The 55840-nt window shown below is 69.3% G+C and carries 51 protein-coding genes (2 of these 51 only partly in view); 35 read left to right on the forward strand and 16 right to left on the reverse strand.

Annotation, left to right across the window (positions count from 1 at the left end; translation table 11 throughout):
- Positions 1-616, forward strand: partial view of a DUF2169 family type VI secretion system accessory protein gene (locus BLU09_RS19755; RefSeq protein ID WP_090491103.1) — the 3' portion only. Its footprint begins 431 nt before the window's first position; 616 of the gene's 1047 nt are visible here — the last part of the coding sequence; the start codon falls outside the window, past its left edge; the stop codon is at positions 614-616.
- Between the two features lie 4 nt (positions 617-620).
- On the opposite strand, the gene BLU09_RS19760 is transcribed toward BLU09_RS19755, so the two are convergent.
- Entirely contained in the window at positions 621-1406 is a 786-nt protein-coding gene (locus tag BLU09_RS19760; RefSeq protein WP_090491104.1) for an Imm49 family immunity protein, read from the reverse strand.
- Between the two features lie 74 nt (positions 1407-1480).
- On the opposite strand from BLU09_RS19760, the gene BLU09_RS19765 reads away from it, so the two are divergent.
- The 5 genes from BLU09_RS19765 to BLU09_RS19785 are packed head-to-tail and all read left to right on the forward strand — an operon-like array spanning position 1481 to position 4580.
- Positions 1481-2353, forward strand: coding sequence for an MXAN_0050 family toxin nuclease (locus BLU09_RS19765; protein ID WP_186817690.1), 873 nt, complete (start codon positions 1481-1483; stop codon positions 2351-2353).
- A 25-nt stretch (positions 2354-2378) separates the two neighbouring features.
- The gene (locus BLU09_RS19770) at positions 2379-2963 is read left to right on the forward strand and encodes an MXAN_0049 family immunity protein (RefSeq protein ID WP_090491106.1); all 585 of its coding nucleotides are present in this window, start codon (positions 2379-2381) and stop codon (positions 2961-2963) included.
- A gap of 6 nt (positions 2964-2969) precedes the next feature.
- A complete protein-coding gene (locus BLU09_RS19775) occupies positions 2970-3326 on the forward strand; it encodes a hypothetical protein (RefSeq protein WP_090491107.1) in 357 nt (118 codons plus the stop codon).
- Between the two features lie 52 nt (positions 3327-3378).
- A complete protein-coding gene (locus BLU09_RS19780; RefSeq protein WP_244171870.1) occupies positions 3379-3963 on the forward strand; it encodes an imm11 family protein in 585 nt (194 codons plus the stop codon).
- A gap of 32 nt (positions 3964-3995) precedes the next feature.
- On the forward strand, positions 3996-4580 hold the full coding sequence (locus BLU09_RS19785; RefSeq protein ID WP_090491109.1) for an imm11 family protein: 585 nt from the start codon (positions 3996-3998) through the stop codon (positions 4578-4580).
- Here BLU09_RS19785 and BLU09_RS19790 read toward each other — a convergent pair.
- Positions 4537-5658, reverse strand: coding sequence for a hypothetical protein (locus tag BLU09_RS19790; RefSeq protein WP_186817691.1), 1122 nt, complete (start codon positions 5656-5658; stop codon positions 4537-4539). The genes BLU09_RS19785 and BLU09_RS19790 overlap by 44 nt on opposite strands.
- Positions 5659-5777: 119 nt before the next feature.
- Here BLU09_RS19790 and BLU09_RS19795 point away from each other — a divergent pair, with 119 nt between their 5' ends.
- From BLU09_RS19795 to BLU09_RS19805, 3 genes are read left to right on the forward strand one after another with little or no spacing between them, the layout of a single operon-like run.
- Positions 5778-6242 carry a DUF4150 domain-containing protein gene (locus BLU09_RS19795; protein ID WP_090491111.1) on the forward strand — a complete coding sequence of 155 codons (465 nt, stop codon included), beginning with the start codon at positions 5778-5780 and terminating at the stop codon, positions 6240-6242.
- Positions 6239-7582 (forward strand): TIGR02270 family protein, encoded by a 1344-nt coding sequence (locus BLU09_RS19800; RefSeq protein ID WP_090491112.1) that lies wholly within the window; start codon positions 6239-6241, stop codon positions 7580-7582. The genes BLU09_RS19795 and BLU09_RS19800 overlap by 4 nt, the downstream gene beginning before the upstream one ends.
- 40 nt (positions 7583-7622) lie before the next feature.
- Positions 7623-10301 carry a hypothetical protein gene (locus BLU09_RS19805; RefSeq protein ID WP_090491113.1) on the forward strand — a complete coding sequence of 893 codons (2679 nt, stop codon included), beginning with the start codon at positions 7623-7625 and terminating at the stop codon, positions 10299-10301.
- Between the two features lie 16 nt (positions 10302-10317).
- Here BLU09_RS19805 and BLU09_RS19810 read toward each other — a convergent pair whose 3' ends face one another.
- Positions 10318-12183 (reverse strand): glycoside hydrolase family 15 protein, encoded by a 1866-nt coding sequence (locus tag BLU09_RS19810; RefSeq protein ID WP_090491114.1) that lies wholly within the window; start codon positions 12181-12183, stop codon positions 10318-10320.
- A 23-nt stretch (positions 12184-12206) separates the two neighbouring features.
- Entirely contained in the window at positions 12207-13292 is a 1086-nt protein-coding gene (locus BLU09_RS19815) for a glucose 1-dehydrogenase (protein ID WP_090491115.1), read from the reverse strand.
- A 212-nt stretch (positions 13293-13504) separates the two neighbouring features.
- Here BLU09_RS19815 and BLU09_RS19820 point away from each other — a divergent pair, with 212 nt between their 5' ends.
- Positions 13505-14071, forward strand: coding sequence for a hypothetical protein (locus tag BLU09_RS19820; RefSeq protein ID WP_244171871.1), 567 nt, complete (start codon positions 13505-13507; stop codon positions 14069-14071).
- Between the two features lie 28 nt (positions 14072-14099).
- Here the strand turns inward: BLU09_RS19820 and BLU09_RS19825 are convergent, their stop codons facing one another.
- Positions 14100-14453 (reverse strand): hypothetical protein, encoded by a 354-nt coding sequence (locus tag BLU09_RS19825; protein WP_090491117.1) that lies wholly within the window; start codon positions 14451-14453, stop codon positions 14100-14102.
- Positions 14454-14651: 198 nt separating this feature from the next.
- Here BLU09_RS19825 and BLU09_RS19830 point away from each other — a divergent pair, with 198 nt between their 5' ends.
- The 4 genes from BLU09_RS19830 to BLU09_RS19845 all read left to right on the forward strand — a co-directional run bounded on the left by BLU09_RS19830 (position 14652) and on the right by BLU09_RS19845 (position 18241).
- The gene (locus BLU09_RS19830) at positions 14652-15551 is read left to right on the forward strand and encodes an ABC transporter ATP-binding protein (protein WP_090491118.1); all 900 of its coding nucleotides are present in this window, start codon (positions 14652-14654) and stop codon (positions 15549-15551) included.
- A gap of 9 nt (positions 15552-15560) precedes the next feature.
- Positions 15561-16322, forward strand: a complete 762-nt coding sequence (locus BLU09_RS19835; protein WP_090491119.1) for an ABC transporter permease — start codon at positions 15561-15563, stop codon at positions 16320-16322.
- A 79-nt stretch (positions 16323-16401) separates the two neighbouring features.
- On the forward strand, positions 16402-17412 hold the full coding sequence (locus BLU09_RS19840; protein ID WP_090491120.1) for an ABC transporter substrate-binding protein: 1011 nt from the start codon (positions 16402-16404) through the stop codon (positions 17410-17412).
- Positions 17413-17470: 58 nt separating this feature from the next.
- The gene (locus BLU09_RS19845) at positions 17471-18241 is read left to right on the forward strand and encodes an HAD family hydrolase (RefSeq protein WP_090491121.1); all 771 of its coding nucleotides are present in this window, start codon (positions 17471-17473) and stop codon (positions 18239-18241) included.
- A 6-nt stretch (positions 18242-18247) separates the two neighbouring features.
- On the opposite strand, the gene BLU09_RS19850 is transcribed toward BLU09_RS19845, so the two are convergent.
- Entirely contained in the window at positions 18248-18739 is a 492-nt protein-coding gene (locus tag BLU09_RS19850; protein WP_090491122.1) for a hypothetical protein, read from the reverse strand.
- 625 nt (positions 18740-19364) lie between these two features.
- On the opposite strand from BLU09_RS19850, the gene BLU09_RS19855 reads away from it, so the two are divergent.
- Complete coding sequence (locus BLU09_RS19855; protein ID WP_090491123.1) at positions 19365-20327, forward strand: NYN domain-containing protein; 963 nt, start codon at positions 19365-19367, stop codon at positions 20325-20327.
- A 16-nt stretch (positions 20328-20343) separates the two neighbouring features.
- On the opposite strand, the gene BLU09_RS19860 is transcribed toward BLU09_RS19855, so the two are convergent.
- Positions 20344-22383 carry a PilZ domain-containing protein gene (locus tag BLU09_RS19860; protein ID WP_186817692.1) on the reverse strand — a complete coding sequence of 680 codons (2040 nt, stop codon included), beginning with the start codon at positions 22381-22383 and terminating at the stop codon, positions 20344-20346.
- A 317-nt stretch (positions 22384-22700) separates the two neighbouring features.
- Between BLU09_RS19860 and BLU09_RS19865 the strand changes: the two genes are divergently transcribed.
- Together BLU09_RS19865 and BLU09_RS19870 are read left to right on the forward strand one after the other, a co-directional pair.
- Positions 22701-23195, forward strand: a complete 495-nt coding sequence (locus BLU09_RS19865) for a YkgJ family cysteine cluster protein (protein WP_090491125.1) — start codon at positions 22701-22703, stop codon at positions 23193-23195.
- Positions 23196-23304: 109 nt separating this feature from the next.
- Positions 23305-24033, forward strand: coding sequence for a hypothetical protein (locus BLU09_RS19870; protein ID WP_244171872.1), 729 nt, complete (start codon positions 23305-23307; stop codon positions 24031-24033).
- A 10-nt stretch (positions 24034-24043) separates the two neighbouring features.
- On the opposite strand, the gene BLU09_RS19875 is transcribed toward BLU09_RS19870, so the two are convergent.
- From BLU09_RS19875 to BLU09_RS19885, 3 genes are read right to left on the reverse strand one after another with little or no spacing between them, the layout of a single operon-like run.
- Positions 24044-24463 (reverse strand): hypothetical protein, encoded by a 420-nt coding sequence (locus BLU09_RS19875; protein ID WP_090491127.1) that lies wholly within the window; start codon positions 24461-24463, stop codon positions 24044-24046.
- Between the two features lie 9 nt (positions 24464-24472).
- The gene (locus BLU09_RS19880) at positions 24473-25099 is read right to left on the reverse strand and encodes a hypothetical protein (RefSeq protein WP_090491128.1); all 627 of its coding nucleotides are present in this window, start codon (positions 25097-25099) and stop codon (positions 24473-24475) included.
- Positions 25100-25127: 28 nt separating this feature from the next.
- Positions 25128-27023, reverse strand: coding sequence for a ribonuclease R family protein (locus tag BLU09_RS19885; protein ID WP_090491129.1), 1896 nt, complete (start codon positions 27021-27023; stop codon positions 25128-25130).
- Between the two features lie 319 nt (positions 27024-27342).
- On the opposite strand from BLU09_RS19885, the gene BLU09_RS19890 reads away from it, so the two are divergent.
- From BLU09_RS19890 to BLU09_RS19905, 4 genes are all read left to right on the forward strand, one after another.
- Entirely contained in the window at positions 27343-30234 is a 2892-nt protein-coding gene (locus BLU09_RS19890) for a serine/threonine-protein kinase (protein ID WP_244171873.1), read from the forward strand.
- A gap of 91 nt (positions 30235-30325) precedes the next feature.
- The gene (locus BLU09_RS19895) at positions 30326-31060 is read left to right on the forward strand and encodes a head GIN domain-containing protein (RefSeq protein ID WP_090491131.1); all 735 of its coding nucleotides are present in this window, start codon (positions 30326-30328) and stop codon (positions 31058-31060) included.
- Positions 31061-31214: 154 nt separating this feature from the next.
- Positions 31215-32678: a hypothetical protein gene (locus BLU09_RS19900; RefSeq protein ID WP_090491132.1), complete on the forward strand. Its 1464-nt coding sequence runs from the start codon at positions 31215-31217 to the stop codon at positions 32676-32678.
- Positions 32679-33103: 425 nt separating this feature from the next.
- Positions 33104-33829: a DUF429 domain-containing protein gene (locus BLU09_RS19905; protein ID WP_143043154.1), complete on the forward strand. Its 726-nt coding sequence runs from the start codon at positions 33104-33106 to the stop codon at positions 33827-33829.
- Positions 33830-33845: 16 nt separating this feature from the next.
- Here the strand turns inward: BLU09_RS19905 and BLU09_RS19910 are convergent, their stop codons facing one another.
- On the reverse strand, positions 33846-36047 hold the full coding sequence (locus BLU09_RS19910; RefSeq protein WP_090491133.1) for an EB domain-containing protein: 2202 nt from the start codon (positions 36045-36047) through the stop codon (positions 33846-33848).
- A gap of 205 nt (positions 36048-36252) precedes the next feature.
- Between BLU09_RS19910 and BLU09_RS19915 the strand changes: the two genes are divergently transcribed.
- From BLU09_RS19915 to BLU09_RS19935, 5 genes are all read left to right on the forward strand, one after another.
- Positions 36253-36549 carry a hypothetical protein gene (locus BLU09_RS19915; RefSeq protein ID WP_090491134.1) on the forward strand — a complete coding sequence of 99 codons (297 nt, stop codon included), beginning with the start codon at positions 36253-36255 and terminating at the stop codon, positions 36547-36549.
- Positions 36546-36875, forward strand: coding sequence for a hypothetical protein (locus BLU09_RS19920; protein WP_225888398.1), 330 nt, complete (start codon positions 36546-36548; stop codon positions 36873-36875). Before BLU09_RS19915 ends, BLU09_RS19920 begins: the two co-directional genes overlap by 4 nt.
- Before the next feature lie 333 nt (positions 36876-37208).
- Complete coding sequence (locus BLU09_RS19925; RefSeq protein ID WP_244171874.1) at positions 37209-38945, forward strand: serine/threonine protein kinase; 1737 nt, start codon at positions 37209-37211, stop codon at positions 38943-38945.
- A 79-nt stretch (positions 38946-39024) separates the two neighbouring features.
- Positions 39025-39993, forward strand: coding sequence for a glutathione synthase (gene gshB, locus BLU09_RS19930; RefSeq protein ID WP_090491137.1), 969 nt, complete (start codon positions 39025-39027; stop codon positions 39991-39993).
- Positions 39994-40210: 217 nt separating this feature from the next.
- A complete protein-coding gene (locus BLU09_RS19935; RefSeq protein WP_090491138.1) occupies positions 40211-42100 on the forward strand; it encodes an extracellular catalytic domain type 1 short-chain-length polyhydroxyalkanoate depolymerase in 1890 nt (629 codons plus the stop codon).
- On the opposite strand, the gene BLU09_RS19940 is transcribed toward BLU09_RS19935, so the two are convergent.
- Together BLU09_RS19940 and BLU09_RS19945 are read right to left on the reverse strand one after the other, a co-directional pair.
- Positions 42088-43338: a type II toxin-antitoxin system HipA family toxin gene (locus BLU09_RS19940; protein WP_244171875.1), complete on the reverse strand. Its 1251-nt coding sequence runs from the start codon at positions 43336-43338 to the stop codon at positions 42088-42090. The genes BLU09_RS19935 and BLU09_RS19940 overlap by 13 nt on opposite strands.
- A complete protein-coding gene (locus BLU09_RS19945; protein WP_090491139.1) occupies positions 43325-43666 on the reverse strand; it encodes a helix-turn-helix domain-containing protein in 342 nt (113 codons plus the stop codon). The genes BLU09_RS19940 and BLU09_RS19945 overlap by 14 nt, the downstream gene beginning before the upstream one ends.
- A 150-nt stretch (positions 43667-43816) precedes the next feature.
- Between BLU09_RS19945 and BLU09_RS19950 the strand changes: the two genes are divergently transcribed.
- On the forward strand, positions 43817-44596 hold the full coding sequence (locus BLU09_RS19950) for a tRNA1(Val) (adenine(37)-N6)-methyltransferase (protein ID WP_090491140.1): 780 nt from the start codon (positions 43817-43819) through the stop codon (positions 44594-44596).
- Positions 44597-44604: 8 nt separating this feature from the next.
- Here the strand turns inward: BLU09_RS19950 and BLU09_RS19955 are convergent, their stop codons facing one another.
- Positions 44605-45525 carry a hypothetical protein gene (locus BLU09_RS19955; protein WP_244171876.1) on the reverse strand — a complete coding sequence of 307 codons (921 nt, stop codon included), beginning with the start codon at positions 45523-45525 and terminating at the stop codon, positions 44605-44607.
- Between the two features lie 213 nt (positions 45526-45738).
- Here BLU09_RS19955 and BLU09_RS19960 point away from each other — a divergent pair, with 213 nt between their 5' ends.
- The 4 genes from BLU09_RS19960 (at position 45739) to BLU09_RS19975 (ending at position 50056) form a co-directional block, all read left to right on the forward strand.
- Positions 45739-46245 carry a DoxX family protein gene (locus BLU09_RS19960; protein WP_167371119.1) on the forward strand — a complete coding sequence of 169 codons (507 nt, stop codon included), beginning with the start codon at positions 45739-45741 and terminating at the stop codon, positions 46243-46245.
- 132 nt (positions 46246-46377) lie between these two features.
- Entirely contained in the window at positions 46378-47994 is a 1617-nt protein-coding gene (locus BLU09_RS19965; protein WP_090491143.1) for a CapA family protein, read from the forward strand.
- 218 nt (positions 47995-48212) lie between these two features.
- Entirely contained in the window at positions 48213-49448 is a 1236-nt protein-coding gene (locus tag BLU09_RS19970; RefSeq protein WP_090491144.1) for an MFS transporter, read from the forward strand.
- A gap of 299 nt (positions 49449-49747) precedes the next feature.
- On the forward strand, positions 49748-50056 hold the full coding sequence (locus tag BLU09_RS19975; RefSeq protein WP_090491145.1) for a hypothetical protein: 309 nt from the start codon (positions 49748-49750) through the stop codon (positions 50054-50056).
- Positions 50057-50161: 105 nt separating this feature from the next.
- Here the strand turns inward: BLU09_RS19975 and BLU09_RS19980 are convergent, their stop codons facing one another.
- The gene (locus BLU09_RS19980) at positions 50162-51679 is read right to left on the reverse strand and encodes a M16 family metallopeptidase (protein WP_090491146.1); all 1518 of its coding nucleotides are present in this window, start codon (positions 51677-51679) and stop codon (positions 50162-50164) included.
- Positions 51679-53091, reverse strand: coding sequence for a M16 family metallopeptidase (locus BLU09_RS19985; RefSeq protein WP_090491147.1), 1413 nt, complete (start codon positions 53089-53091; stop codon positions 51679-51681). Before BLU09_RS19985 ends, BLU09_RS19980 begins: the two co-directional genes overlap by 1 nt.
- 146 nt (positions 53092-53237) lie before the next feature.
- Here BLU09_RS19985 and BLU09_RS19990 point away from each other — a divergent pair, with 146 nt between their 5' ends.
- From BLU09_RS19990 to BLU09_RS20005, 4 genes are all read left to right on the forward strand, one after another.
- A complete protein-coding gene (locus BLU09_RS19990) occupies positions 53238-54101 on the forward strand; it encodes a hypothetical protein (RefSeq protein ID WP_090491148.1) in 864 nt (287 codons plus the stop codon).
- A gap of 142 nt (positions 54102-54243) precedes the next feature.
- A complete protein-coding gene (locus BLU09_RS19995; protein ID WP_186817693.1) occupies positions 54244-54726 on the forward strand; it encodes a DUF2267 domain-containing protein in 483 nt (160 codons plus the stop codon).
- A 23-nt stretch (positions 54727-54749) separates the two neighbouring features.
- On the forward strand, positions 54750-55184 hold the full coding sequence (locus tag BLU09_RS20000; protein WP_244171877.1) for a CBS domain-containing protein: 435 nt from the start codon (positions 54750-54752) through the stop codon (positions 55182-55184).
- Between the two features lie 54 nt (positions 55185-55238).
- On the forward strand, positions 55239-55840 hold the beginning of the coding sequence (locus BLU09_RS20005; RefSeq protein ID WP_090491150.1) for an MXAN_5453 family MXYO-CTERM-anchored protein. 1159 nt of this gene lie beyond the right edge of the window; the window shows 602 of its 1761 coding nt (coding positions 1-602); the start codon lies at positions 55239-55241; its stop codon lies off the right edge, out of view.

The following is a 55840-nucleotide window of genomic DNA, read 5'->3' on the forward strand; positions in this document are numbered from 1 at the left end:
GCGCGCCTTCGGCGGGAAGGACGGCAGCGCCTTCGAGCCGCGCAACCCGCTGGGCACGGGCTTTCGCGAGAAGGGCAGCCGCTTCGAGGAGAACCTGCGGCTGCCGAACCTGGAGTTTCCCGCCGAGCCGCTGAGGTCCTGGGGCCAGCGTCCTCCGCCCACGGGCTTCGGGTTCATCGAACCGCACTGGCAGCCCCGGGCCGGCTACGCGGGTACCTACGATGACGCGTGGAAGAAGTCGCGCAGCCCGTTGCTGCCAAAGGACTTCGACCGGCGCTTCCTCAACGGCGCGCCGTGGGATCAGCTCGTCCCGGGCTACCTGCGAGGGGGCGAGGCCGTGCTGCTGAAGCACATGGCGCCGGGCGCGCCGCTGACGTTCAGGTTGCCCGCGCTGCCGTCTCCGGAGGTCCTCGCGCCCAGGGCCCGGGGGCTGGATGACCTGGAAGAAGCGCTGCGGCTGGACACCGTGGTCCTGGACACGGACGCGATGAAGCTGTTCCTCGTGTGGCGCGGCACCTTCGCGTTGCAGCGCGAGCCCACGGAGCTGCGCTCCATCCAGGTGACGTGCGAGGGCGCGGAGACGCTGGAGCCGGGGCAACCCGTCGGAACGGACTGACGGGTTATCGCGCCCGCGCCGTGTCCACGGCCCAGTCACCCGAGTACGTCGTCGTCATCGGGACGCGGGCCAGGGGCGGGCAGTAGCGGAAGCCGGTGTCCTCGGGTGCGATGCCGGCGCGCTCGGCGAGGCGCAGGAGGGCCAGTCCTTCGAGCCAGACGAACCGGTGCGGCGCGAAGGACGTCACGGGTGTGGCCAGCGAGCGGGCGCGCTTCTCCGTGACGATGCCGTGGTCCAGGCAGGCGGCGGCGAAGGCCTCGGCGAAGGCGGCGGCGTCCCTGGACACCAGGGCCCGGGCCATGGCCACCCGGCTGGCGTAGGGCTCCTGGCCCACCTTCTCCAGCGGGACGAGGATGGACTCCAGCGGAGTGGACGGCGTGCGGGTGAGGTGCTGGAGGGCGGCGGCCCAGAGGAACTCATCCTCGTATTCGGCGCCCTGCTGCCACTGGGTGGCGGCGCTCGCGGCCACGGCCTCCGCGAGGGAGAAGTGGCCGGCGGCGAGCGCGCCGAGCAGCGGCGTGTTGCGCCGCGCGGGCGGTGGCGGAAGGCCCCGGTCCGCGAGGAGGCGCTGCACCCGGCGGCCGTTCTCCGCCATCCGGCAGAGGTTGAGGAAGAACCCCTGAGGATGACCATCCACCAGCAGCGTGGCCACGGCGATGAGGTGCAGGTCGAGCGTGATGGCGTCCAACCGCGCGAGAATGCTGGAGCGGTCCGCGCCCGGGTCGAACCGGCTCAGCCTTTCTCCCAGGGAGTCAGCGGCATCTGCACGGAGGGAGATGAGACGGGCCATGATGGGAGGTGCGGGTGAGCGTAGCCTGGAACGGGGCGTTCAGGCACCATACAACGTGAGAGGTGGGTACGCGCATGAGCAACCTGAGTGCGAGCGAGATGAACACGGAGCTGGCGCAGCGGCTCCTGTCCATCTTCGAGCGAAGCAGGGACCGGAAGTACACGGCGGCCAAGGCGGCGAAGAAGAAGAAGCCGAAGCCCGCGGCCAGCGCCGCGGATGACGCCGACCACGTGGACGACAGCGCCCCGCCCCGGGGAGTACTCGGCAAGGACAGCGACTACGCGCAGAACGGCTCTGACTACATCGCGTCCCTGGACGGGCGTGACGTGTACCGCGTCTTCGACCACTCCTACCTGGATGAAATCCGGGACCTAGTGAAGCAGACCGCTGAGTTCCCCGGGGGGCCACCGGAGAACTTCAACCCGAGGGCCAAGGACAAGGACAAGAAGCCCGCGCTCCAGAAGTACCCGTACGCGTGGGAGGCACACCACATCCTCCCGGGCTCGGCGTTCTACTACGAATTGGAGGACGGCCCGGTCTTCACATACCGGCAGCTCCGCCTCATCCTCCAGTCCGACTACAACCTGAATCACGGTCACAACATCATCATGCTGCCGGACCAGGCTTGGGCCGTGCCTGTCCACGCGCTGCTGCAACATCCAGGCGACCATCCCAACTACACGCAGCAGGTGATGCGGGACATGAAAACCATCGCCCAAAAGCTTCAGAAGGCGATCGACTCTCAAAAAGAACACAAGGCGTTGATCGAGGATGTTTTTGACCAGTTGCACAAGCTGGAGAACAAGTACTGGAAGCTCCTCGTTGCACTGAGCCGAGCAGTTGTGGCCTCGGTCACCGCAGGCAAGGAGTACAAGCACGCCCTTGTGCGCTATGCCCCGAAGGACAAGAAGGCCAAGAGCCGTTATGAGTGGGGCTCTCTCTATTAATTGAACCAGTCATTCGAGATTTTTCGTGAAATATTTTGTATTCAAGGTCATGGCTGAAGAGGCGGGCTACATCGAGAAGCTTCCGAATGGCAGCCCTACTGATTGGAAGTTCCACGAAGGCATCAGCCTTGCTAAAGACTTTCCAGCAGGCGGGGAAGTTTCGTTTTCAAAAAACTATCCCGACAATCGAAATCTCTATGATTTTCAACCCAATATCATGAGCAACCTGCTCGTCTCGGGACACGCACGCAAGATCATCGAGTCGCTCGGTGTCACCAATGCCGAATGGCTTCCGGTCACCATCAAGGATCATCAGGGCAAGGTCGTGGGTCCGGACTATGCATTCCTCAATCTCCTGGGTGCCGAAGACGCCATCGACATGGAACGCTCGGAGTACGAGATGGACTCCCTCGAGAAAGACCAGATCGGGAATATTGATGCGTTGGCTCTGAACACCAGCGCCATCCGTCCCGACGCAAAGATGTTCCGCTGCACGAAGGAACGCCGTCTCATTCTCATCCGTGAAGACGTCCACGCTGCTTTCGAGCAAGCGGGCCTGACCGGCTTCAAGGTCTACGAAGCTGAAGGCTGGGACGGACTGGAGCTCTGACCCATCATGTTCGAAGCCAATTGCATAGAAGAGCAGCCCTCCGACATCGTCGCTCGAGTTCTGACAGAACAGTCTCCGTGCTTCGTCACCGCACGCGAGGGCGTCCGGGGGGTGCTGGTACCCCTGGATGAGGTCTACACGGAGGTGATGGAGGCGCATCCGCGCGTCATCAATGCCCGGATGAAGGACCTGGTCCGCCCAGGCAAGGACATGGCCATGTACTGCGTCCAGGTCAGCCTGTCTGATGAAAAGGACGCCATCCGCTTCCTGGACGAGGAAGGAGAGCCGGTGCTCGCCCTGGTCGGTGCCATGCGCTTCCTGCGCTGGCTTGAGGAGGACGGAGAGGTCGACGAGGAATCATGAAGCACCGTCGCCAGCGGCGAGTCCGGCATCTCATTCAGGATGGGGTTCGTCCGTGAAGTACTTCGTCTTCAAGGTCATGGCGGAAGAAGCTGGATTCATTGATGCCTATCCTCGTGGAAGCCCAGCAGACTGGAAGTTCGAAAAAGGCATCAGCCTCGCCAAGGATTTTCCAAAGGGTGGCGAGGTTGCCTTTTCCGATAACTACCCGGACGACCGGAACCTCTATGACTTCCAGCCGAACTTGATGAGTGACCTGCTCGTCTCGGGACGTGCGCGTCAGTTCATCGAATCGCTCGGCATCACCAACGCCGAATGGCTTCCGGTCGTGGTCAAGGACCACGAAGGCGCAGTCGTCGGTCCCGACTACGCCTTCCTCAACCTCCTCGGTGCCGAAGACGCCATCGATATGGCCCGCTCGGTCTACGAGATGAATCACATCGCCAAGGACCAAATCGGGCTTATCGAACAACTGGCCCTCAGTCCCGACAGAATCAGCCCTCATGCCAAGATGTTCCGATGCAGGACGTATCGTCGGCTCATCCTCGTTCGCGAAGACACCCTCGCGACATTCCAACGCGCGGGGCTGACAGGTTTCAGAACCTACGACGCCGAGGGATGGGACGGCGTGGAACTCTGAGCGCCTTTCGGGCCCAAGGAGACCGATACACCATGAAATACTTCGTGTTCAAGGTCAGGGCAAAAGAGGCGGGTTTCATTGATGCCTATCCTCGTGGAAGCCCCACCGAATGGAAGTTCGCTGAAGGCATCAGTCTCATCCATCAGTTTCCTGTCGGGGGTGAGACTTCCTTCTCCCCAAGCTATCCAGACAACAGGAACCTCTATGACTTCCAACCGAACCTGATGAGCGACCTGCTTGTCTCAGGCCGCGCGCGCAAGCTCATCGAATCCCTGGAGGTCACCAACGCGGAATGGCTTCCCGTCGTGGTCAAGGACCATCAAGGCGCGGTCGTGGGTCCCGATTACGCCTTCCTCAATCTCCAGGGGGCCGAAGACGCCATCGACATGGAGCGGTCGGTCTACAGGATGAACGCCATCGCCAAGGACCAGATTGGCCGCGTGAAGAAGCTGGCCCTGAAGTACGACGCCATCTCCCCGCAAGCGAAGCTGTTCCGCTGCACCATGGAGCGCCGCCTCATCCTCATCCGAGAGGACGTGCACGCCGCCTTCGTCCAGGCGGGCCTCACCGGCTTCAAGGTCTACGCAGCCGAGGGTTGGAACGGCCTGGAGCTGTGAGGTGAATCACGGCGCGCTCCCCTGCTTCCGCGGAGGAGAGCACCAGCACCGACGACGTGGGCGCGTAACCTCGCGCCAGCCCCCGGAAGACCATCGCCGTGGCCACCGCTCCCGAGGCCACCCCCGTGTGTCCGAAGCTCTTGGCCGGCATCCACACCGCGCCTTGCTCGAAGCGGGCGTCTGTCTCCCTGAGCCGGACCTGGAGCATCCCCCACTCAAAGGCGCGCGCGTATTGCCCGTCGTGGTCCGACACCATCAACGGCGCAGACGCGTCCTGTCCCAAGGGCCCCAAGGCCACGAGGACCTGCCGCGCCAGTTCCTGCCCGTCCGGTGGCTGCTCCCCATCCAGCGGCGCCGCGTCGCGTCCCTGCGCCACCCGCACCACGGCCATGGAGGACTCCGCGGTTTCCTCGCGCGTGAGCAGCAAGGCCACCGCGGCCTCCCCCGCCATCAACCCCGTGGGCCGACCCGGGGTCTTCAGGCGCTGCTGCTGGTGCAGCAACGTCAACGTCTCCGGGGAGATGAAGCTGTCCACCGCGCAGAAGAGCGCACGCTCCACCTTGGACGCCCGCAGGTCCTCGCCCGCCGCGGCCAGCGCCTGGGCGAAGGCCACGTTCCCCGTGGGGAACGCGCGCACCAGCCCCTTCCACGCAGGCCATCCCAGCGCCTGCCACGTCCCCTTCACCAGCCGGTCCACCAGCCGCGCGATGCGCTCGCGTGCGTCGTCCGGATCTTCCTCGGAGGGGTCCTTCCCCGTCGTGAAACCCCGTGCCTCCGGGTCAGGCAGCACCAGGTAGAGCCCCACGCCGGGCCCCAGCGCCGCGACGTCCACCCACGTCCCCAGGTCCACCAGCGCTTCCGCCAACAGCGCCACCAGCCGCCCCACGCCCGAAAACCCCAGCGTGGCTTCTCCCGCCGCGTGCACGGTGACGGGGCTCGGCGCCTCGTCGCCCTTCAGGAAGACCTCGAAGTCCGGCGCCGCCGAGGGCCAGGACATCCCCGCACGGAACGCCGCCGAGGCAGGCACCAGCCCCCCCAGCGACGACGCCATTCCCATCGCCTGGACCCATCCCAACATGCGCGACACAGCCTCCTACAACGGAGGGACAGCCTTCCACGGCACGATACAACGGGCCACCACCCTGGCTCGTGCCATGAGACCAGGAGCGATACACTCCCGGGCGAGGAGCCATCCGCATGAGCGCGACCGTTGGCGTCAACAAGCTGTCCGTCGTCCACAAGGACACCGGAGGGACCACCATCGCCTTCCCGGACGTCTGCAAGACGCCCAGCCCCGCCGGTCCCGTGCCCATTCCCTACCCCAACGTCGCCATGTCCTCGGACACGGCGAAGGGCACGACGAAAGTCTCAGTGGATGGCAAGCCGGTGTGCGTCGAGGACTCGAACTTCAGCACCAGCACCGGCGACGAGGCGGGCACCGCGGGCGGTGGCGTCGTCTCCGGCAAGACGAAGGGCAAGGCCGAGTTCGTCAACTACTCCTTCGACGTGAAGTTCGAGGGCAAGAGCGTGGCGCGGACCTTCGACCTCATGCTCCACAACGACAAGAACACCCCGCCCGCGCCGCTGCTCCAGGGGCCGGTCATCGCGCTCGGCAAGAGCGACACGAAGGCCCGGTGCCTCGTCTGTGAAAAGGAGCTGTGAGGCCCTTGTCGCCACGCCGTCCAACGGTCCGCTGGGAGCTGCTGGAGCGCCACCTCGAGGAAGCCGAGTTCCTGTGGACGCAGTGGGAGCACGGCCTCTGGAGCCCGGAACTCACCCTGGCCTCGCTGGCCGAGGGCGATGAAGGACGTCTGCGGGCCCACCTGGATGCACTCGTGCTGGGAGGCAGCGCCGCCGCCACGCGCTTGCTGCTCCCCGCGCTGACCTCCGAGGACCCCGCGCGCGTGGCCAGCGCGGCCTGGGCCCTGCTCTCCGCCGAGGACGCCGACTGGCGCGAGCCTGTGTTCCAACAGCTGGAGCAGGGAGCCGAAGAGACGCACCCGGGCCTCCTCCGCGCGCTGGAGCTGCTCGACCGGCCGGACCTCCACGCCCTGCTCCTGAAGAAGCTGCCGACGTTGCAGCCAACGCTCCAGGCGGGAGCGCTCCGGGTCGCGCGCGTCCGTCACCTCGACACGAGCGCCGCGCTCGAGCAGCTCGACTGGGAGGCCGACCCGGCGCTGCATGCCGAGGCGCTTCGTGCCCTTCCCTTCGCTCCCAGGACGCAGACAGGGGATGCTCGGCTGTCACGCGCCCTGGGCCATGCCCATCCCACCGTGAGCACCGCCGCCCTGGAGACCGGGTTGCTGCTGGGCTCGCGTGAGGCCTGGGAGCACGCCCGAGGTTCCTCGTCGCGCGGCGCGCTCCTCGCGCTCGCCGTGGCGGGTGAGTCGAAGGACCTCGCGGGCCTCCTCGCGCGCCTGAAAGACGGCTCCGCACCGGCGGAGGTCATCTGGGCGGTGGGCTTCAGTGGCAGGCTCCTGGCGGCCGAGGCGTTGCTGCCGCTGCTGCGCGATGAGGCCCAGGGCCCGCTGGCCGCGGCCTCCTTCGCCGCCATCACCGGACTCCCCATGGTGCCTCCTTTCCTCATGGAGGCACCCGCTGACGAGGAGGAGGACGCGGAGGAGGAGGCCGAACCCGAGGCCGAGGACCTCCAGGCGTGGCTCCCCAGCCCCCGGGTGCTCCCCGGCGAGGTGGACGCCCAGGCCGTGGAGGCCTGGTGGGCGCGGCGGCGCGGCGGCTTCACGGAAGGCGCGCGTGTCCTGAGGGGCACACCCCTCACGGTGGAGGTGCTGGTCAGGGCCCTGGAGACCGAGCCCATGAGGCGGCGCCCGTCGCTCGCATGGGAGGCGGCCCTGCGCGGCGGGGGCACGCTCCAGATGGAGTCCCGGCAGTGGACGCGGGTGCAGCGCGAGCAGGCGCTTCCCCTGCGGGGGCAGCGCCCGGAATGGCTCGCCCGGGCAGGGAGCTGGCCGCAGGGCCGCCGAGGCGACACTCCCGCCTGATGGGGTAGAGGCATGCCGCCTCGGTGGATAGGGTGCATCCATGGCAACCTGGAGCCCCACTGCCTTCGTCCGCGGACTCGCGTCGCTGCGCGCCTTCGCCAACGCCGAGCCGGAGCTGTCCGCGAGCGCTCGTGCCGACTTTCCAACGACGTGGACCGACGAGCAGTTTCCCTGGATGAACGCCACCCTGATGGCGTGGACCCTCCATGGACGGGAAGACGCCGAGGGCCGCACCGCGGCGGACCGTCAGCTCCTCAGGGAAGGGCAACGCCTGTCGCGCGCCGAGCGCGGCTTGCTGTCGGCCCTGGCCGCGTCCTGGTGCTCGGTGTTCGAGGTGGAGGAGGTGCGGCTCGGCCAAGGACTGCGCTTGAGGGACCTCGTGCTCGACGAGGTGCTGGAGGTGAAGGAGCGCAGCCTCACCACGCAGGTGACTCGCTATGACTTGATTGCAAGCTGGGTGATGCCCACCGAGGACCACCTGGAGCTGGTGGGAGGCATCGTCTCGATTCCCCGCCCCCTGCGTGAGCACGTCGTCGTCGCCGCGCGTCACGCGTTCGCCACCCATCAGCAGCCTCCGGCCGACGACGTGCCCGGCCGCCGCAGGCAGGCACGGCGGCTGGCGCCCTTTCTCTTCACGCGCGTGCTGGAGCTGCTCACCACCGAGCGGCCACTCCTCAACTTCGAGGACGAGCCGCTGCGCCTCTGCACCGCGCGCTTCCGCATCCGCCACCCGGCGAAGGTCGAAGAGCGCCTGCGCCGGCACGACGGCTTCACCCGTGAGGGCAAGGGACTCTACAACTGGGAGGGTCCTCGGGCGGCGGTGTGGGGTTCCCTCACGGTGGAGGGCAAGGTGCTGGTCCTCACCACCTACTCCGCGCAGCGTCTGGAGAAGGGCAAGGCCCTGCTGGAGGAGTTGCTGGGCGCGGAGGCCGAGCACGAAGAGGACACGCTGGGGCCGGAGAAGTCCGTCCGAGGAGAGCCCGCGCGCGCCCTGCCAGACGACGCGCCCCCCCAGTTGGCGGACGCATTCGCGTTGACGCTCGCACAACGGGCCCGGGAGGAGCTGGCCCGGGGAATCCCCGCCTGGGGTGGAAGGAGCGCCAGCGACCTGGTGCGCTCCACCGAGGGCCGCGCCCAGGTGCTCGAATGGCTGAAGGACTGGGAGTCGCAGGTGTCTCACCTCTCCGACGCCGCGGACCTGCTCTGGGATGACCTCTACGCGGAGCTGGGTCTGTCGCGTGACGAACGCATCCCGCTGACCCAGGTGTACACCTCGAAGGAGGCGCCTTCCCTCGAGCCCATCCGCGCGGAGCTCACCACCACCGAGCTCCCCGAGGACCTCTCTCTTGAACCTCTTCCTCGCCGCCGGGCCTTCCAGGATGCCGCCCAGCGGAAGCCGCGGCGGAAGCCCCCGGCGCCCGAGCTGGAGCCAGGGGCCCTCTATGCCTTCAAGCTGGGCCCCATCGACGTCGGCGTGGACGGACGCACCTCCATCTACGTCGCGGTGACGTCCGAAGGTGAGGCGCTGCCACCCGTGTTCGAGCGCCGCGACGCGAAGGGCCTGGAAGGCCTGGCGAGGGACAACGCCGAACTCAAGCGTTACTGCGAAAGCCGGCTGGCGCGGGCTGGAGCCGCCCACGGCTTCGCGTCGCGGCCCATGCCGGACTCCGTCACCCGGTTCCGGGCGGCGCTGGCCCTCCAGATGCACTGGGCCTCGGTGGAGCCGGGCTTGATGGTGATGCCAGAGGTGACGGAGGCACTCCTCGACGCCACGGCGGCGCTCATCCGCGCGGAGCCCTGGGAGGAGTGGACGAACGAGGAGGTCTTCACCGTGCACCTGGAGGGTGCCGTGCGGGGCACCCGGGAGCTGTCCGTCATGGGGAGTGGAGGCAGCGAGTTCGGCTTCGCCCTCTTCGACCGGGCCGGCTCCGTGGAGCGGATGAGTATGTCCGGCCTGCCGGGCGGCAACGTCGACGTGCTCATCCCGGACTCGCTGGGCGTGACGCTGGAGGACGCGCCGGACTGGGTGGTGAAGACGGTCAAGGACGTCACCGGCCTGCCCTTCGTCCCCGACGTGATGCGCGTCCAGCGCAACACACCGCGCCTGGGCAACGCCGAGGAGCTGGTGCTGGCGGCGGCGGTGGCCCAGGCGCTCGCCCTGGCACGTCCCGAGGAGCGCGAGGTGGACGTGGAGCTGAAGGTTGGAGACCTCCAGGTTCGGGTACGGCTGGAAATCCCCCTGCCGCTGCTGACGGGGAGCTACGTGGGAAAGCTCGACCTGCTGTCGCTGGCCACCCGGCGGCCCAAGGCGAGCCACGCGCCCACGCGCTCGCTCCCCACGAAGAAGGTCTCCGAGACGCTGCTCGAGTTCGCCAAGCCCGTCCTGGACGACGTGGAGGACTCGGAGGACCCGCAGGCCGAGCTCTTCACCTGCCTGGCGCTGGCCCTGAGCGCGTGGAACGCCGTGGTGCAGGACACCTGGGAGCCGGAGAAGGGCTGGGTGGAGCGGGCGCGCGCCACGCTGACGCGGATGCCCCGAGACGTCCGGGAGATGATGCTCCACGACTTCGAGCTGCTGGTGGAGCGCAAGCGGCGCCACTTCGCGGACGACCCCCGGCTGCTCGACGCCCTGGACATCGTCCAGCGGCCGGATGACCTCGGCGTGCGCCTGGCCGGCGTGGTGACGCCAGGCGCCTGGTCCGAATTCGTGGGCGTGTAGGGCGCATGACGCGGCCTCAGTCGCGCCGGCCCAGCGTGCGGTCCAGGTTGTAGGCGGAGCTGATGAGCGCCAGGTGGGTGAGCGCCTGCGGGAAGTTGCCCAGGGCCTCGCCGGACATGCCCGTCTGCTCCGCGTACAGGCCCACGTGGTTGGCGTAGCCCAGCATCCGCTCGAAGATGAGCCGCGCCTCCTCCAGCAAGTCGGGCCGGGCCACGCTGGCGCGCGTCATCGCCTCCACCAGCCAGAAGCTGCAGAGGTTGAAGGTGCCCTCGCTGCCGGCAATCCCATCCAACGTGGCCTCCACGTCGTAGCGGAACACCAACCCGTCCGACGCGAGGCCGCCTTGGGATGGCGGCTTGCGCATGACGTCCAGCGTCTGGAGCATGCGCGGGTCCACCGGGGACAGGAAGAACACCAGCGGCATCAGCAGATTCGCCGCGTCCAGCGCGTGGCCGCCGTAGTACTGGACGAAGGCGCCCCGCTCCGGGTTCCAGCCCTTGTCCATGATGTCCTCGAAGATGGTATCCCGCACCTTGTGCCAGCGGGCCCGGTCCGCCGGGAAGCTGCGCTTGTCCGCCAGCCGGATGGCCCGGTCCACCGCCACCCAGCACATCAGCTTCGAGTACACGAACTGCCGCCGCCCGCCGCGCACCTCCCAGATGCCCTCGTCCGGCAGCTCCCAGTTGTCACACACCCAGTCCACCAGCCGCCGCAGGTGCCGCCAGAAGTCATAGGAGATGGGCGCCGCGTACTTGTTGGACAGGTACACCGAGTCCATCAGCTCGCCGTAGATGTCGAGCTGCAACTGGTCCGCCGCCGCGTTGCCGATGCGCACCGGGCGCGCGCCGCCATAGCCCGACAGGTGCAGGAGTTCCTGCTCCTCGGGCACGCGCTTGCCGTCGATGCCGAACATCAGGGGCAGCGGCCCGTCGTCGTACTCCGCGCAGCGCGCCTCCACCCAGCGCATGAAGGCCGCCGCCTCCTGCTTGAAGCCGATGCGGAGGAACGCGTACACGGTGAAGGCCGCGTCGCGCAGCCAGCAGAAGCGATAGTCCCAGTTGCGCGTTCCGCCCGGTGACTCCGGCAGGCTGCAAGTGGGCGCCGCGACGATGGCGCCCGTGGGCGCGAAGGTCATCAGCTTGAGCGCCAGCGCCGAGCGCTGCACCGTCTCCCGCCACCGGCCCGTGTACTGGCAGCCCGACAGCCAGTGGCGCCAGTACTCCACCGTCTCCCGGAAGAGGTCCTCGGAGGACTCATGGTTGTGCACCACCGCCTCGCAGGACGTGCGCGCGCCCGGGTGCAGGGAGAAGACGGCGGACTGGTTCTCATGCAGGGTGAAGGACGCGGTGACGCCCCGCTCCGTCTTCTTCAGCTTCACCGACGAGGACAGCGTGAGCTGGAGCGTGTCAGAGGAGAAGGTGGCTCCGCTGTGGATGAGCTTCGTCTCGTGCGTATCCCGCGCGTAGTTGAAGGCCGGGAAGCACTCCATGCGGAAGACCATCTGTCCACGCACCACCCGCACGCGCCGGAGGATTTCCCGCTCCTCCTTCATCCCCTTCCTGCCCGACATGGGCATGAAGTCGACCAGCTCGCCCACGCCATCCGGCGTGTAGAAGCGCGTCACCAGGACGTTGGTCTCCGGCCAGTAGAACTGCCGCTTCATCACCCCGTCGGGCTCCGGCGCGATGCCCCAGTGGCCTCCCCTCTCACGGTCCAACAGCGCGGCGAAGACACTGGGACTGTCGAAGTGCGGAAAACAAAACCAGTCGATGGTGCCCTCGCTGCCCACCAGCGCCACCGTCCGCAGGTCGCCGATGACGCCATGGTCCTCGATGGCCACCGGCTTTCCCGTCACCGAAGCGCCGCTGCTTCCCGTTGCCATGCGTCACTCCTTGTCGAAGGGGGTCAGATGAAACGGATGACGTCCTTGATGCCGCCGGACTTCTTGCCCGTGACGACGTCGCAGAAGTCCTCGGGCGAGTGACTGGCGCAGATGAGCCGCTCCAGCCCCCCAGGCCAGCGGGCCTGGAAGTGCCGCAAGTCCTCCAGCGCCATGTCGAAGTCGACATCCGCCGCGTTCACCGTGCCCACCAGCACCTGGTTGCCCAGCACCACGTCCTTGAGCACCGGTGCCACGTTGAAGGGCTCCTCCTTCGACGGCACGCCCGTGAGGATGCAGACGCCGTTGGGGCCCAGCGCCTTCAGCGTCTCCAGCGCCGCCTTCGCCACGCCCGCGGCCTCGTAGATGACGTCCGCGGCGCCGACCCTGCGGACCAGCTCCTCTGGCCGCACCTCCTTCGAGGAGATGTAGGGCACCCCCATCGCTTCCGCTGCCTCGGCCTTCACGTTGGGCTTGGGACTGCGCGAATACACCGTGGTGGCATAACCCCGGCGCGCCAGCGCCATGGCGCCCAGCAGCCCCACCGGCCCCGCGCCCAGCACCACCGCGCGGCCGGGGCCCGCCCTCCAGGGCAACCGGTCCTGGAAGCGCTCCAACTGGCGGAGGGCCTTCTCCGCGATGGTGAGCGGCTCGGTGAGCACCGCCACCTCGCGCAGCTCCGCGGAGACCCGGTGCAGGTAGGCCACGTCCTCCACGAAGGACTCGGCGCCGAAGCCGTGAGCGCCCTTGATTCCCCGCTCGGTGTAATCGCCGGTGATGCAGAAGTCCGGATGGCCCCCGCGGCACGGCGGGCAGGTGGCATGCGGGCACGGCCGGCGCACACGGGGCACCACCCAGTCCCCCCGGCTCAGGCCCCGGACGGCCTCGCCCACCTCCACCACCTCGCCCAGACACTCGTGGCCCAGGATGAGGTGGTCCGAGCCCGGCGGCGGGGAGCCGTAGACGAACTCGATGATTTCCTTGTCCGTGCCGCACACCCCGATTTCCCGCGTCCGCACCTTCACCTCCGTGGGGGACTGGATGCGGGGCTCGGGGGCGTCGGTGATGACACGCACCTCGCGCTTCTGGGGGAAGACGGCCACGGCCTTCATACGGGCTCCTTGCGATGCACGTCCCGGCACGCGGCCAGACGTGGACCAGGACACGGTGATGCCTGCCAGGTACGGCTGCTCGCTCAGACACGGACCCGTGGCGGCACGGGCCCGCTGGTGAACAGCGCCCGCTCCCACGTTGCCCAGGGGTCAACGCTGTGCATGCACGAAACCGCTGCCCACCCGGCCCGCCCGGGTCTATGAGGAGAGGTGTGAGCGAGCCCCAGTCTTCCTACGCTGCTGACGAGCCGCGCCGCAGCCGCACCACGGCCCTTGCCGCGGCGGCGTGCGTGCTGCTCGCCCTGCCCTTCCTCGTGCTGGGCCCCTACCTGCTCAGCGCCCAGGCCCGCGTGGAGCTGCGGTGCCAGCCCGGCGGCGTGTGCCTGCTGTTCCATTCCAGCTGGCTCACCCGCGACGAAGTGGCCAGCTTCGCGATGAAGGATGTGCAGGGCGTCAAGGTGGACCGGACCCGCGCCGCCCGCCGCAACCGCGTGCCCATCTTCCGGCCCACGCTGGTGACGGCGTACGGCGAGTACCCCCTCTTCTTCCAGTGGACCACCGAGGAAGCGGAAGCCACGCGCGTGGAGGCACAGTTGGAGCAGGCCTTCGCGAACCCCGACGGAAAGACGGTGGAGTTCGTCCGGGATGACCGCAACGCCTCCCTGCGCGTGGGCGGCGCCTTCAGCGGCGTGGGCGTACTGCTGCTCGTCTTCGCGACGTGGCTGGGGTTGCGAACGCGGACGCACCTGCGCACCGAACGGGCGCGCCGCGCCGCCTGAGCACCCCCCGGGACGAAGGGCCTTCGCCTCAGCCCCCTGCGAGCAGCGGGACGCCGACGAAGCGGGCCAGCGCGAAGCCCGTCGTGACGCAGAAGGCCGCGCCGAAGCGCTCCAGGTCGAACCGGAACTTCCAGTCCCACAGCTTCACCTTCTGGAAGCCGGCCACGACGGCGCCCACGACGAAGGGGGCCAGCAATCCCACGGGCCACGCCAGCCACTCGTCGTCGATGAGGGGCTCGGCGGAGAGGGCCAGGCTGCCCGCCCCCAGCAGCACGCCCAGGCCCAGCAGGAGCATCAGCCCGGCGGCGCCGAAGCGGCTCTTGTCCGAGTAGGTCGCCAGAACGCCCCGCATCAGCTTGATAATCCCGTCGTCCTCCAGCATGCCCCCATGTCTAAGACAGCCGGGCAGGCGATGAAAACACGCGTCTGAAGCGTCACCAGGTTCTACCGGGTGGGACGAAGGCCGTGGGCCACGAGCCCCTCTCCGCGCGCAAAGCAGGCGAGCAGGCCATGAAGCCCTCAACGGGCCTTTTGCCTGCTCCCCCTTCCCACTTGCACCTACGTGCCTAGCTTGTGGCCGATGCTGCGCGCTCTCCTTGGCCGTTGGAGAAGTTCCCTGCGCCTGCTCCAGCCGGCGCATGTCGGTGTGGAGCGCGCGAAAATCAGCGTCGCCCGGTTGGACCACGAGTACGCCAACAAGGTGGTCGCCTTGCAGAACGTGGACCTCAACGTCCGCTCGGGCGAATTCGTCTGCCTGCTGGGCCCGTCCGGCTGCGGCAAGTCCACGCTGCTCTACGCGCTGGCGGGGCACGTGGCGCCCACGGGGGGCTCGGTCTCCATCGACCGGCAGCCCATCCACGGGCCCGGGCCGGACCGGCTGCTGATGTTCCAGGAAGCCGCCCTGTTCCCGTGGCTCACCGTGCGCGGCAACATCACCTTCGCGCTGGCTGCCCGGGGCGTGCCCCGCGGCGAGCGCCGCGAGCGGGCGGACACCTATATCCGGCGCGTGCAACTGGGCGGCTTCGAGGACGCGCTGCCCCACCAGCTCTCCGGGGGCATGAAGATGCGGGCCTCGCTCGCCCGCGCGCTGGCGGTGGACCCGGCCGTGCTGCTGATGGACGAGCCCTTCGGCTCGCTGGACGCGCAGACGCGCATCCACATGCAGGAGCTGCTGCAGTCCATCTGGGTGCGCACGGGCAAGACGGTGGTGTTCGTCACCCACGACGTCCATGAAGCGCTGATGCTGGGCACCCGCGTGGTGCTGATGGCCCCCAGGCCGGGACGCGTGGTGCGGGATTTGGAAGTCCACCTGCCCATGCCGCGCCAGCCGGAGGACGCGGCGCTCAATGAAATGGTGCGGCACGTCGGCGGCCTGCTGCGTGAGGTGGAGGGCCGCGCCCACACACGCTCGCTCCAGCCAGCGCCCACCCGGGCCCCCGCCCAGCCCGTGCTCCGTCCACAGGTGATTCCCGGCCCGTAGAGGTGCGTCATGAAACACCATGCCCAGAAGCTGCTGGTGATTGCGTTGCTGATTGGCCTCTGGGAGCTGGTGGCCCGGATGGGCGTCTGGTCTCCCCACCTGCTGCCCCGGCCCCTGACGGTGGCCCAGAGCCTGGTGGCCATGGTCACCGACGGGCGACTGGTGGGCGCGGCGGGGCGCTCCCTGGGGCGGCTGCTGCGCGCCTACCTGATGTCGGTGGCCCTGGGCGTCCCCCTGGGTCTGCTGATTTCCCGCATCCCCTTCTTCCGCAACGCCGTGAAGCCGGTGGTGATGGGGCTCCAGGCGCTGCCGTCCATCTGCTGGCTGCCGCTGGCGCTGCTGTGGTTCGGGCTGACGGATGGCGCCATCCTCTTCGTCGTCGTCATGGGCAGCGTGCTGGGCATCGCCATCGCCACCGAGGACAGCGTCAACGGCGTGGACCCGCAGCTCACCCGCGTGGCCAGCACCCTGGGCGTGCGAGGCCTGCGCTTCCAGTTCGGCGTGCTGCTGCCCGCGGCCCTGCCCGGCATCGTCACCGGCCTGAAGCTGGGATGGAGCTTCGCCTGGCGCGCGCTGCTGGCCGGTGAGCTGCTCTTCGTCTCCGGCGGCCTGGGGCAGTTGCTCACGGTGGGCCGCGAGCTGATGGACGTGCCCCAGGTCATGGCCGTCATGGTGGCCATCGTCATCATCGGCACCGCGGTGGACCGTGTCCTCTTCCAGACGGTGGAGGTGCGGCTGCGGCGGCGGTGGGGGCTGACGGCGACGACGTGAGGCCCACAGCCGTGTGGCGCCTGACGCTTGGATTCGGCGGGCGTTGAAATCCCGCCGCCGCGTCACACCTTCAGCGGCCATGCGTGTCTTCCACTTCCTGTTGCCCGTGGTGGTCGCTGGACTGGCGGTGCTCGGCGCGGGCTGCAAGCGCGAGTCCGCCGCGCGCGGCCCGGACGCGCCGCTGCGCCTGGGCTTCTTCCCCAACATCACCCACGCCCAGGCCCTGGTGGGCAACGCGGAGGGCACGTTCGCCTCGCAGCCGGGGGTGGGCCGCCTGGAGGTGATGCAGTTCAACGCGGGGCCCGCCGCCATGGAGGCGCTGGTGGCCGGTTCACTGGACGTGTCCTACGTGGGCAGCGGTCCGGCCATCAACACGTTCCTCAAGGCGGGGCGCGAGCTGCGCGTCATCGCCGGCGCGGTGAACAACGGCGCGGTGCTGGTGGTGCGCACGGTGAAGACGCCCGCGGAGCTCAAGGGCAAGAAGCTGGCGTCGCCGCAGCTGGGCAACACGCAGGACATCGCCCTGCGCTACTGGCTCGAGCAGCAAGGGCTGACGACGCGCCTGGACGGCACCGGGGACGTGCAGATCTTCCCGCTGAGCAACCCGGACATCCTGGGCCAGTTCCTGCGCGGCGGCATTGAGGGCGCCTGGGTGCCGGAGCCCTGGGGCGCGCGCCTGGTGGCCGAGGGCAAGGGCCGCATCCTGGTGAATGAGAAGGACTTGTGGCCCGGAGGGCGCTTTCCCACCACGGTGCTGGTGACGACACGACAGGTGCTGGAGACGCAGCGCCCGCGCGTGGTCGCCCTGCTGCGCGCGCACGTGCGACTCACCGAGCGCTGGCAGGAGGACCCGGCCGGCTTCACCACCGCGGCCAACGCCGCCTTCGGCCAGCTCACGAGCAAGCCGTTGCCCGCCGGCATCCTCCAGCAGGCCTTCTCCCGGCTGGAGCCCAGCCTGGACCCGGTGCCACAGGCGCTCGCCACCGCGGCCGAGCACGCGAAGACGCTGGGCTTCATCACCGACGCCAACATCGACGGGCTGGTGGACCTGAGCCTCCTGGACGAGGCACGAGCGGGCGCCGCGAAGTGATGACGACGGAACACAGCCGGGGTGACGCGGGCCCGAGGCCGGGGGAGGATGCGCGCCCATGAAGATGGAGCGTGTGGAGGAGACGCTGGAGCGCATCCAGTTGGAGGCCGAGCGCGCCCCCGGCGGGGTGCTGGCCTTCGACGGCGATGGCACGCTGTGGAGCGGAGACGTCGGAGACGACCTGTTCCTGGCCCTGCTGGAGCACGGCGACATCCGCCCGGAAGCGCACGCCGCCCTGGAGCGGCTGGCCACCGCACATGGCTTCGAGAAGGGCCTGCCCGCGCGCGAGCTGGCGCACCAGCTCTTCGCCGCCTTCGAGGCGGGGCGGATTCCGGAGAAGGACATCTACGAGATGGTGGCGTGGCTCTTCGCCGGTTGGCGCGTGGACGCGGTGCGCGCCTTCGCGAAAGACGTGGTGGCCCGCCACGCGGTCAAGCAGCGCATCCACCCGGAGAGCCGCCGCGTCGTCGAGTGGGCCCGCGGACAGGGCATCCCCTGCTACGTGGTCAGCGCCTCGCCGCTCGCCGTCGTGGAGGCCGCCGTTCATGAAGTGGGGCTGGACCCCTTGAAGGTGCTGGCCTGCACGCCGCGCACGGAGGATGGGACGGTGCTGGCCGGCATCGTCGAGCCCATTCCCTACGCGGCCGGGAAGGTGCATTGCCTGCGCTCGCGCACGTCCCAGCCGCTCTACGCGGCCTTCGGGGACAACGTGTTCGACCTGGAGTTGCTGGCGGCCTCGCGCGTGCCGGTCGCCATCCGGCCCAAGCCACGGCTCCGGGCGAGGGCAGCGGAACTGCCCTCGCTCGTCCAACTCCACCCGGAGGACTGAAGCGCGTCAGTCCTTCGGCTGCACCTCACCGGCGAGCGCCAGCGCCACGTTCTCCGTGGTGTTCTCCACCTGGTAGACGGCCACCACGTGCTGGCCCTTCTCCGGCTGCTTGCGGATGCGCAGCGCGCTCAGGTCCAGGGGCACCACGGCGCCGGGCTCCGTCTCCAGGTAGAGCATCTGCCCGTTGAGCTTCAGCACCTTGCCAGACAGGCGCTTCATCTCGTCCTGGTCGGGCGTCACCTCGCGGATGGGCATGCCCACGCCGTTGGCCTGGGGGCCCACTTCCAGGAGGCGCTGGCTGCCGCTGTTGGAGCGGTCAATGGACATGGTCGCGCCGAAGTTGGTGAAGCTCCGGTCCAGGCCCTCCTGTCTGGGCACATTGCCAGCGCCGGAGCCGTCATTCGGGATGTTGACGGGTTCACGGGCCAGGACAGCCACCGGCACCATCAGCGCCGCCATGGCGGCGGCCCACCAGTTCCCAGCGTGCATTCGTTTCATGGGTCCTCCTCCTGGAGGGGCCGTGAGCCCCCCGTTGCCGACAAGCTAGGCCCTGACCCGAGGCCCCACCCCTGTGGACGGAACGTTCCGTCGCACCAAGGGCCGTGTGCCATGCGGCGCGCCGGGCCCACGAGCGGACCTGCTGGCCAGGTCCGAAACCGACGCGCGGGTTCCAGGCAGGCGGGCGGGCCGTGCCCTCAACCGCGGGCCCGCCCCTCCCACCTGCCTCCGTTCCCCCAACGGGCCGTGGACGTCGCGTCCCCAGAGGAGGCTTGCGTGCGGCCCCCCAGTGCACCCAGCAACACCAGACAGGTGATGCGCAGCACGTTTTTCGTATCAAGCATTGTGTGTCTTTGAAGCCTGAAGTGACGTTGACGGCGCGGCTTCCCCCGGGCCCATACGAGCGCCTGGTTTCAACCCAGCCAATTCACCATCATTGCGTCAGGCTTTATCCCCGAGTAACATTCAATGACACATCGGCATCCCTTGAGTGAGGACCGTCCAATATTCAGCCGGTCCTTACCGGGTGCATCCTCTCTCCTCGATCGATTCGGGCTAGGGTGCGCCGTCCTGCCCGGACCCCTTTCCCCCCCGCCTTCGTGGCGGCACCACGCAGAGGCCGCACGTGAACGGTCGCAACGCTGAGCACCGCATCGCCCTCTTCATCGACTTCGAGAACCTCGTCACCAACACGGGCATCAGCTCCGCGAGCTTCGACTTGCAGCCCTCGCTCGACCGCCTGCTGGAGAAGGGCAAGGTCGTCTTCCGCCGCGCCTACTGCGACTGGTCCCGCTTCGCCGAGGCCAAAATCCGGCTGCACGAGTTCGGCGTGGAGCTCATCGACGTGCCGCCCTCCACGCGCGCCGGCAAGAATGGCGCGGACATGCGCCTGGTCATCGACGCGCTGGAGCTGTGCTACGCGCGCGAGAGCATCGACACCTTCGTCATCGGCTCCGGGGACAGCGACTTCTGCCCGCTGGCCTACAAGCTGCGTGAGAACGGGCGCACCGTCATCGGGCTCGCGGTGAAGGAGTCCACGTCGCCGCTCTTCGTGAAGGCCTGCGATGAATTCATCTACCTGCGCCCGCGCCAGTCACGCTCCGACAAGGGCGACAAGGAGAAGGGCCGGCAGAGCGTGTCCGCCGAGGAGGCGGGACACGGCAAACGCGGCGGCCGCCAGGGGCGCGACGAGAAGGGCCGGGGAGACAAGGAGAAGACGCCGCAGGGTGGCGGCAAGTCCCAGCCGAAGACGGAGGTGCCGGACATCGCCCGCGAGGTGGTGCAGAGCATGCTGGCGCGCGCCACCGGGCCGGTGAACCCGTCCCTCATCAAGGAAGCCATCGTCCGCAAGGAGCCCGACTTCGACGAGCGCGAGCACGGCTTCTCCACCTTCGCTCGGCTGCTGGCCGCGCTGGAGCAGCAAGGCCTGCTGCGCCGCATCCAGCAGGGCCGCCAGTGGTACGTGGTGGCGGCGGACTTCGACGTCGGCGGGGGCGACAGCAAGGGCAAGAAGCGCGGCCCCGCGCACACCGTCGAGGAAGACGACGAGCTGGAGTCCTACCCGGACCCGGACGAAGACGAGGGCTGAGCCCCCGTCCCCGCGACTACGCCCCCGCCGGGGGCGTGGTGGCCTCGAAGAGGTGCTCGAGGAACTCGGGCAGCAGGCTGGCGGAGATGACCCACAGCTTGCCTTCGCCCAGGTCCGCGAGCGACGCGCGCTCCACGTACTCCACGCAGGCCGCTTCCACGTAGTGGATGAACACCTTGCGCTCGCGCGCGCGGTACCAGTCCGCCGCGTGGGCCAGCAGCGCCACCATGGCGTCCTGGGCCTCCTTCGTCGCGTCGTCCACCAGCGGCACCAGCCGCACGCCGTCCAGCACGTTGAAGAGGTTGAGGCCCGGCTGCGCCGTCTCAAGCACCGCCAGGACGACGGGCTTGCCCTCATGCCGCGCCACCACCAGCTCGCGCTCGCGGCCCATGCCCGCCTCGCCCCAGCGCTCCTTGGCGCGCTTGAGGTCGAAGCGCTCCGGCACCAGGTCCAGCGCCTCGCGGTAGGCCAGCGGACGCGTGCGCTCCACCTGCTGGAAGAAGGCCGCGCGCTCCGCTTCGGTGGGCGTGCCCACCTCGATGCCCGCGGGGATTTCCCAGGCCCCGTCCACCTCCGCCTCCATCAGCTGGAAGGGCACGAGGCACGTCTGGCCCGTGTGCTCGTACCAGGTGGCGAAGTCGAACTTGGTGAAGCGCACCCAGCGCACGCGCGCCTCGCAGAAGGCGAAGAACCACTTCACCTCCGGGTCCACCTGCGTGGGCTCGTAGCCGCGCAGGTAGATGTCGCGCAGCGCCTCGCGCGCCGACGTGCGGCTGCCCTTCACCGGCTGACGCGCCAGCTGGTGCGCCATCCAGCTGCCTTCGTACGGCTTCACCACCGACAGCGTGGCGCCCACGGACTGCCCCTCCGGGTGCACCACCCGGTAGCCCAGCCGCGTCCGGCCCTCCAGCCGCGCCAGCGTGGCGTCGAAGCTGGGGTGCGCGTCCTCGAAGTCCTCCGGCGACTTGCCCGGCAGCCGGAAGTAACCCGAGCCGTCGAAGAGCTTCCAGGTGGCATCCCCCCAGTCACCCTCCACCTGGGTGGCCGGGTGCATCTGCGCCTCCACCAGCGCGCGCCAGGCCTGCGCGCCCGCCGCATCCAGGGGACGCACGGACATGCCGCAGCGGCGGCCCGCCGCGGTGCTGGAGATGTTGCGCACCTCGGCGCGCAGCCGCACCGGCGCCATTCCTTCCGTCACGACCTCCAGCACTGGCTGGCGCAGGCCCGGGTACAGCAGGTCCTCGCCGGGCTCCGTCAGGAAGGCGATGCCCTCATAGGACAGGTCCAACACCTGACGCCGCACGTGCACCTGCGGCCACAGCGGATGGTCGAAGGACAGCGTGCAGGCACGGCTCGGCGGCGCGCGCCGCAGCCAGCGGTGGCGGTAACGAACGAGCTCCCGGGGCAGCGGCATCAGCACCAGGCCGGACTCCTCGCGCGCCTCGCTGACCTCCAGGTGCACCACGCTGCTGTAGCCAAAGGCCTCCAGGGTGAAGGGCTGCGCGGGCAGTCCGCCCTCGAAGCGCCAGCCCATGCGGCCTTCGCGCGGGTCGAAGTACGCGGCCGTCACCGGCACCTTGCGCCCGTCCGCGGTCCGCGCCATGCCGCGTGCCTGCCTGCCCACCAGCGCGTCGCAGATGCGCCGCACGCGGTCGGGGTGCTCGATGCGCTCCTTCCACACCGGCCGCGTCTCCGGCGGGAGCAGCAGGCCGTTGTCACGCAGGGCCTCCAGCACGGAGACGATGCGGCGGCCCGCGTCCAGGGGCGGCGCCAGGAAGCGCATGCTCACCTCCGGCGCGCCGCGCACGTCCATGACCTCCACGTCCAGCGCGGTGGCCCATCGCTCGCCATGGCCCAGCACCACGGAGGCGGTGTCGCCCGGCTTCGGCGCCGCCTGCGTACCGAGGTTCAGCGTCAGGTGCTCCAACGACAGCTGCACCAGCCGACACGGCGCCTGGAGGTTTCCGAATGACGCCACCGCCGTCAGTTCCGTCCCCATCCGGTAACCGAGCATCGACGCCCGGCCGCTCAACCCTTCCAGCGTGTCCGCCTGCATGACAGCTCCGTTGTCTGAAGGACGCCGATTGTACGGCTTCACAGGTGCGAGACTTGAGAATTCTCACTGGAAGCGTGAGCACGAACGAGCCGCGCGTAACCTGTTCTCCAGGACAGGACTGGATGTCTGATTTTTCAAGTGTCACACGGATGGTCATTTCCCTCTCAGACGGGATGTGCGCCCGCATCCCATCGGGTCCGTGTGCACCCAGGTTTTTCGGGGGTGAGTTGGTGTGGCATGGCCACCGGGGGGGTGAGCGCTCGTACGCCTGCTCGCTGAGGTGGCACTGGCTCCGTCAGCGGGTTAGGGGAAGGAGCATGCCGCGCAACACCCTCTGCCTTCGTTGCGGCATGTGCTGTGACGGAACGCTTTTCACGCACGTGTCGCTCCAGCCGGAGGAAGCCCTGGCGCTCCAGCGGCGGGGATTTCCCGTGGGCGCACGCACGGATGGAAGTCTCGCCTTGCTGCAACACTGCTCGGCCCTGGATGAGCGCACGTGCACCATCTACGAGGACCGCCCCGCGAGCTGCAGGCGTTATCACTGTCAGCTGTTCTCCGCGCTGGTTGAGAAGGAAGTCTCGCTGGACGAAGCGCTCGCGGTGGTGGACGAGGCCCATGCGCGAGTGGCCACCGTGGCGCGCACGCTGGCGCCTGCTTCGGAAGGGGCGCCGCGCTCGGTGCTGCAACGCGCCCGGCGCGCGAACCTGCGCGAGCACGGCGGCCCGCTGTCCGCGACGGACCTGGCCACCTACGAGCATGCGGAGGCCTATCTGGATACACACTTCCGGGGGCGCTTCGGACGTTGGGATTGAGCGCGGCGACGCGGTGAATCCCAGCCGCCTCGCACCCCCGTGTGGCTACGATGCGGGCGCGATAATCCGGGCCGTGCTTCCACGGCGCCGCGTGACACCGAGGACTTCGATGAAGACGAACGCGTCCGTGCTGGCGGTGATGACGTGCTCCCTGCTGACGGCGCCGCTGGCCATCGCGGATGACACGGCCCCTGTGAAGTCCGCCTCGGTGGATTTGAACGGTGATGGCACGCCGGAGGCCGTGTCCATCCAGTTCGACGAACCGAAGAACGAGTTCATCCTCAAGGCGGGCAGCGCCACCATCCGGGGCCCCGGTGATGACAATGAGCCCGCGGGCGTGTTCATCGTGGACCTGGACAGCCGGGACAAGCGCAAGGAGCTCGTGGTGCGCACCGGGCAGACGGACTACGACCAGCGCTCGTACATCTACGGCTTCGACGGCAAGGCGCTGAAGCTGCTGGGCACCGTGCCCGCGCTCACCGAGGCCAAGGGCAACGGCATCATCCTGTCCGACTCATGGCAGGGCTTCTGGAACCGGCGCGACAAGTACGTCGTGGACGCGAAGACGGGCAAGGTGTCCGAGGTGCCGCAGGACCTGTACGCCGTTGGCGTCGAGGCCACGGTGAAGCAGTCGTTCCCGCTGGCGCGCAGCCGCACGGACAAGAGCGTCGTCGCGACGCTGGCCCAGGGCTCGAAGATTCAGGTCCTCGCCGCCGCGCCCTCGGGCCGCAAGGGTGAGGGCTACCTCTACCTGGTGAAGTCCTCCACGGGGCTGCTCGGGTGGGCCACCGCGAAGGATTTGACGGGGAAGACGGACGGCCTGCCGCTCGCGGGTTGAGGGCCGGTGGCTAGCGCTGGACGGCGAGGATGCGCCAGCCCCGTATGTCGATGGCGTAGGTGGCTGCCTCGGTCGCGGTGGCTCCTTCGCTGCGACATGCGCCTTCCTTCACCAGGAATCTGACGAGCACGACTTCATCGTTCAGTGGAGCCGCCTCGACATCGTAGGAGTCGCGACGATGGAGGCACACGTCATCCGGCGTGGCGTCCCGAGGCGGCTTCACATCCCGAGGAAGCATGTCGTCCATCGCGAGTTCGATGGCAGCGGCCAGGTTCGCCGGCACCCGCACACGGCCTTCCGATGGGAGCCACAAGGGGTAAGGCAGCTTCGCCGCCTCCTCCTTGGAGGCGTGCTCCGGGCGAAAGGGCCGCTGGAAGAGAGCACAACCGGGGAGCATCACCAACGCCAGCAACAGGGCTCGACACTTCATGACCCGCTCCTAGTCGCCCACATCCGTGACGATGCCGAATGGCTTGTGCTCCGGCTTGATGATGCCAACGAGTTCCCAGGCCCTCCCCTTGCGAAGATAGACCTCACCGGGCTGAGGTTCATTCGCATGGGGAACCAGCTTCATCACATGACAGTCCGTATCGAACTGGATTCGGATGAGCCATCGCTGGTTCTTCGCCCATCTGTCTTCCGGTGTCAGTGGCGACGGTGCCCAGGGATGGCTGTGGTAGTCGGCGATGCCGACCGCACGTCCACGCTCATCCCGCACATAGCGCGGTGAAGTACATGACTTGCGCTTGTTGGGACCGATTCGCTGCATCTCACCGAGGGGCGAGGGGTAGCTCGCGTAGAAGACGCCGTCTCCGAGCGAGTAGAGGACGCCGCAGTATTCCTGGCCGTAGTCCTTCTCTCGCGCTCCATCCATCTCCATGATGATGGGACAGAGCTGGTCGATGACGTCATCCACGTTCCTGGAGGGTTGGATGGCGGGCCATGGGCCTCGAACCCATACCTGACCGCCATCAGGCCCGAAGTAGACGTCCCTCCCAGCGTACCGATAGCCCGCCCCGCCGCAAGCCGTCAGCAACAGGGCAACCTTGGCCCAACGAAGGCTCATCCGGGCGTCCCTCCCACACCTGCGCCGGTTACTCAGCCAGTGACAGCTCGATGCGGCCGAGCTGCTCGTCGGTGGAGGTCACCTTCACCGTCACCGGCATGCCCACGGTGAAGGTCCGCTCCTTGCCCACCAGGGACAGCTCGCGCGCGTCCGGCCGGAAGGGGCCTCCGGACAGGGCATCCGCGGGCACCACGCCTTCCACCAACATGCCGTCCAGCTGCGCCACCAGACCGAAGGGCCGCACCCGCGTCACACGCGCCTGGAACTGCTTGCCCACGTGCCCCGCCATCCACCGCGCCTCCAACTCGCGGTGCCGGTCGTTCTCCGCCCGCGTCGACGCGCGCGCCTTCGCGTTGATGTGCACCGCGAGCGCCTCCATCCCCGGGTCTTCATCCACGAAGTCCCGGCGCCCACGCAGGTACCCCTTCAACGTCCGGTGCACCGCCAGGTCCGCGTACCGGCGAATCGGTGACGTGAAGTGCAGGTACAGCGGCGCCGCCAGGCCGAAGTGCGGCCCCGGCTTCACCGTGTAGCGCGACGGGCCCAGTGAGCGCCGCAGCACCGAACGCAGCGCCGGCTCCGCCACCGCGCCCGCAATCTGCCGGTCGAACGCCGCCAGCGCGAGCGGCGTCAGCTCCCGGCCGAAGCCCGCCGCGAAGCCGGACGTCTCCGCGAACGCATTCAGGTCCGCCACCCGCAACGGGTCCGGCTGCTCGTGCACGCGGTACACCCCGGGCAGGCCGCGCGCCAGCAGCCACCCGGCGATGGACTCGTTCGCCGCCACCATGAAGCGCTCAATCATCGCGTGCGCCGACGTCGGCTTCTCACTCACCAGCCCGGACAGCTCGCCCGTCGCCTGGTCGAAGGTGAAGCGCGCCTCGTCCCGCGCGAACTCCATGCCGCCTCGCGCGGCCCGCGCCACCGCCAGCCGCGCCGCCGCCAGCCGGAACCATGGCATCACCTCGCGCACCGGCTCCATGGGCGCCGACACCTCACCCCGGTCCAGGAAGGCGGCCACCTCGTCGTAGTTCAACCGCGCCCACGAGCGGATGACGCTCTCGTACACGTCCGCCGCCGTCACCCGGCCCTGCGGGTCGATGCGCAGCTCCACCGTGAGGCACAGCCGCTCCTCGCCCGGCATCAGGCTCAGCCAGTGCGAAGACAGCGCTTCCGGCAACATCGGCAGCACGCGCCCCGCCAGGTACACGCTGGTGGCCCGCTCACGTGCCTCGGCGTCCAGCGCCGTGCCCTGCTTCACGTACTCACCCACGTCCGCGATGGACACCAGGAGCCGCAGCGCCCCGTCCGGCCCCGCCGGCAGCACCGAAATCGCGTCGTCGATGTCCCGCGTGGATGGCGCATCCACCGTCACCGTGGGCACGTCCCGCAGGTCCCGCCGCGCGCCCACCGCATGCGGCACCGCGCGCGCGCCCCGCGCTTCCTCGACGACTTCCGCGGAGAAGTCCCTTCGCAGCCCGTGCCGGGCGATGACGCGCTCCAGGGAGCGGTCCTCCCCTTCCTCCACCCGGTAGAGCAGCACCACCTTGCCTTCGTCGATGCGCGCCACCACCGCGTCACCGGCCTTCACCTGCGTCCCCGCCGGGTCGAGCACCCAGTCCGCGTTGGCCACCTCGCGGTCCACGTGGAGCAGGGTCACGCCCTTGCGCAGCACCACCTCGCCGTAGACCTGCGTGCGAGGCCGCTCCACCAACGACAGCTGGCTCGCCGACCAGCGCCCATCCGCGCCCGCCGTCACCGTGGCCGTGACGACGTCCCCAGCGAAGTACGGATTGAGGTCGGGCGGAGGGACGAAGGCCGACAGCACCTCGGGCGAGCCGGGCGTCTGAACGGTGAGGAAGCCGAAGCCTCGAGGGTGGACGTCGAGACGGCCGGTGACGGTGCGGGGCGAAACGGAAGTATCCATGGAACCTTGGGCGCGTGTTTAGCCCACTCCCATCCTGGGAAAGCAGGGCTCGCGCGGGAAAATGTCAGCCCCCGGGAGCACGGCCCATCGAGGGCCTGCGTCTCACCGGGAAAGCCATCGCCAGGAATTGGCGACCTGCCGCCGGGGACGCAGCCGGGCCCGCGCCCCTGACATCCTCCGTCCAGGCCGCCCACGATTCCCCACCTGAATCCGGCTTCAATTCCGCCCTACCCGGGAAGTCATCAGGTCCGGTAACGAACCCGTGAGGGACGGGGCTTTCGCGTCCATCCGGCTCGCGGTGTACATTCGGCGCCATTCAATGAGTGGGAACACGCTGCCGCTCGCGCCGGAAGCGCGCTCGCTGGGCAAGTACGAGGTGCTCTGCCGCCTGTCGACGGGCGGGATGGCGGAGATTTTCCTCGCGTCCCAGCGGGGCCTGGCGGGTTTCCACAAGCTGGTGGTGCTGAAGCAAATCCTCCCCGACATCCGCGGCGAGGAGGAATTCGTCCGGATGTTCCTGGACGAGGCCAAGGTGACGGCCGCGTTCAACCATCCGCACATCGCCCAGGTGTACGACCTGGACATCGCGGACGGAGAGCTCTTCCTCTCCATGGAGTTCGTCCCGGGCGCCACGCTGGTGGAGGTGGCTCGCGCGTGCCGGCAGGCCAACACGCCCATCCCCATGGGCTACAGCCTGATGGCGGTGCGCGATACCGCCGTGGCGCTGCACTACGCACACACCTTCACGGATCCGCTGGGCCGCCCCTCTCCCGTCATCCACCGGGACGTGGCGGAGAAGAACATCATGGTGACGTACGAGGGCGTCACCAAGCTGCTCGACTTCGGCATCGCCAAGAGCCTGGCCCGCGCCAGCCGCACCGCGGTGGGCATGGTGAAGGGCACCAGCGGGTACATGTCGCCCGAGCAGATCATGGGCGAGCCGCTGGATGCGCGCAGCGACCTGTTCAGCCTCGGCGTGGTGCTGCACGAGTGCCTCACCGGCATGCGGCTGTTCTACGCCAAGCAGGCCGAGGCGATGATGAACGCGGTGCTGCGCTGCGAGGTGACGCCGCCCTCGCGCACCAACAAGCACGTGCCGCCGGAGCTGGACGCCATCGTCATGCGCGCGCTGTCCAAGCGCCGCGAGGACCGGTACGCCTCCACGCTGGAGTTCGCCCGCGCCATCGAGCGCGCCGTGGGACCGCTCATCTGGCATCCCGAGCAGAGCAGCGAGCTGATGCTGCGCCTCTTCTCCGACCGGCGCGAGCAGACGCGGCAGCTCCTGATGAGCGGGCAGAACGACACGGGAGACACCACCGGCGTGGTGAACCTGGCCAAGGTGATGGCCATGGGGGTCGAGCCGTCCGAGCTGCCCACCGGCGGCGTCACCTTGCCGCCGTCGCCTCGGGCTTCGGGAGCGCCTCGGAGCGCCGCGCCGCCCCCCGCGCCCCGGCGTCCCACCACGGGCGCTCCCGCCGCGTCCCCTGAAGCCGGCACCGTTCGCAAGGCCGTGCTTCAGGCGCCTCCGGGCAAGCGGCTGGCCTCGCGCGCGTCTCCCGCTGACGCACACGCTCCGCCGCCGCCTCCCGCCGAGGCGGTGACGCTCCCTCCGTCCGGGGGGCAGCACGTGCGCACCCAGCCGGGGATGCCGGCTCACGCTCCGGAGCACACGGTCCGCACGCAGCTGCCGGGCACCGGCCGAGACGCGGGCGCCTCTGCGTCCGCGCCGGGTGAGGCCTCCTCACGTCAGGGCTCGCGGGCCTCGACGGCCGATGCCCAGGCCACTGCTCGGGAACAGACCCAGATTCGCGGGGTGCGTTCCCCGGAGCCACCCGCTCCGCCAGCGCCCGAGGAATCTCGCGCCCGACCGACTCGCACACCGGATACGGTCCCTGCCGCGGATGATGCGCCTCGGGCACGTTCATCTCGCTCAGCGGATCCATCGCCTGCTGGCGATGACGCGCCTCGGGCACGTTCATCTCGCACGGCTGAGCCGGCGCCCACCTCGGATGACGCTCCACGGGCACGTGCATCTCGCACGCCCGAGCCTTCCCCGCCCGTGGATGAGCCCCCGCGTGCCGATGCACGGTCCCGCTCGTCCCGGACGCAGGACGGCCTGCGCACGGTGGCCCCATCCGAGGCGCCTGCGCCTCGCGCCGCGACGGAAGAGGCATCCCGCACCCGCGCGCCCCGCACCCAGGACGGCCTGCGCGCCTCCGTGCCCACGCCGCCCCCCGCCGAGCGCGACCTGCAGACGGCGATGATTCGCATGCCGGTGCTGCCCCCCGAGCGTGGTGGGGACACGGTTCCGGTGACGCCCTCGCCGCGCCGCCCCATTCCTCCCCGCCGCAGGCAGGGTGGCGCTTCGCCCGAGCCCACCACCCAGCCCGTCCGCTTCCACGACATGCCCATGGAGGAGGACGACGAAGAATCCACGGTGCAAAGCCGGGGGAGCGACACGACAGGCCCCAGGCGCGCACGGGCCCCCCAGTTCCAACCACAACCTCGGCGAAGCCGGGCCTGGATGGCTGTCACGGCGGTGGTGGGCGTGCTGGCGCTGGGCGTCGCGGTGGTGATGCTGGGGCTGGACGGTGGCGTCGTGTCCTCCCGGCTGAAACCCCTGCTCGGCCAGGGTGCCCCTCCGCCCTCCCAGCAAACCGCCGGGACACCCCCTCCGGTGAACGCGGACAAGAACCCGGCGGCGGGGACAGCGACGCCCGTGGCCCCACCGGTGAACGATGGGCCGAAGGACACGGGTGATTCGGCCCTGGCCATCGCGGATGTGGCCCCCGTCACCCTGACGGATCAGGTCCCCGTTCCGGATGAGCGTGCCCCGGACTCGGACTCCGCCACCGAGGACGATGCCCCGCTCAAGGAGCCCCGGACCTTCAAGCGCGTCCGCAACGGGACGCAGCGGAGCAAGGCGGTCGCCACGGCACCCCGCAAGGCACCAGCCACGCCGCCCGCCTCGGAGAGCGTACCGGCGGCCGAGCCCGGCTTCCTCACCCTGGTCACCGAGCCCAAGGCCCAGGTGTTCCTCGGCGGCCAGGACCTGGGCAAGACGCCGCTCTTCAAGGTGAAGCTGCCCGCGGGCCAGCACACCCTGAAGCTGGTGGATGCCACCACCAAGGCGCACCAGGTCCCCGTGGACATCAAGCCCGGGGAGACGACCTCCGTCCGCGGCCCGTTGAGCCTGCTTTCGGACCCCTGAACGGCGGGGCAGGCAATCAATGCGGGGACCGTGCGTACCTTGAGCACGCCGGGGTCCATGTCGGGGCCCCCTTTTCCATTGGAGCGTGCCCATGTCCCCCGCCCGCGTCTCAATCGTCGCCGCCTTCCTCCTCTTCGGTGCCTGTGCCCATGCCCAGGATTCTCAAGCCGGTGCGTCCGCTTCCGCACAACAGCAGCGAGGCGATGTCCGAGAGGTGCCCGACTTCGATGAGGTATCGGTGAGCCACGGCATCCGGGCCGAGGTGAAGGTGGGCCCCAAGTCCGTGCGCCTGGAGGGACCGGCCGAACTCGTGTCCCGTATCGAAATGGATGTGCATGACGGGACGCTGCGCACCCGCGTGGACAAGAAGCTCTTCAGCGGATTCAAAGGCAGCAGCGTCCGCCTGTACGTCTCCAGCCCGCGCGTCGAAGGCATCCACGCCAGCGGCGGCAGCCACGTGGACGCGGACGCCACGCGCACGGACGAGTTCGACGTCGAGGCCAGCGGCGGCGCCATCGTCAACGTCCGCGGCGTGGATGCACGCCAGGTGGAAACCGAGGCCAGTGGTGGCTCGAAGGTGACGCTGGCGGGACGGGCAACGGACTTCGACGTCGAGGCCAGCGGGGGCTCCATCGTGCGGGCCCTGGACGTGAAGGGCGTCAAGACGCTGGACGCGGAAGCGAGCGGCGGCTCGCGCGTGGAGGTGGATGCGTCCGACCGCGTCAGCGGCGAGGCCTCCGGGGGCAGCGTCCTCCAGCTCGTGTCCCGCCCGAGCCAGAGCGACGTGCGCGCCAGCGGGGGCTCCAAGGTCGTCTACAAGGACTGACGCGCCCGCCGCCGTGGAAGGCGTGCCGCGTCAATGACAACCCACGGGTGGGATGAACGGGACAGCACCCGGAGTGACGGGTGGGCCGGCTTGCTCCACGAGGGCCGGGGCGGCTGGAATGCGCGTCCCCACCCCTCGCGGAGATTCCCGCCCGATGACGCCTCCCCTCCCTTCCTCCGATAACGCCCCGGCGCCTCGGCGTCGCGGCAAGCTCCTGTGGGGAGGCGCGGGCGTCGGCGTGGCGGTGTTGGCCGGAGGACTCTTCCTGTGGAGCCCACGGCCTCCATCACCCGGTTCCACCCCGCGGGACACGCACGACGCGCATGGCGAGTCCCACGCAGACCACACGCACGAGGCGCCCAAGGCAAAGTCCCAGGCCCCCATGGAGGTGCTGGTCCAGACGGACCGCGCCGCTCGGGCCGCCGCGACGGGGCAGCGGGCCCAGGCGCATGAGGCACTGGCGGCCGCGCTGAAGCTGGCGCCCCAACATGCCCCGGCGCTCCTCGTGAAGGCCTGCCTCGCGCTGGAGGAAGGCCAGGACACCGAGGCCAGCGACGCGCTCCGCCGGCTGGAGGCCGCCGCCCCGGGCGCTCCGGAAGCCAAGCTGCTGGCGCGGCTGGGCGAGCTGCGGCGCACGCCCGGCATGGACTGGCAACAGGCGTTCCGCCAGGCCTGGGTGGACCTGGGCCAGCCCGACCTTCAGCAGAGCGAGCTGCTTCCCGGAGCCACGCCGCTGCCGCCCGACCCGGCCATCGCCGCGGCGGCGAAGGCCGCCTGGGAGCGTGCCGCGTCGGACGACGTGAGGCTGATGCTGGCCCTGGGCAGCCCGCGACTGGACGCGGACAAGGCGCTCTTCCTGCTGCGGCAGGTGCCTCGGCTGGAGGACCCGTCCCTCTTCGTGGCGGTGATGGACGTGCTCCGGGGCGAGGCCTTGCCGCAGTCCTCCCACGACGAAGCGCGCACGGTGTTCCGCCAGAAGCTGGAGGCGCTGGCGGCCGCGAACCCACGCGCCATGCAGATTCAGTTGCTGCTGCTCCTGGGAGACACGGAGCCGGGCTCGGAGATGAGCGCGGCGGAGATCGACCGCCTGGAGCAGGTGGCCGCGCTGCCCGTGTGGCGCGAAGGCGTCTTCACCCGCACGTACGAGGAAGCCCGGAAGCTGCTGGAGGGCTCGGGAGTGCCGGATGTCAGCGCCACGGCGATGGCGGTGGCGGCCCACAGCGTGACGGACCGGGGCTCGTGGGTGCTGCGCACGCGCAACGTGGGCACGCGCGGCTCGCTGTCCCCCGAGGGCCGGAAGCGGCTGGGCCGCATCACCCGCGACATCGGCACGCGCATGGCCGAACAACCCACCATGGTGGAGCGCGTGGTGGGCCTGCAGCTCGTCCGCGGCGGCGCCCAGGACATGGGCGACGAGGCCGGGCGTGAACAGGCGCTGGCGCGAATCGACGCGCTGGAGGGCGCGGTGGCCCTCTTCCGCAAGGCGTCCATGGACCGCTGGCCCCTGCATGCGCTGACGGAGGAGTTGATACAGGCGAGCACGCGAGACGAGCCCGCCTACCTGCTGTCCTTCACGCGCGTGGAAGCGAATCAGGCGGCGGAGACACAACAACCGTAGCGGCGATTGGAACGAGGTCTCTCGGGCCCCGGGAGACTTCCACCCGGGGCCCGAGCGGGCCCCCCACGATGCCACGAAGCCGCCGCACGCCGGACCTCCAAGGTCGTCCGGGCAACCGCACTCCTTCCACGCGAGCGCCGGGAACAAGGGGGTTGCTTCCCGAGCGGCCTGCGCGTGGGCACCGTGGAATACCGTCCACGAACGCCAACGCTACGGTGGTCGAAGAATATCGGCTGCGCGGGGCCTGTCCACCCGCCGGGTTCTGACTCTCGCAAGCACCGTGACAGGCCGGATGTGGTGAGGACCCATAGCAGTTGCGCATTCACGACGAGTGTGAGCAGGCGCGGGGGAGACTGAATTCCTTTCAGGGCGCGTCATGAAGCAGCGCGATATGTGGAAAACCGCTACGCCGGCTTGAGCTCACCATGCGCTTCCTGGGCTGGGATTTGACGGACCCGTACGCACGCGTTGCCCGGCCCGTGGACGTGGCGGAGGTGGATGCCCGGGGGCAGGTGCGCTTCTCCGAGCTTCGGTGGCCCATCCCCTCCAAGGCGCTCGGCTTCACCCCCGAGCTGCTGCGCTCGTCATTTCCTTTGAACCCGGAGGATGTGCTCGTCATCGATGGACCCCAGGCGCTGGCCCGGCCAGGAGCCTCCGTGCGCGAAGCGGAGCGATGCCTGCGCGCGCCGGGACGCACGCCCGACGTGCTACCCGAGCCTGGACGTCCCTTCGCCGGCTTCGTCCGGGGCGGAGTGCTGCTGTTCGCGGCGCTGCATGCGCGGGGTGGGCATCCCCTGTTGGACGTGGACACGGACTCGCTGGAGGAGGCCCGCCTCTTCGAGGCCTTCCCCGGCGCGACGTGGCGCGCGCTGTCTGTGGAGAAGTTGGGGAAGAAGACGTCTCACGCGGGACGGACGCGAAGACAGGCGGTGCTGGAGGCGCGGGGCCTGCGCTTCCCACCGGGCCTGCTTCCCACCCATGACCAGTTGGACGCAGCGCTGTGCGCGTGGCTCGGGTGGCTCACGCGCAAGGCGCCCGCGCGCGTCACCGCCGTGGGCGCACCGCTCACCGTGGATGCCCAGGGCTGGCTGCGCGAGGGCCGCATCCTCGACGTGCGGTCTTCCGATACGCCCACAAGTTCTCCACAGTGAAGCGCCGCGCTGCTGCTCAGTGAACCGCGTTCTCATGGTGCCCGTGCCCCGGTCCTCCGAAAGTCCCGGGCCAGGGCGCGTTCGCGGGCAGCACCCCCGGCATGGGGAAGCGCATGAAGCGCGGCTGGCTGTTGGCGAAGGGCGGATCGCACTCGCCACAACTGAGGGCCCCATCCATCACGTAGAGGGCGCCAGGCCCCAGCTCCATCAACTGCGGCACCGTGCGCGGCGCGTAGTCGAGCGGGCACTGGAAGGCTTCCGCCCCATCCCGCGCGCGCACGCCCACGAGCAACCGTTGGTTGTCGGCCGCCACCGCGTGCGTCAGCACCAGCGTCTCGGGGGGAAGCCCCGTGCCCCTGGGCCAGGTGGCCAGCCGGAGCTCCTTGCTCGTCAGGTGCTGGCCTTCCTTCAGCGAGTACAGCCACGCCGGCTCCAGGTCCGGAAGGCGGAAGCCCTTCAGCTGCGTGGCGGCCGGCGTGGCGCTCCGGCTGTCCACACCCGCGTTCACCGTGGTGCCCGACGCGCTGGGCACCACCACGTCCGAGGTGGCCACCGCGCGGCCCAACTGCTGGGCGAGGTGCTCCCCCACCGGTGTCCCGTCCCGGGTGCTCAACGCCTGGAAGCCCCATTCGGGCAGCAGCAACCCGTTCACCACCGCGAGCTCGCCCGCGCGCAGGGGCTCCGTCCTCCGCCAGCGCGGCACCCCGTCCGAGGAGAAGGCCATCAGCAATGAGGGCGCCCCCGACGCCAGCGGCGCGCCCGTGTTCAGCGTGGGCGCGAAGGCGACGTAGAGGTCCCCCACCGCGTCCGAGGCGAGGCCATACGGGTGCGGGTGGTTGCACTCGGCGAGCTGTGGGTCCGTCAGCTCGCGCGCGGACACCATGTGGCCGAAGGCATCCAGCACCACCAGGAAGTACATGCGGCACGCCGTGTCGCGCCGCTGGTCCGTGGGGTAGGCCTCGAAGAGGGCCGCCAGCCGGTCCGGCGCCATCACCGCCAGCCGCGCCAGGAAGAGCGTCTGCGTCCTGTCGCGGAAGTCCGGCCGCGCGTCGGCCAGGGTGAAGGTCCACCGCGGTGTCCCCGTGTCTCGCTCCAACAGCGACACCGTCCCGTCCATCGGCATGTCCATGCACAGGAGCCGGTCGTTCCACAGCATGCAGCGGCGCGCCGGTTTGGAGGCCCGCACCGGAGGCCCCTTGCCCGCCGCGTCCAGCACGGGCGTGCCGTAGAAACCCGACAGCGTCACGTCCCCTTCCGGCCCCACCAGCAGGTCCTGCAGCTGCTCTTCTCCCGCCCGGGCGTCGTGCTCCCAATCCACCTTCAGGGGTTGCGCCGCGGGACGCGCGCACACGCCACCGCGGCAGTGCCCCGACGCCTGGCACGGGCTGGCCGCTTCACACAGGAAGCCCTCCGGCAGGTCGCGCTTCACGCAGGCCCCATCCAGGCACACGTCCGCGTCCTCGCAGGTACCTTGGGCCGCGCCGCAGAGGGTGCCGTCCGGCGCGGGAGCCGTGGCGCATCCCATCCGCGGGTCGCACGTCCCCACCTGACACGGCCCGGCCGCGGGACAGGGCGGCGCCGGCACGGACTGGCACCCGTCCAGCACGTGGCACACGTCCGCGGTGCAGGCGTTGCCGTCGTCACAGGCGCGCTCCTCGCCCCGACAGCGTCCCGCCTGGCAGGTGGCGCCGGTGATGCAGGCATTGCCCGGCTCACACGCGGTGCCGTCCGGCAGCACCGACTCCACGCACCGCTCCGTCACCAGGTCGAAGGTGGCCGCCGCGCACGTCACGGGCGTGAAGCACTCCGGCACCGGCTTCGCCTCGCCCGCCAGCACCAGCTGCACCTGGCCGCCATCCGACGCGGTGCCGGTGAGGATGACCTCGTAGGTCCCTTCAGCTTCGGGCGCGAAGCGCAGACGCACTGGCACCTCGCCCGCCAGCACCCGGACCGGCAGCGCCGCCTCCAACGAGAAGGGCGCCGTCACGTCCGTCCACACGACATCCAGCGGGGCCCGGCCGCCATTCACCACGCGGACTTCGGCCTCCCGCCGGGTGCCCGGGTAGGCGTGCGGGAAGTCCACGCGCCGCGCCGACAACCGCAACCGCCCCTCCGCCCCCGACAAAGACGGCGTGTCCCGACAAGCCGCCGCTCCCAACCCCAGCATCAGCGCCAAGACGATGCCGCTGTACCGGGACGCCTGCGTTGCGTGCGCCATGGCGTTCCCCCCCCGTGCCTCCTGGCTATACCCACGCCAGAAGGCCCCGCGGACGCCCCGCTCCCTCGATGTCCCACCTCCCAACACTTCAGGGTCGGCGGGGAGGGGGGCAGTGTTTTTTACAGGCCGTTCCACTGCTACAGGCTGCAACCACGCGAAATGGTTGGATGCCGGAAGGGTATGGTTCTGGCACCCGGGGTACGCCATGACCTCTGTCGCATCCTCCTCATGCGCCCCTTCGTCATCGCAGGCCTTCACCGTGCTCATCCCACGCGGCCTTCAGGCGGCCGTGGAGGGGCTCGCGGCGGAGACCCGCCAGGAGCTGCTCGCCGAGCTGTTCCGCCTGGCCGCGCTGGCCCGGCAGGAGGAAAGTCAGCTGCCCCCCGAGTTCCCGTACACGCTGCGGCTGGACGTCGCCGGCTGCCAGGTCAGCGTGGAGCTGGACCCGTCCCGCTCGCGCCTCACCCTCGTGGGCCTGCTGCGGCCCCAGCCGCTGGAGTGAGCCCGGCGACCCGCCTGGGCTGGGGTGAGATGTCGCGCCGTGCTGGATACGCAGAATCCTGGGACCTCACGTACCTGGTGGAGCAGCTCCGGGAGCTGATCGGGCACGACCTGCGCCTGGGCGCCGCCCTCAGCGATGAGCTGGAGGACGTCCTGGGCAGCCTGGTGCAGCGCAATCAGCGCCTGAGGGTCCTGCAGCGCATGGTGACCGCAGAACGCGCCCCAGAGGACCTGGCGGCCCTTCGCGGGGCATTGGAGGAGATGGACCGGGAGCTGATGACCCGGCTGCCTGCGTTGCTCGAACAGCTGCGCCTGGCGCTGGCTTGAGGTGGGGCACCGGCCCTGGGTTTCCACAGGCACTTCATCCCCAGCGCCGACTGCTTCTTCTAAAGGTTCATAAGAGGTATTGATCTATTGGTAGTGGCAGTAGGCAGCTCGGACTTGGGGACAAGTCAGCAAGCTCCCGGGAACACTCACGAATTCGGGATGTGCTACATGTGGGTAAAGTGACGGTTATCCCCGGGAACCCACAGGTGTTGATCCACACCGGGGTTTCTCCACAGCCCCTCCCCCACTGTCCACAGGCCATCCACAGCTTCCCGGTGGATGCGGGAGGCACCCCAGGTGGAGGCCCGTTCTCACCACACGTCCGCCCCGTACATGCCTGTTATCGTCTGGCGCGGGATGTGCCCCGACAGCGGGGTGCCGGCGGAGGGTTTCCCCATCGACTTCTATCGGGGCGAGCGCATCGGGAAGTACGAGGTCGTCACGCAGCTCTCCGTGGGCGGAATGGCGGAGCTGTTCCTGGGCTTCACTTCGGGTCCGGGTGGCTTCCGCAAGTACGTGGTCATCAAACGGGTGCTGCCGGACGCGCGGGACAATGCGCAGTTCGAACGCATGTTCCTGGACGAGGCGCGCATCACCGCGGCCTTCAACCACCCGAACATCGCGCAGGTGTTCGACCTGGGGCGCGAGGATGACGGGCTCTACCTGGCCATGGAGTTCATCGCCGGGCAGAACCTGAACCAGATTACCGGCGCGTGCCTGCGCCGCCAGGAGCAGCTCCCGCTGGGCTTCACGTTGTCGGTGGCGCGCGACGTCTGCATGGCGCTGCACTACGCGCACACCTATACGGCGCCTTCTGGCGCGCCCAGCCCCGTCATCCACCGCGACGTCGCCCAGAAGAACATCATGGTGACGTACGACGGCGTGGTGAAGCTGCTCGACTTCGGCATCGCCAAGGCGAAGGACAGCCTGGAGCGCACCAACGTCGGCACGGTGAAGGGCACCACCGGGTACATGTCCCCGGAGCAGGTGCGGGGCGATACACTGGACGGCCGCAGTGACTTGTTCTCCGTCGGGGTGATGATGCACGAGCTCATCACCGGCGCGCGCCTGTTCGCGGGCAAGAACGAGCGCGACGAGATGATGAAGATTCTGGAGGCGCCCGTCCCCTGGCCCTCGCACGTTTCGCCGCACGTGCCCGAAGAGGTGTCCAAGGTGGTGATGCGGGCGCTGGAGCGCAGCCGCGAGAAGCGCTTCGCCAACGGCCGGGACATGGCTCGGGCGATTGAAGCGGCGGCGGGCAAGTTGCTGCTGGACGCGCATGACCGGGCCGCGCTGATGCAGGACTGGTTCGCCGAGCGCATGTCCGCCACGCGCGTCATGCTGGAGTCCGCGGACGGCACCACCAACGGCGTCATGCTGGACTCCGCGAAGCGGGCGCTGCGCAGCGATGACGGGCCCTACCTCCCCGAGCGCAACGACATCCCGACGCCGTCGAACGGCGTGGCCGGCATGCCGCGCAAGCCCTCGCGCAAGGTGCCCGCGGCGGCGGCGTCCCGGAAGGCTTCGGCGGCCGTGGAGGACACGCCGCAGCCGCCGGAGAGCAAGGCCTCCAATGTGCTGTGGGGGCTGGTGCTGATGGGCATCCTGGTGGGCGGTGGCTATGCCGCATGGCACCTGTCGAAGGTGCTGAACGAGACGGTGGAGGAAGAGGACGCGAGCGTGCTGCGCACCCTCCCCCAGCACGACCCGAACCTGCCCGTCTACCTGGGACCGGGCTCGGGCCCGCCCACGGATGCCGGCAACACGGAGGCTTCAGCGAAGGCGGTGGGCGGCGAGGACGCGGAGGGAGCCCGTTCCAAGGAGGCGGCGAGCGCCCGTCCGGTGAAGGGCCGGGGCAAGCTGACCTTGCTGGTGTTGCCGGAGGCGGAGGTCTTCCGAGGCAAGAAGCGGGTGGGCCGCACGCCGATGTTCAACGTGGCCATGCCCGCGGGGGAGCACGACCTGACCATCGTGGGCCCGGACGGCAAGAAGCGCATGCTGTCGGTGCCGATCAGCGCCGGGGAGACGACCCAGTTCCGGCTGAAGCTGGCGGAAATCCCCGAGCGCTGAAACACAGAACCGGGATTGAGGGGCACGTCCCGGGGCACTTGGTTATCTTCGCGCCCCTCTCCCTCTGATTCCGGACTGTATGGCCCCTCTGACCATTGGCTTCCTGATGGACCCGCTCGAGACAGTGCGGGTGGACCACGACTCCACGTTCGCGTTGATGCTCGAAGCGCAGAAGCGCGGCCACCAGGTGCGCTACTTCGAACAGGGCTGGCTGCGCTTCAACGGCACCTGCGCGGAGGCGCGCATGCGCCACGTCACCGTGCGCCGCGAGCTGGGACGGCACTTCGACATCCTCGACGAGGCCCCTCGCCCGGTGTCCTCGCTGGACGTGCTCTTCATGCGCAAGGACCCGCCGGTGGACGCGGAGTTCCTGCACGCCACCCAGCTGGTGGAGCTGTGCGGCACGGGCCGGCCCCCTGTCTTCATCAACGAGCCGGCGGGCATCCGCGACGCGAACGAGAAGCTCTTCTCCCTGCGCTACCCGGACCTGATGCCGGACACGCGCGTCACCAGCGAGCTGCCGGTGCTGCTGGACTTCATCGCGCGCAACGCGGCGGGCACCATCCTCAAGCCAGTAGATGGCTTCGCGGGCAAGGGCATCCTCTTCCTGTCCGCCACGGACCGGAACGCGCGCTCCGCGGTGGACATGCTCACCCGGGGCGGCCGCGAGGCCGTCATGGCGCAGGCGTACATCCCGGAGAGCCGCCAGGGCGACAAGCGCATCCTCCTGGTGGACGGTGAGCCGGTGGGCGGCGTGCTGCGCGTCCCGTCCGACGACGACCACCGCGGCAACATGGCGGCGGGCGGTGTGCCTCGCAAGGCCGTGCTCACCCCGCGGGATCTGGAGATTTGCGAGCGCCTGAAGCCGGAGCTGGTGAAGCGCGGGCTGCGGCTGGTGGGCATCGACGTGCTGGGCTCCTACCTCACCGAGGTCAACGTGACGAGCCCCACCGGCCTGGTGGAGGCGAACCACCTGGACGACGTGTGCGTGGAGGCCAAGGTGCTGGACGTGGCGGAGCGGCTCGTCGCCGAGCGCGCCGCGCGCTGAGCCCCGCTGGAGGACACCGGGCGGCCCGGTGCCCGGTGTCTTCCCCGAGCTGAGGGCTGACTCATGTTTCAGCACACCACACGACGCGATGCGTGAATTGAATCCTGGTTCATGTTTCAGCGCGATGCGACGCGACGCGCCTTGAATCAGTGACTCCCGGAAGAGTCAGGTTTCGCCCCGCGGCCGCCCTTTCCCTCGTGGCCGCCAGGGAGACACCATGCTCAAGCAGCGTCGCAGCCGTTCCTGGCCGTGGTCGTGTTCCGCCGGGGTGCCTCTTGCCGCGTGGCTGTTCGCGGGCCTCGCGGGCTGTGGCGCTCCGGCAGGGGAAGCGCCGGAGGCCGAGGTGACGGAGCAGCAGCAGCCCCTGCTGACGCAGGTGACGAGCTTCGGTAGCAACCCCGGCAACCTGCAGATGTTCCGCCACGTGCCGTCCGGCATGCCGGCCAACGCGCCGCTGGTGGTGGTGATGCACGGATGTACGCAGGGGGCCGCGGGGATGGAGGGCGCTGGCTGGTCCGCGGCGGCGGACGTCTACAAGTTCTACGTCGTCTATCCGCAGCAGCAGGGTGGCAACAACATGACCCGTTGCTTCAACTGGTTCGAGCCCGGAGACTTCTCACGAGACCGGGGCGAGGCGCTGTCCATCAAGCAGATGGTGGACACGATGAAGGCCACGTACTCCATCGACCCGTCGCGGGTGTTCGTGGCGGGGTTCTCGGCGGGGGGATACATGACGCCCGCGCTGCTGGCCGCCTACCCGGATGTCTTCTCCGCCGGGGCCATCCACTCCGGCGGTCCGTACCGGTGCGCGGAGTCGATGAATGCGGGCTTCAGTTGCATGAGCCCGGGTGTGAATCGCACGCCCGCCGCGTGGGGAGACGTGGTCCGCGGCGCGTACCCGGGCTACGCGGGCCCGCGTCCGCGCGTCACCATCTGGCACGGAACCAGTGATTACACGGTGAACGTGATGAACCTCACCGAGGCGATGGAGCAGTGGACGAACGTGCACGGCATCGACCAGACGCCGGATACGGTGGAGACGGTGTCCGGCTTCCCGCACAAGGTGTACCGGGACGGCGCGGGCAACGCGCTGGTGGAGACGTGGGAGCTCACCGGCATGGGGCACGCGGTGGCCATGGACGCGCAGTTCCCGTTCCCAGGTGGAACGGGCAGCGCGGTCTGTGGCTCGGTGGGGGCGTACCTGAGCGATGTGAATCTCTGCTCCGTCTACCATCAGGTGAAGTTCTTCGGGATGACGGGAGGCGGAGGCGAGCCCACGGGGGACACCACGCCGCCCACGGTCAACGTGACGGCGCCGGCGAAGGGGGCCACGGTGAGTGGCACGGTGAATGTCACCGCGGATGCGGCGGACGCGGTGGGCGTCACCCGGGTGGAGTTCCTGGTGAATGGCGAGGTGGTGTCCACGGACACGCAGGCGCCGTATGCCTTCGCTTGGAACAGCACGGCCGTGTCCAACGGGCAGTACACGCTGGGGGCCCGTGCATTTGACGCCGCGGGCAATCAGGCCACGGACGACGACACGGGGGTGACGGTGAGCAACTCAGGCTCCCCGGCGCCGGTGACGGTGCAGTTCGCCAGCATCGCGGCGGATGACGGCTACCTGAAGGCGGACGCGGATGGCAGCGGGGCGGCGCTGGGATTCATGACGAACCTGGCGCTCGGCCGGGGGACGGATGGGAAGTACAACCGGTCGTTCCTCTCCTTCGACACGTCGAGCCTTCCGGACGGGGCCACCGTCACGCGGGCGTTCCTGACGGTGATCTACTCGTCGGGCTCGGGAGACCCGTGGTCGACGCCCGCGGGGAACACGCTGGTCATCGACGCGAAGACGGGGACGTTCAACGCGGCGAACACGGAGGTGACGGACTGGGCGGCGGCGGCCACGGCGAGCAGCGTCGCGGGCATCGACCGGTTCAGCGCGGGAGCGAAGAGCTCCGGGGACTTCAGCGCGGATGGACTCTCCGCCATCAGCAAGACAGGGAAGACGCAGCTGCGGCTGCGCTTCACCCAGGCGCAGACGGCCACGCAGTACCTGTTCATCCGGGATGGGGCGAACGCGGTGCTGACGGTCGTCTATGCGCCGTAGTGCGTGTATTCGAAGCCCTCGGAGTCGAACGCCCGTGAGACAGCCATCAGGTCTGCGTCAGTCCCCCCGCATTCCTTGATGGCGCCCCGCCAGCGGGCGGACACGATGGCTTTCATCGTGTCGATGAGATGATGGGCGGCCTCTTTCGATAGCCGGAAGCGACCGCACTCACTCATGAGGTTTTGCCGGGTGGCCCGGCGATGCTGCGTGCTGCCGGCTTCCATGGCCAGGTGGCGCTCCAGGCTGACCTGCGGCAATGGGGTCAGGTCATAGGCAGGAGAGAGGCTCCACGTGGGCCCCGGCGCGATGAGCGCGTGGTTCCTTGGATGGTCGTCGATGTTCGAGATGAGGGCGTTGAACACCATCCGTGAGAACAACTCGCGGAGGTCCTCGTCCGGATTGCCGACCCACCTCTTCAGTTCATCCGCCAGCAGGATGTAGGACCACTTCGAACGGTCCTGCGGATTCTCGTCGGCACGCAGGACGGTCAGCGCGCTGACCATCCGGTGCCGGAGGTAACCGCCGTCGACGCGCTCCCGGTCGAACCGCCGGACCAGCAACACGTCCTGTCCCGCGACATGGGTACGTTTGCTCACGGCGGCCCTCAGGCCGCACTCGCTGGCGAGCTTCAGCATGCCCCCTTCGACCGCCGCGTTGTTCCAGCGGTCACCTCGGGCTGGGAACTTGGCGACCCAGAGCCCCTCTTCATCCTCGACGACGTTCTTCGGCCGGGCTCCGCCCAGGGAACTGCCGGGGTTCACCAGGTCACTGACCTGGTGACCGGACAACGGCAGCTCTTGTTCGACGCGCCTCGCCTCCTCGAGCAGGAGGTCCAGCCGGAGGACCTTGTTGAACTGGTGGACGGGAGCGGGCGGCGTGGGACTGGTGCCGAATGACAGGGCTCCCGCACGGTCCTCGGGAGAGTTGAGGAGGAAGTCGATTTCACTCAGGTCCACGCGCCCCAACTGGCGCTCGATGACCCGGCGACCCCAGGCATCGGGAGAGGAGTCACGCAGGGCGCCGAAGATGCCGCCGAGTCTGGCCGTCTCGAAGGTGCCAGGGCGGAGGGGGAGCTCGAACTTCTCCAGTTCGACCGCGCGAGGGTTGGCCAGATAGCTCCGGCCATAGACGAAGCGCCCCACGCCGTCCTGTTGCAGGAAGCGTCCACAGATGACGACGTCCATGGAACCCGGGAGCTGGAGGTACACGTAGCAGCTTTGGTCTTCAGAAGTCCGCATCCAGGCCTTTCTTGAGGCGCACCCGTTGCGGTTGCCGTGCCAGCTCCAGCGTCTTGCCCTCCTCATCGCGTTCCGGAGCGGCGAGGTTGTCGAACTCCTGCTCGAGCCCCAGCGCCCAGAGGACCGTGAAGTAGGCACTGAGTCCCGTTGTGAGACTGCCCTCCTCGATTCGCTTGAGCGTGCCCGGGGCGAGCCCCGTCTTCTTCGCGAGATCCACCTGTCGCAACCCGCGTCGGATCCGAGCCCGCGCGATGTTCTGGCCCAGGCGTGCCACCGCACGGACCACCGCGAGCGGCGCCGTATCGATCGTCAGATTCTGTCGAGGCATTCTTCAATCTATTGAAGCCTGTGGGTGTTTAGAGTCAATAGATTGAAGAATCGAGCTATCTGTCCGCCGCTTGCCTGGCAGGCCTCGGTGTCGTGCACCCTGGACAGGTCTCTTCTTGTCTGGGAGACGACTGACCCGCACGGAAAGCCCATGCCTGAACCCACCTTGCCCGAGCCCGGCCCGGACGAAACGCTCGACTCCATTGGCACGGCGGGGGTGCGGGTGCTCCAGCGGCGGACGGGCTACCGCTTCACGCTGGACGCGGTGCTGCTGGCCCACTTCGCGGCCACCGAACGTGTCGGCGAGTCCGGGCGGATGTTGGAGCTGGGCGCGGGCAGCGGCGTGGTGTCCTTCCTGCTGGTGAAGCAGTTCGGACTGGGGCCCGTGGATGCCCTGGAGCTCCAGCCCGCCGTGCATGCCCGGCTGATGCGCGCCGTGGTGCTCAACGGGTGCGAAGCGCGGGTCACCCCGCTGCTCGGGGACCTGCGACGGATCCGCGAACTCGTCTCCGGCGGCCAGTACGCCCACGTCGTGTCCAACCCGCCCTTCCGTCTGGCCGACGCGGGGGTCCGCAGCCCGGATGACGAACGGGCCGTGTCCAAGTCAGAGGTGGCGTGTGACGCGCCATCCGTCGTCGCCGCAGCACGGTATGCGTTGATGCCCGGCGGCGGCGTGAGCCTCGTGTACCCGGCGGCGCGCGTGGCCGAGGTGTTGGGCCTGCTGACCCAGGCGAAGCTCCACCCCACCGTGCTGCGCTTCGTCCACGCGCGGGTGGGAGCCCCGGCCACGCGCTTCCTGGTGCATGCCCTGCGAGACAGGGACCGGGGCCTCGCCGTGCGCCCACCCCTCATCGTCCATGGGGAAGGGCCTGGGGGCTACGCCTCGGAGGTGGCGGCGTTGATGGATCCGCCCCTCTCCGAAAAGCCCTGAGCAGCCCCTTACGGCGTGCCCGTGAGCGGCTTCGTGTTCGTCACCTGGAGGCCGTGCTCCTCGGACGCGGTGACGAACAGCTCGTGGCCCGCGGGCACCGCCAGCGTCGAGCGCCGCAGCTTCCCGCCCACCGTGAAGTCCACCTCCAGCGCATGTTCCCCGGGCGGCACGTCGCGGAGGCTCAGGTTCGTGGCATTGCTCGTGCCCCGGCGCTGCCCGTCCATCATCACGGTGCACGGCTTCGTGCAGCGCACGTGGACCCGGGAGGTCGTCGCCGCGCGCGCCTCGGGCGGCTTCGCCGCCTCCAGGTCCTTCTGGTCCGTGAGCGTCACGCGGCCCTTGGAGTCCCCCTGGATGGTGACTTCGGAGCCACCCGGCACCTCCACGTAGCCCACGAACTGCCGCCGGTTGAAGACGCCACCGCTGCCTTCCACGCGCCGCTGGCCGGGCGCCACGTCGCGGAACTCCCAGGTCCGGTTGTCCCGGCGGAGACCTCGCTTCCCATCGAGCAGCACCGTGCAGTCGTCCTGGCACTTCACGGTGGCCACGCTCGGCGCCTTCGACGTGGAGGCCGGCGTGGGAGGTTTCGGCTCGGCCCAGTCCGGTGTGCCGGGCATGGTGGAGCTGCCGGGCTCGATGATGATGCGCTTGTTGCTGGCCAGGAAGACGTCCGCCGTCGCCACGTCGGGGATGACCACGAAGCTGCCGGCGAGCGGACGGCTCAACACGCCCGTGGCGTCGATGCGCAGGGAGCCCGGCGTGATGCCCTTGAACTCCCAGGTGGTGTCATTCACCCGGACCCCGTTCTTTCCATCCAGCACCACCGTGCACTTCTCCGTGCAGCGGACCCGGACGGCGACGCCGTCGACCGCGAGCGCTGGAGCAGACACCAACAACGACAGGGACAGGAGCGGCCAACGGAGGGACATGACAGGGTGACTGCCTCGTGCCAGGGGGTATTCACGCGGGGCCACCCGAGGGATGCGGGTCCACTCCCGCCTCATGAGGCAGGCCCCTTGGGGCCGGCAGTATGCCTACCGGGCAAGGGAGGCGGAATCACCGCGGCGTGCCATGCGCCCATGCCGGACCCAACCTACCCAGGTTTCCGTCAACGGCCCCGGCCCATCCAAGGAGTGGCAGGTATGAACGTGGCGACCCTGACCGAGCAACCGAGCATCCTGAAGGCAGCGGCCCTGCTGCCCCCGCGCCTGTCGCTCGGGTCGACGATGGTGGTGCATGGCGTGTCCAAGCTCCGCGCCGAGGGCACCGCGCAACACGCGAGCCTCTTCGAGCAGCTGGGCTTCAAGCCGGGCAAGCCCTGGGTCATCGCCACGGGGGTGGTGGAGCTGCTCTCGGGCGTGAGCTCCATCCTGGGCATCGCCACGCGCCCCGCCGCGCTGGCCGTCCTCGTCACGCAGGCCATCGCCGTGGCCAAGGTCCATGGCTCCAAGGGCTTCGACAACACGAAGGGCGGCTTCGAGTTCAACCTGGCGCTGGGAGCCATCGCGCTCGGCTTGCTGCTGCGAGGCCCGGGACCGCTCTCCGTCCACAGCGCCATCGAGCGCCGGGTGAAGCGCAAGGAGCTGCGGCGGCTGCGGTTCCTGCCGCGCCAGCGCCGTCGTTCGGTGCTGCTCGACGTGCTGGGTTGAACCCGGGCCGCGCCGCGACACACATCCCATCACCCTGACCGATGAGGTGTGTGTCGCCTGTCTGGCTGCTGGCCAGGGCGAGGTCATCTCCCCTGTCACAGAATCCTGGTAGGGCCTCTAGAATGGCGGGACATGCCCTCGTCCGTCTTCCTCTTGATGGCGCTCGCCACCACGCCGGGTGCTGCTTCGGCGCGTGAGTCCGCCCCCGCCCAGCACGTCTCTTCCTCGCAAGGCCCCAGCGCCGATTCGAGCTCGACCCAGGGCCCAGCTTCCCAGGGCACCGCGCCCGCGCCAGAGACTGTCATCACGGACCTCAACGCCTACCCTCGCGCCGGTGACTCCGGCGCGGTGCTGGACCTGGGACGTGCCGCCGCGGAGGCCGGCGCCGCCGCCCTGCGCGCCGCGGCCCTGGCCATGGGCAAGAGCGCCACCCCGCGTGGCCCGCTGGCGGACCCGGACACGAGCTACGCCCGAGGCATGGAGGCCCTCCAGGCGAAGGACGCACCCACGGCCATCACCCAGCTGTCCGCCTGCGTGGAGGCCGCGCCCTCGCGCGTGGATTGCCGCTGGGAGCTGGGCTGGGCGCACTCGCTGGAGAACCAGTGGGCGGAGGCCTACACGCAGTGGTCCGAGGTACAGAAGCTCCAGCCGGACCACCCGGACCTCAAGGGCGCGCTGGCCCAGGCCCGTGGGCAGGCCATGCTCCAGGCGAAGCTGTCGCAGGGGCCTCAGCTCATCAACCGCCCTCCCCCGCCGGCCAACGCGAAGGTGCGCATCCGCGCGGTGGGTGACGTCATGCTGGGCACCACCGTGCCCGAAGGCCACCTGCCTCCCGATGGCGCCGGCAGCGTGATTGCCGGCGTGCGCCCGTTGCTGGAGGACGCGGACCTCACCTTCATCAACCTGGAGGGGCCGCTGTGCGACACGGGCGAGACGAAGAAGTGCCGCTCGTCGAAAAACTGCTACGCGTTCCGCTCGCCCACCGAATACGGCCAGTACCTGAAGGAGGCCGGGGTGGACCTGGCGTCCACGGCCAACAACCACTCGGGTGACTTCGGCGAGGAGTGCCGCCGCGCGACGGAGTCCACGCTCGACGCGCTGGGCATCGCGTGGAGCGGCGCGCCGGGCACGGTGGCCACGGTGGAGCGCAACGGCCTGCTCATCGGCATGGTGGCGTTCCACACGTCGCCGTCGTGCAACCACCTCAACAACCTGACCACGGCGACGGGGCTGGTGCGCGTGGCCGCGGCCGAGCACGACATCGTCATCGTGTCGTTCCACGGCGGCGCGGAGGGCAGCAAGGCGCTGCATGTGCCCAAGGGCCGGGAGAAGTTCCACGGCGAGGACCGGGGTGATTTGCGGGCCTTCTCGCGCGCGGTGGTGGACGCGGGCGCGCACCTGGTCATCGGCCATGGCCCGCACGTGGTGCGCGGCATGGAGTTCTACAAGGGCCGGCTCATCGCCTACTCGCTGGGCAACTTCGCCACCTACGGCCGGTTCAACCTGCGCGGTCCGCAGGGCCTGGGCATGGTGCTGGAGGTCGAGCTGAACCGCGACGGCGACTTCACGGCGGGCCGCATCCTCCCCACGAAGCAGGTGGACAGGGGCATCGCCGTGCCGGACCCGAAGGGCGCCGTCATCAAGGCGGTCCGCGACCTCACCGCGGCTGACTTCCCGGAGACGGGCGCGCGCATCTCCGACGACGGCACCGTGCAGGTCCGCGGCAAGGGCCCTGTCTCCATGCGCTGACACGGCGTCTCGTATGCACGGCGGCGTGTGGGCACCTCGCGGACCTCGAGCCCGGGAAGTCCCGTCATGTCCGCCGTGTTCATGACGCCGCTGTCCCCTCGCCTCCCCGGGCTGAAGCGCGGCTGCTGGATGTGTCCCAGCTTCCGTCATAGCGGCTCAAAGCAACTGCCGGCCCCTACAGGCATGTCGCACGGCTCCGGGATACAAAGGTCCCTGCCGTGCGCACCCTTCGACTGCCACGTCTCTCCTCGCTTCGCGCCTTCGACCACCCCGGCTACTTCGCGGTCTGGGTGGGAGCCCTGGTCTCCACCATCGGCACCTGGATGGAGACGGTGGCCATGGGCGTGTACGTCACCGAGGCCACGGGCCGCGCCGAGTGGACGGGTGGCATCGTCGCCCTCACCTTCCTCCCCGCGGTGGTGCTGTCGCCGGTGGGCGGCGCGCTCGCGGACCGGTTCGACCGTCGCGCCTACGTCGCGCTGGGCACGGTGGTGCAGTTGGTGCTCGCGGGCGTGTTGACGCTGCTGGCCTTCACGCACCGGCTCAGCGTCCCCGTCGTGGCCGTCATCTCCTTCGTCCACGGCTGCGCCAGCACGCTCATCAATCCCGCCTTTGCGGCGATGCTCGCGGAGCTCGTGCCGCCCCGGGACTTGCACAGCGCCATGAGCCTCAACTCGGCGCAGTTCAACCTGGGGCGCATCATCGGTCCGGCGCTGGCCGCGCTGGTGCTGAGCATGGGTGGGACGTCGTGGGCGCTGCTCATCAACACGCTGTCCTTCGTCGCGGTGTTGGTGGCGCTGTCGCAGGTGAAGACGCTGACGCGGACGGCCTCGAAGGCCACGCAGGGCCTGTGGCGGCAGATTGCCCACGGCTTCTCCGTGGCGCGGGGCGATTCGGAAATCTCGCTGATGCTGTGGGGCACGCTGCTGGTCGCGGCCCTGGTGGCGCCCTTCATCGGCCTGGTGCCGGTGTTCGCCATCCGCGTCTTTGGCCAGGGCGCGGCGGCCACGTCGCTGCTCGTCACCTGCCAGGGCGCGGGCGCGGTGACGGCCGCGTTGCTGGTGGGCACGCTGGTGGACAAGCTGGGCCAGCGCAAGCTGCTGGGCCTCGTGGCGACGTCCATTGGCGGCGTGTCCACGCTGTACTGGCTGTCGCCCACGCTGCAGGTGGCCGCCGCCGTCATCTTCGTGCTCGGCGCCAACTACATGATGCTGATGAGCGGGATGCACGCGTACTGCCAGTCGCGCGTGCCCCGTGAGCTGCAGGCGCGCATAAGCAGCCTGTACAGCATGGTGCTCGGCGGCGCGTACGCGACGGGCGTGTGGGGCCTGGGCGCGATGGCCGACCGGATGGGCGTGCGCTTCGTCACCGTGAGCGCCAGTGTGCTGTTCCTCGCGCTGGTGCTGACGCTGCGGCTGCTGCGCCCGCGGCGCTTCGACGGGGCTGGCGCGTAGACGCGTCTTCCGGACCCGCGTCGAACGGCCTGCGCCCGCGACTCCTCCGCGCTACAGGCGACTCTCCACCCCGAGGCGCCGGAGAAGTTCCACGCGGCGTTGCTCGGCTTCCTCGGGAAGTGACGCGGCGGTGGGTGGCCCACCTGTGGGCAACTTGGGGATGCCTCCGGGCGTCCCCATCTTCCTCGTGAGCCGGACGGCCGGGCGTGCCCCCGGCCCTCCGCGGGGACCTTGGTGCGCCGCGAGCGCGCTCCGACATTCAGCTTCGGAGCGGTACCCACTTCGACGAGGAGCGCACCATGCCGAACAGGAAGTACGACCCGTACACGGGAGGCAAGGAGGCGGCCACCAAGCCCCCCTATGCGCCGGACCGCGTGGAGCGGGGACTGGAAGCCGACGACACCCTGCCACTGTACTCCGCGGACTCCATCCGCGACACCCGCGAGCAGAAGTTCGCCCTGGACAGTGACTCCGAGGTGGGCGGTTACGTCCCCGACATCCGCAGCCCCATCGACGAGGCGGATGAGCTGGAGCGCGAGCGCCGGGGCCGCGAGCGAGCCGAGGAGCGGCAGGTCTCCGACGAGGAAGACGAGGCGCGCAACCGCTGAGCCGCAGGGGAGGCCCGGACCTTCGGACCTCGTACCCCGTGAAACACCGGGCCGTGGCCCGCGAGCAAGGTCTCGCCACCACGGCCCGGGAGGACTGCCTGCGTGCTACTTCGCCGCGCGCGGCACCGGTGCTTCATCCGGCTCGATGGGCACCAGCTTGCCCAGGCCGAGCGGCGTCACCTGCTCCTGGATGGTCGCCGGGTCACCCACGAGGACAATCTGCATCATGGCCGGGTCCAGGTACTGCTCGGCCATGCGCTGCACCTCCGCGGCGCTGGCGTCGCGCAGGCCCTCCACGGTGCGGTTGAACTCGTCCAGCGGGCGGCGGGTGATGAAGAGCGCCGCGGCGCTGGCGCCCAGGCCCTCCACGGACTCGAAGGCGCCCGGGAAGGCGCGGATGAGGCCCTCGCGCGCGGCCTCCAGCTCCTCGGCGGTGATGGGCCGGTTCTTCAGGCCCGTCAGCTCGTTCATCACTTCGCTCAAGGCCGGGCCCGTCACGTCCTGGCGCACGGAGCTGTACGCGGTGAGCGGCCCCACGCCCAGGCGAGGAGAGAGGCTGGCGCCCGCGCCGTAGCTGTAGCCCTTGTTCTCGCGCAGGTTCATGTTGAGGCGGCTGCCGAAGAAGCCACCGAACACGGTGGTGGCCAGCTCCAGCGGGTACTCGTCCGGGTTCCCCGCGGCGATGCCAGCGCGGCCCACCAGCAGCAGCGTCTGGTCCAGGCCCGGCTTGGGCACCACGTACACCTGCTGACGCGGCGGGGCCTTCGTGGCCGGCGGCGGAGGCGGCGGCGTGGCCTTGTTCTTCGACCAGCTGAAGTGCTTCTTCGCCAGGGCCACGCCTTCTTCCAGGCTGATGTCACCGGTGAGGATGACCGCCTGGGCCTTGGGGCCGGTGTGCTTCCGGTAGAAGCCCATCACGTCCGCCAGGGTGAGCCCCTGCACGGACGCGGGCGTGCCGTCGGGGAGGTGCCCGTAGGGGTGCTGCAACCCGAACACGGCCTCCAGGTACGCCAGTTGCGCCAGCACACCAGGCTGCCCCATCGCGCGCGCCAGGTCCGCGAGCTGCTGCTTCTTGCGGCGCTCGAAGGCATCGAGGTTGAAAGCAGGTCGCAGCACCACGTCCGACAGCAGGGCCATGGCCGCGTCCAGGTTGCGCGTCAGCACGCGCACGCCCACCTGTGCGCCGTCCGCCTGCACGTCCATGGCGGGAGTCACACCCAGGTCCGCGAAGGCGTTGTCCAGCGTCACCGTGTCCCGCTTGCCCGCGCCTTCCAGCAGCATGCGGTACGTCAGCTCGGCGAGCCCTTCCTTGCCCTTGGGGTCCTGCGCGCTGCCCGCGGCGAAGGCCACGCCCGCGAACACGAGCGGCAGCTCCCGCCGCGTGCTCACGATCACGGTGATGCCGTTGTCCAGCTTCGCGCTCTGGAAGGTGGGCAGCACCAGGTCCGGCGCCTTGCCGGGCTGGGGCGGCGTGGCGCGGAAGGACTCGGCGTCAGCCGTGGCTTCGGCCGGGGCCGCCTTCTCTCCCAGCGCGGGTGAGTCCGGATTGGCCGGCGCGGGCTTCGGGTTGCTGGCGCAGGCGGCCAGCGTGGTGACGAGCAGGGCGGAGAAGAGGCGGCGCATCAGTGGCGCTCCTTCGAGTCGAGGGGCGCCTGCCGGCGTGCGGGCGGCACCGCGTGGAGGATGACGCGCGCGCCGGGGCGCAGCGTGTCCTGGGCGAACTGCTTCACGGCTTCGGGCGTCACCGACTCATAGCGAGCCAGGTCCTGGGCCACGTAGTTGGGCTCGCCGACGAAGTGGTTGTAGCTCTGGAGGACGTCCGCCTTGCCGCCGAAGCCGCCGACGGACTGGAGGCCGGCCAGCGTGCGCGTGTCGTAGCGCGTGCGGGCGCGGGCAATCTCCTCCGGGGTGATGCCCTGCTGGCGGACCTCGTCCAGCACCGCGTCCACCTCATGGAGCAGCGTGTCCGTGGACACGCCGGGCCGCGCCACCACGTCCACCGAGAAGACGGACTGCGCGCCCTGGCTCTGCTGGGTGGCGCTGACGCTCTGGGCCAGCTCCTTGTCCAGCACCAGCCGGCGGTAGAGGCGGCTGGCCTTGCCGGTGGACAGCGCGGTGGCCAGCACGTCCGCGGTGGCGTCCCCTTCTTCCAGGTACGCGGGCGTGAGCCACTGGATGGACAAGAGCGGCAGCCGGGCCACGCGCTCCTCCTCGCGCAGCACCACGGGCGCGGTGAGGTTCACCGGCGCGACCTCCGGCCGCTGCGGCCGGGCGTGGCTGGGCAGCGTGCCGAAGTACTTCTCCACCAGCGCCTTCGTCTTCGCCACGTCGAAGTCACCGACGATGGCCAGCGTGGCGTTGGACGGCGCGTACCACTTGCGGAAGAAGTCCTTCACGTCGTCCACGTTGGCCGCGTTCAGGTCCTTCATCGAGCCGATGACGTCCCCGTGGTACGGGTGCGGCAGCGGGAAGAGCGCGTGCCACGCCTTCTCACGGGCGGCGCCGTACGGCGCGGTTTCAATGGATTCGCGCCGCTCGTTCTTCACCACCTCGCGCTGCGTCTCCAGCTTCTCCGGCGTGATGGCGTCGAGCAGGAAGCCCATGCGGTCGCTCTCCAGCCACAGCGCCGTCTCCAGGTGGTTGCTGGGGACGGTCTCGAAGTAGTTGGTGCGGTCGAAGCTGGTGGTGCCGTTGAGGTCGGTGGCGCCCAACTGCTCCAGCCGGGCGATGTGGACGTCGTCGGCCACGTTGCGCGAGCCCTGGAACATCATGTGCTCGAACAGGTGCGCGAAGCCGGTGCGGCCGGGTTGCTCGTGATACGCGCCGACGTGGTACCAGATGTTGACGGCCACCACCGGCAGCTTCCGGTCCACGGAGAGGATGACCTCCAGGCCGTTGGGCAGCGCGTATTTCTCATACGAGATGGCGAGCGCCTCGCGGCCGGGCTCCAGCGGCTTCGCCTCCTGGGGTGTCGGTGTCTGGGCAAGCGCCGGCAGCCCACTGAACACGAGGGCTGCGGCGACGAGGGCCTTCATTCGGAACAAGGTGCCTCCGGGTCTCGATGCCAATGACTCACGTGACGCGCTTAGCATGCACGTCCGCTACCGTGGGTAGGGAATGGTGGCCGGAAAGGACCGCGCCCCGGGATGTTGGTTCCTGGTCAGCATGAGAGACTGAAATCATGTCCGCCGAAGTCCCATCCGGTGCCCTGCCCCGCTGCGCCCTCCATCCGGATGCGCTCGCGGGCGCCACCTGTCAGCGCTGTGGCAGCTTCGTCTGCACCGAGTGCACGACATGGGTGATGGGCCGCATGTACTGCCCTGCCTGCGCGGTGCGTCCGGAGGTGAACTACCTGGAGGCCTTCCGGCTCAAGCTCTGGGGACGGCGGGATGCGAGCGCCTGGCTGGTGGTCGGCGTCACGGAGCTGCTCCTCTTTCTGGCGCTGGGGGCGCTGATGGCGGGGACATTCGGCCTCGCGCTGGCGTTTCTGGCCAGCGCGGGCGTGGGCCTGGCGTTCTTCCTGGGCATGCGCTGGGCCCGCCTGGGCCTGCTGGCCGTCCCGCTGCTGGCCATGCTGCTCACCGCGCTGTCGACGGGCGCGCCCGCGCTGATGTTCTTCGTTCCGCTGATGGTCGCGGTGAACATCTTCCGCGACACGCGCAGCCGTCTCTTCTTCCGCCTGGAGGTCCCCGAGCGAGAGCTGCGCCGGCTGTGGGACCTGCGGGTCAACAACCCCCTTGCACGGCATGCGCTGTCCCTGGGCGTGGGCTCGCTGCTCCTGCTCGTGCTCACGCCGTTGCTGTCCCTCCTCGGCGAGGGGTTCGTGTTGAGCTTCCTCTTCATGGCCATGACCATGGCCATGGCCATGCTGGCCCTCGTCCTGGGCGCGGTGGCGCTGCGGCGGGTGGACCCGGAGGCACGGCCGCCCATCGGAAGGCGCTGGGAGGCGCTGGGCGCCATGGGCCTGGCGCTGGCCTCGCTGACGTTCGGGTTCATGCTGCATGGGCAGCGGCTGGTGGAGCTGCTCGGCGTCGCGGTGGACTGACGACGGCGAGACGGTGCCGCCGGTGCATGGCTCGCTTCCCGCCCTGGCGTCCCGGCGCGCGGGGGGCGGCCGGTGCCTGGGGGACGTGGGGTGCCCACGCTCACGGAAGAGACCCAAGCCCGACACCGGGGAGGCCACCGTCATGGCGAACATACGTGAGGAGCAGGGAGAGGCAGCGGAGGGCCGGAGCGCTACGCCCAGCCTCAAGGAGCAGCGCAGCGAGTCACATGCGGCGCAGACCTATACGGCCTTCTTGAAGGACCTCGAAGCGAACGCGGGCGTCGTTCGTGACCTGGCGGAGAAGGCCGCGCAGTCCGTGCTGTGCCTGCTGGAGCAACGCCTCATGGACACCGAGGCGAAGCACCTGGAGGCCCAGCTTCCGCGGAAGGTGAAGGACATGCTGAAGCGGTGTCCTCGGCACGAGGGCAAGGTCGCTCGGAAGTACAAACTGGAGCAGTTCCTCGCCATGGTGGCCGAGGAGCTCGACACCACGCCCAACGAGGCCGAACGCCTGGCCCGGGCCGTGTTCGTCACGGTGCGCAATCACATCAGCGAGGGCGAGGCCGACGACGTCATGGGCCAGCTCCCCGCGGACCTGCGCTCGCTGTGGGTGCCCGAGGCCTGAACCGAGGAAAGGAATCGTGTGTGATGCAGAAGATTCAAGACGTGATGACGAAGGACCTCACGGTCATCAACGCGAAGGATTCATTGAAGGACGCCGCGTTGAAGATGCGCGAGCTGAGCGTGGGCCCGCTGCCCGTGTGTGACGGTGACCGGTTGATGGGCATCATCACCGACCGCGACATCGTGGTGCGGGCGGTGTCCCAGGGAAAGGACCCCAACAGCACGACGGTGGCGGAGGCGATGACGGGGCAGCTCGAATACGCCTTCGATGACGAGGACATCTCCGTGGTGGCGGAGAAGATGAAGGAGAAGAAGGTCCGCCGCATCCTCGTGCTCGACCGGGACAAGAAGCTGGTGGGGATTGTCGCGATGAGCGACTTGCTGGAGGCGCTGGCGGAGGAGGACGTCGGAGAGACCCTGGGGAGCATCTCCGAGGCCCCTCCCCCCGCTGCGCACTGAACGTCGGAATCCAGTGATAGCCTGCCTTCCTCTTAAACATGGGAGGCGGCATCCATGTCGGTCGCGGGACGGAAGCGGAGTGCGCGGGCCAGTCAGGTCCGTGGAAGGACGCTGGCGCTGAGCGTGCTCACGCTGGCCACGCCAGCCTGGGCGGAGGTGCCCGACTACACGCTGGAGCTCCAGGCGCGGACCAACCTGCTGGGGAACGCGTCTGGCGCCTACAACGTGGCGCCGGGCAACCTGCTGGCGGGGAGTCTCCAGATCCCGCTGACCGACGATGGCCAGATTGCCTTCCGGTTGGCCATCACCCCCGAGGGACGACAGGCGGTGTGGTGGGGCAAGGACGGCGCGGGGCAGCGCATCTATGTGCTCCCTGACCTGGGCGAAGACGCACGCATCAGCGATCCGGGACTCAGATCCCAGAGCAATCTGATCTCCCATGGCAATCTGGCCTTCGCCGTCACCGGGGCTGCTTCGGCGAGCCAGAACGGCATCTACCGGTTGAATGTCGCCAGTCCGGACGACGTGCGCATCGAGCGCGCACCGATTGGCGCTTCGAACTGGAGCAGCTTGCAACTCAACGAAGCCGATGTGATTGGTTTTCGTGCGTCGTATGGCGGTGGAGGGCAGTCCTATTTCCTTCTGGGCTCGGGCTG

Origin of the sequence: Myxococcus virescens, assembly GCF_900101905.1 — a bacterium.
In the GTDB taxonomy this organism is placed as follows: domain Bacteria; phylum Myxococcota; class Myxococcia; order Myxococcales; family Myxococcaceae; genus Myxococcus; species Myxococcus virescens.

What these genes read in the sequence shown, in the direction of transcription:
- BLU09_RS19760 (WP_090491104.1), bottom strand. Translation starts at nt 1,406, where the DNA reads ATGGCCCGTCTCATCTCCCTCCGTGCAGATGCCGCTGACTCCCTGGGA.
- BLU09_RS19765 (WP_186817690.1), top strand. Translation starts at nt 1,481, where the DNA reads ATGAGCAACCTGAGTGCGAGCGAGATGAACACGGAGCTGGCGCAGCGG.
- BLU09_RS19775 (WP_090491107.1), top strand. Translation starts at nt 2,970, where the DNA reads ATGTTCGAAGCCAATTGCATAGAAGAGCAGCCCTCCGACATCGTCGCT.
- BLU09_RS19785 (WP_090491109.1), top strand. Translation starts at nt 3,996, where the DNA reads ATGAAATACTTCGTGTTCAAGGTCAGGGCAAAAGAGGCGGGTTTCATT.
- BLU09_RS19790 (WP_186817691.1), bottom strand. Translation starts at nt 5,658, where the DNA reads ATGTTGGGATGGGTCCAGGCGATGGGAATGGCGTCGTCGCTGGGGGGG.
- BLU09_RS19795 (WP_090491111.1), top strand. Translation starts at nt 5,778, where the DNA reads ATGAGCGCGACCGTTGGCGTCAACAAGCTGTCCGTCGTCCACAAGGAC.
- BLU09_RS19805 (WP_090491113.1), top strand. Translation starts at nt 7,623, where the DNA reads ATGGCAACCTGGAGCCCCACTGCCTTCGTCCGCGGACTCGCGTCGCTG.
- BLU09_RS19810 (WP_090491114.1), bottom strand. Translation starts at nt 12,183, where the DNA reads ATGGCAACGGGAAGCAGCGGCGCTTCGGTGACGGGAAAGCCGGTGGCC.
- BLU09_RS19815 (WP_090491115.1), bottom strand. Translation starts at nt 13,292, where the DNA reads ATGAAGGCCGTGGCCGTCTTCCCCCAGAAGCGCGAGGTGCGTGTCATC.
- BLU09_RS19825 (WP_090491117.1), bottom strand. Translation starts at nt 14,453, where the DNA reads ATGCTGGAGGACGACGGGATTATCAAGCTGATGCGGGGCGTTCTGGCG.
- BLU09_RS19830 (WP_090491118.1), top strand. Translation starts at nt 14,652, where the DNA reads ATGCTGCGCGCTCTCCTTGGCCGTTGGAGAAGTTCCCTGCGCCTGCTC.
- BLU09_RS19835 (WP_090491119.1), top strand. Translation starts at nt 15,561, where the DNA reads ATGAAACACCATGCCCAGAAGCTGCTGGTGATTGCGTTGCTGATTGGC.
- BLU09_RS19840 (WP_090491120.1), top strand. Translation starts at nt 16,402, where the DNA reads ATGCGTGTCTTCCACTTCCTGTTGCCCGTGGTGGTCGCTGGACTGGCG.
- BLU09_RS19845 (WP_090491121.1), top strand. Translation starts at nt 17,471, where the DNA reads ATGAAGATGGAGCGTGTGGAGGAGACGCTGGAGCGCATCCAGTTGGAG.
- BLU09_RS19850 (WP_090491122.1), bottom strand. Translation starts at nt 18,739, where the DNA reads ATGAAACGAATGCACGCTGGGAACTGGTGGGCCGCCGCCATGGCGGCG.
- BLU09_RS19860 (WP_186817692.1), bottom strand. Translation starts at nt 22,383, where the DNA reads ATGCAGGCGGACACGCTGGAAGGGTTGAGCGGCCGGGCGTCGATGCTC.
- BLU09_RS19865 (WP_090491125.1), top strand. Translation starts at nt 22,701, where the DNA reads ATGCCGCGCAACACCCTCTGCCTTCGTTGCGGCATGTGCTGTGACGGA.
- BLU09_RS19870 (WP_244171872.1), top strand. Translation starts at nt 23,305, where the DNA reads ATGAAGACGAACGCGTCCGTGCTGGCGGTGATGACGTGCTCCCTGCTG.
- BLU09_RS19875 (WP_090491127.1), bottom strand. Translation starts at nt 24,463, where the DNA reads ATGAAGTGTCGAGCCCTGTTGCTGGCGTTGGTGATGCTCCCCGGTTGT.
- BLU09_RS19880 (WP_090491128.1), bottom strand. Translation starts at nt 25,099, where the DNA reads ATGAGCCTTCGTTGGGCCAAGGTTGCCCTGTTGCTGACGGCTTGCGGC.
- BLU09_RS19885 (WP_090491129.1), bottom strand. Translation starts at nt 27,023, where the DNA reads ATGGATACTTCCGTTTCGCCCCGCACCGTCACCGGCCGTCTCGACGTC.
- BLU09_RS19890 (WP_244171873.1), top strand. Translation starts at nt 27,343, where the DNA reads ATGAGTGGGAACACGCTGCCGCTCGCGCCGGAAGCGCGCTCGCTGGGC.
- BLU09_RS19895 (WP_090491131.1), top strand. Translation starts at nt 30,326, where the DNA reads ATGTCCCCCGCCCGCGTCTCAATCGTCGCCGCCTTCCTCCTCTTCGGT.
- BLU09_RS19900 (WP_090491132.1), top strand. Translation starts at nt 31,215, where the DNA reads ATGACGCCTCCCCTCCCTTCCTCCGATAACGCCCCGGCGCCTCGGCGT.
- BLU09_RS19905 (WP_143043154.1), top strand. Translation starts at nt 33,104, where the DNA reads ATGCGCTTCCTGGGCTGGGATTTGACGGACCCGTACGCACGCGTTGCC.
- BLU09_RS19910 (WP_090491133.1), bottom strand. Translation starts at nt 36,047, where the DNA reads ATGGCGCACGCAACGCAGGCGTCCCGGTACAGCGGCATCGTCTTGGCG.
- BLU09_RS19915 (WP_090491134.1), top strand. Translation starts at nt 36,253, where the DNA reads ATGACCTCTGTCGCATCCTCCTCATGCGCCCCTTCGTCATCGCAGGCC.
- BLU09_RS19925 (WP_244171874.1), top strand. Translation starts at nt 37,209, where the DNA reads ATGCCTGTTATCGTCTGGCGCGGGATGTGCCCCGACAGCGGGGTGCCG.
- gshB (WP_090491137.1), top strand. Translation starts at nt 39,025, where the DNA reads ATGGCCCCTCTGACCATTGGCTTCCTGATGGACCCGCTCGAGACAGTG.
- BLU09_RS19935 (WP_090491138.1), top strand. Translation starts at nt 40,211, where the DNA reads ATGCTCAAGCAGCGTCGCAGCCGTTCCTGGCCGTGGTCGTGTTCCGCC.
- BLU09_RS19940 (WP_244171875.1), bottom strand. Translation starts at nt 43,338, where the DNA reads ATGCGGACTTCTGAAGACCAAAGCTGCTACGTGTACCTCCAGCTCCCG.
- BLU09_RS19945 (WP_090491139.1), bottom strand. Translation starts at nt 43,666, where the DNA reads ATGCCTCGACAGAATCTGACGATCGATACGGCGCCGCTCGCGGTGGTC.
- BLU09_RS19950 (WP_090491140.1), top strand. Translation starts at nt 43,817, where the DNA reads ATGCCTGAACCCACCTTGCCCGAGCCCGGCCCGGACGAAACGCTCGAC.
- BLU09_RS19955 (WP_244171876.1), bottom strand. Translation starts at nt 45,525, where the DNA reads ATGTCCCTCCGTTGGCCGCTCCTGTCCCTGTCGTTGTTGGTGTCTGCT.
- BLU09_RS19960 (WP_167371119.1), top strand. Translation starts at nt 45,739, where the DNA reads ATGAACGTGGCGACCCTGACCGAGCAACCGAGCATCCTGAAGGCAGCG.
- BLU09_RS19965 (WP_090491143.1), top strand. Translation starts at nt 46,378, where the DNA reads ATGCCCTCGTCCGTCTTCCTCTTGATGGCGCTCGCCACCACGCCGGGT.
- BLU09_RS19975 (WP_090491145.1), top strand. Translation starts at nt 49,748, where the DNA reads ATGCCGAACAGGAAGTACGACCCGTACACGGGAGGCAAGGAGGCGGCC.
- BLU09_RS19980 (WP_090491146.1), bottom strand. Translation starts at nt 51,679, where the DNA reads ATGCGCCGCCTCTTCTCCGCCCTGCTCGTCACCACGCTGGCCGCCTGC.
- BLU09_RS19985 (WP_090491147.1), bottom strand. Translation starts at nt 53,091, where the DNA reads ATGAAGGCCCTCGTCGCCGCAGCCCTCGTGTTCAGTGGGCTGCCGGCG.
- BLU09_RS19990 (WP_090491148.1), top strand. Translation starts at nt 53,238, where the DNA reads ATGTCCGCCGAAGTCCCATCCGGTGCCCTGCCCCGCTGCGCCCTCCAT.
- BLU09_RS19995 (WP_186817693.1), top strand. Translation starts at nt 54,244, where the DNA reads ATGGCGAACATACGTGAGGAGCAGGGAGAGGCAGCGGAGGGCCGGAGC.
- BLU09_RS20000 (WP_244171877.1), top strand. Translation starts at nt 54,750, where the DNA reads ATGCAGAAGATTCAAGACGTGATGACGAAGGACCTCACGGTCATCAAC.